We start from the raw sequence: 54982 nt of genomic DNA on the forward strand, positions 1-54982 counted from the left end.
GGTGATGTTGGGGTTCTCGGCCAGTTTCGACAGGATGGTGAAGGTGAACAGCCCGAAACGCGGTGCATCGGCCGTGCCCTTGGGCAGCGGCATCTCGGGCGTCGTCTCCACCGTCTGCGCCGCGTAGAAGGCGACCAATTTGCCCTTGGTGGTCGGCTCGGCGCCGGTCGGCGTCAGCTTGAAGGCCGGCTTGCGCTGCCCGTCCTCGTCAAAGCCGCGCGGCGCGGCCGACGCAATCTCGTCATAGGCTTTCACCGCAGCCGCCCTGGCAGCGTCGTCGCCGCCGACCAGATCGGCGAACTCGACCTTGCGTTCCAACTCGTCGTCGACCTCGGCGGCGCGCGTCGCAGTGCCGGAATGGCAGCAGTCGAACACGGCCCAGATAAAGGCGCCCTTGTCGCGAATAGCGTCGAGCGCGGTGCCGATCTCGTTGTCGACCAGCGCATTGGGCACGCCCTTTTCGCGGTTCACCCATTTGTCGATGTCGGACGGCAAGAAAATCTCGTCGAGGCCGTCCGTCTCGTCGCCCTTGTTCGCTGCCGGCTGCTGCGCGCCGTGACCGGACAAATGCAGGTAGACGAAATCGTCGCGCTGGACCTTGGCGGCAAGATCGGCCAACGCCGCCTTGATCGCCGCATGTGTCGGCGGTCCGTTGGCGCCTTCGACATCCTTGGCGAGCAGCGTGACGTTTTCGGCCAGGAATTTTACCGGCGCGGCCGTGTTCCCCAGGAGGTAATCGCGCACCAAGCCGGCATCGTTTTTCGGTCCGATCAGCCAGTTTTTCTTCGGCAGGTTCGGGTAATCGGTGCAGGCAACAAGCAGCGCATGGTAGGTGCGCGCCGCTGCGAATGCCCGAAACGGCACCAGGCCGGCAGCGGCCAGCGCGGACGTGCCGGCAAGCAGCGTCCGCCGCGTCACTTTGATCATGATTGCTTCCCCAAGCCCGATCGAATTTCCAAGCACGGCCAGCCTGGCCGAGGATTTTGTCAGTATTTTGAATATGGCGCCGCCGGCCAGCCGACCACCGGCTGCGAATAGAAACAGTAGCAAAAATGGCAGTTCGTCGCTATCTCAGTGGAAGAGGTCCGACTGCTTGCGAAATGGCAGCGATCGGCACGGAGCGGCTTGGAACAGGATCATGGCGGCAAGGGATGTACTGACGAAGAACCAGCTTTGCGTTCTCGAGAAGCTCGAGGCCGCCAGCGGCCCGCTCAGCGCCTATACGTTGCTCGACCAACTGCGCGAGCGCGGTTTTCGCGCGCCGCTGCAGGTCTACCGGGCGCTCGACACGCTGGTGAAATCCGGCTTCGTGCACAGGCTCGAAAGCCTCAATTCCTTCGTCGCCTGTGCCGAGCCGCACGACCACAGCCATTCGATGACGGCGTTTGCCATCTGCGACACCTGCGGCCAGGTGACCGAGTTCTCCGACCACGATGTCGGACACCGGCTCGACGAATGGGTGCGTTCGACCGGCTTCGCCGCCAAGAAGGCGGTGATCGAGTTTCGTGGGACATGTGCGAAGTGTTTGGCTGAAGCGGCTTAGCAAGCCCGAAGGCAACACTTCGAAGGCGGCGGGGCAGTATTCACGCCTCGCTGGTGGGCTCACGATGGTTCCTATGGTTTGGCGATAGCCTCCATGAGGCGGAAGCCGCCAGTCAACAAACGACCCGTTGCAGACATTCGGCTATGAAAGTGCCGTCCAGACCACACTCTCAAGATCGGGAGAGTAGCGGGCGATGATAGCCTCTTGATCATTTTCCTGCGTAAGAATTATCTGCTTCCCAGTAGCGTCACCGAGCAATCGCATAAAGCGGTCAAGCTTCTCAACCTCGGTTTTTCCGCTGACTTGCCTTGGATCGAAGTCGAACTCAATTTCGACAGCGCTGAAGAAGTGACATGCAAGCTGGATTGGCCCGACGTAAAAAGACAATAAGCTGCCTGTTTCGCTTTCCAGGGCCGCTTCGACGCCCAATGGCATCGACTCGATCTTGCCGGAGACACTGAAACTAGCAGGCGGGGTCCATTCGAGGAGGATGTTCCAGACGCCCTGCCAATCTGCCTCAGACGTGTTCAGAACGTAGATGTCTCGCCATGAGCCGTCCCAAGCGAAATCCGATGCTATCTGTTCCCAATTCATGCATGAACCATTCTTGATGACTGCGGTTCTAGCATGACATACGCCATGAGTGCTTTCCACAAATCCCAAGTCCGCTTTCCACCTAGTTTACGGCCTAGCCAACCGGCTTCTTTGAGGTATGCCGGATGTGCAGGATTTCGATTGCATCGGAACGGGCACGATAGAAAACCTTGTAGGGGTAGCGACCTATGAAGAGAACGCGAACGCCAGGAATATCGGTCGCGTGGCCACTTTCTGGAAATTCGGCAAGTCGCGAAATCCCAGCTTGGATCCGAGAAACAACTGAAAGGGCGCCCTGGGGCGCCCGCTCGTCGAGGTAGTTGAAAATCGCCTCGCGTTCGGCAAAGGCCTGCCGCGTAAATCGGACCTTCATAGTCTGCGGCGGGTGTCTGCCGCGCGAACCGTATCCTCATCTACGAAAGTGCCGTGGTCGGCTTCTGCGAGTCCCGTTGTGATGGCGCTGCGCTCTGATTCCGACGTGGCATACACTCCGGTTCGGCGCGCCTCGATGACGCGGGCATAGTCGGCAAGCTCCTCCTGGTCTTCGCGAGGCCAAGCTTCCGCGTGCTTTACCAGGTTCTCGAGTGTCTTCGTGATCATGGGGGCAGTATACCACACCGCTGCTTTTCGTGAACCTTGAGAAAAGATGGCTCAACGGGCGCGTAGGCTGATGAAGGTAGGCCACATCAGAATATTGGGGCTCCTCAACAGGAAGTCGATATCCGTCCCCGCCCTAATGCGCCTCTTCCCAGTTGTTGGCGGCGCGGGCGTCGACGTGCAGCGGCACCGACATCGACACCGCCGGCATGGCCGCGTTCTCCATGACGTGGCACACGACCGGGATCGTCGCCTCGACCTCGGCTTCGATGGTCTCGAAGACCAGCTCGTCATGCACCTGCAGCAGCATGCGGGCGGAAAGCCTGGCTTTTTCCAGGGCATCGTCCATACGGATCATGGCGCGGCGGATGATGTCGGCCGCGGTGCCCTGCAGGCGGGCGTTGATCGAGGCGCGCTCGTTGAAGGCACGGACCGAAGGATTTGACGATCTGATTTCCGGATAGTGGATGCGGCGGCCGAAAATGGTCTCGACGAAGCCGTGCTCGCGGGCATAGGCCTTGGTCGCATCGATATAGTCGCGGATGCCGGGGAAGCGCTCGAAATATTTCTTGATGTAGTCGCCGGCTTCCTCGCGCGCGATCGACAGCTGGTTGGCGAGGCCAAAGGCCGAAATGCCGTAGATGATGCCGAAATTGATCGCCTTGGCACGGCGGCGCACTTCCGAAGGCATGCCCTCGACCGGCACGTTGAACATTTCGGACGCGGTGATGGCGTGGATGTCGGCGCCGTCGGCGAAGGCCTGCTTGAGCTGCGGGATTTCGGCGACGTGGGCCAGCACGCGCAATTCGATCTGGCTGTAGTCGGCGGAAACCAGCTTGTTGCCCTTGTCGGCAATGAAGGCCGTCCTGATCTTTCGCCCCTCGACGGTGCGTACCGGAATGTTCTGCAGATTGGGATCCGAGGACGACAGCCGTCCGGTCGTCGTCGCGGCAAGCGCGTAGGAGGTGTGGACGCGCTTGGTGTCGGGATGGATGAAGCCGGGCAGCGCATCGGTATAGGTCGATTTCAGCTTGGTCAGCTGGCGCCAGTCGACGATCTTACGCGGCAATTCGTGGCCTTCGGCGGCGAGGTCTTCGAGAAGCTGCGCCGAGGTCGACCACTGGCCGGTCTTGGTTTTTGAACCGCCGGGCAGACCCATCCTGCCGAACAGGATGTCGCCGAGCTGTTTTGGCGAGCCGATGTTGATGCGTTCGCCGACCAGCTGGTAGATCTCGTCCTCGAGCCGTGCGGCACCCTGTGCCAGTTCGCCGGAGAGCCGCGACAGGATCTGCCGGTCGACGGAGATGCCGCGCTGCTCCATCCGTGCCAGGACCGGCACCAGCGGCCGTTCCAGCCGTTCATAGACCGAGACCAGGCCCTTGGCGGCAAGCCGTGGCTTCAGCACCTGCCAGAGCCTGAGCGCGACGTCGGCGTGCTCGGCCCCGTAAGCCGTCGCCTTGCCGAGGTCGGCCTGATCGAGGCCGACGAAGCTTCTTCCCGAACCGGCCAGTTCCTTCAGCGGAATGGTCGCGTGGCCGAGCCATTTATCGGCCAGCGCCTCCAGGCCATGGCCACCATGAGTGCCGGCCTCAAGCACGTAGGAGATCAGCATGGTGTCGTCATAGGGGCCGATCTCGATGCCGTGACGGCTCATGACGACAAGGCGGTATTTCATGTCGTGCACGATCTTGAGGACGGATTTGTCCTCGAGCAGCGGCTTGAGCAACGCCAGCGCGTCGCGGATCGGGATCTGGTTTTCGACCGCGCCGCCGCCGAGCAGGTCGCCATTGCCGTTTTTGTGGGCAAGCGGCACGTAGGCGGCGTGGCCGGGCGCGACGGCCATGGCAAGGCCGATCAGTTCGGCCCGCATCGGATCGGGCGAGGAGGTCTTAACGTCGAAGGCGACGATGCCTCTCTCCATCGCCTCGGCGATCCAGACCTTCAGCGTCGCGGCGTCGCGGATGCAGGCGTAGGCGCTGGTGTCGATCTTGCGGGCGGTGGCAGCCTCCAGGCGAAGCGCCGAAAGCAGGGATGGGGTGTCGCCTTGCTTGGCTGCGGCCGGGGCTTCGAGTGCCGCTTTGTCCGACGGCGGTGCGCTCTCGGCGGCCGCGGGCGCGCCAAAACCCATATCGGGGCCATGCGCGGTATCGGCACGCTCTATGGTGACGGGGGTGGCTGGAACGTCGCCCGCGTCGGTTCCGGTCGCTTCGGCCACGCGGCGGGTCAGCGTCGAGAATTCCATGGTCTTGAGAAAGCCGATCAGCCTTGGGCCGTCCGGCGCGTGCAACACGAACTCGTCGAGCCCCTCGGTCACCGGCACGTCGTTCTTCAGCGTCACCAGGTCACGCGAGATGCGCGCCTTGTCGGCATTGGCGATGATCGATTCGCGCCGCTTGTCCTGCTTGATCTCGCCGGCGCGGACGAGCAGCGTGTCGAGGTCGCCGAACTGTTCGAGCAATTGCGCCGCCGTCTTCGGCCCGATGCCGGGCACGCCCGGCACATTGTCGACCGAATCGCCGGTCAGCGCCTGCAGGTCGATCATTTTCTGTGGCGGCACGCCCCATTTCTCGATCACCTCGGGAACGCCGATCTGGCGGTCCTTCATCGGGTCGTACATGGCAACCGTTGGGCCGACCAGTTGCATCAAGTCCTTGTCGGAAGAGATGATGGTGGTGTCGGCGCTGGCTTCGCAGGCAAGCCGGCAATAGGTGGCGATCAAATCGTCGGCCTCGTAGCCTTCCGTCTCAAGGCATGGCAGGTTGAAGGCCCTGGTCGCCTGGCGGATCAGGCCGAATTGCGGGATCAAATCTTCCGGCGGCGCCGAGCGGTTGGCCTTGTATTCGGGGTAGAGGTCGTTGCGGAAGGTCTTCGACGAATAGTCGAAAATCACGGCGAAATGCGTCGGCACGATGCCGACATCGGTGTTGCGGGCGTCCTGCGTCAGCTTCCAGACCATGTTGCAGAAGCCGAGCACGGCACTGGTCGGCAGCCCGTCGGACTTGCGGGACAGCGGCGGGAGCGCGTGATAGGCACGGAAGATGTAACCGGAGCCGTCGACAAGGAAGAGATGATCGCCTTTTTTCATGGCACGAGGGATAGCGCGGCGCAGCGCCGCGGTCCATGCCAAAGGCGGCTTCCGCCAAGGGTTCCGGCAACACCCTTACAAATGGCGTGCGAGCTTGGCCGGCCCTGCCGGCGTGGCCGGAGCTTTGTTCGCTCACGCCTATGTTACAAAAGTGTAATTTTTGTGCCCTTGAATCGCCACGTTCGCAGACACAGATAAACGCCATCGGCAGTTTTCGCCGAAGTCCGGAGCAAGGCCCGTCCCCCGCCTATCCCGGACACTTGCGGCAGCCTATCCCCCCTCTCCGGGCTGCCGCATCGTTTCGAGTAAGGCCGCCGTGGTTCCCCCTCCACCACGGCGGCATTTTTTTGCCTTTCGACAAGATCCTGCCTTGTGGCCTAACGGTCGCGGGCTTTCCGTTTCGCCGTATGGGCTCTAGATTCGCCGCCAGAATCGAAAGGCCCGCCAGATGTCCGCAGTTTCCCCTGTTCTCGACCGCCTCGACAAGAACTTCGACCAGAGCCTGGAACGCCTGTTCGGCCTGCTCGGCATCAAGTCGATCTCCACCGATCCGGACTACGCCGCCGACTGCCGCAAGGCCGCCGAATGGCTGGTCGCCGAGCTCAAGCTGATCGGCTTCGACGCCAGCGTGCGCGACACGCCGGGGCATCCGATGGTGGTCGCGCATCACGATGGGCCGGCGGGCGCGCCGCATCTGCTGTTTTACGGCCATTACGACGTCCAGCCGGTCGATCCGATCGAGCTGTGGGAAAGCGACCCGTTCGCGCCGGCGGTTAAGGAGATCGAGCCCGGCCACAAGGTGATCACCGGCCGCGGCGCGGCCGACGACAAGGGCCAGCTGATGACCTTCGTCGAGGCCTGCCGCGCGTGGAAGCAGGTGCATGGCGGATTGCCGTGCCGAATCACAATCCTGTTCGAGGGCGAGGAGGAGTCCGGATCGCCGTCGCTGAAACCGTTTCTCGAGGCGAATGCGGATGAGCTCAGGGCCGATTTCGCGCTGGTCTGCGACACCGGCATGTGGGACCGCGATACGCCGTCGATCTGCGTCTCGCTGCGCGGGCTGGTCGGCGAGGAGATCACGGTGACTGCCGCCGACCGCGACCTGCATTCCGGGCTCTATGGCGGTGCGGCCGCCAATCCGATCCGCATCCTGGCAAAGATCCTGGCCGACATCCACGATGCGGATGGTCACGTCACCATTCCAGGTTTTTATGACGGCGTCGAGGAAACGCCGTCGCAGATATTGCAGTCGTGGCTGTCGCTCGGCGAGACGGCCGAGACCTTCCTCGGCCCGATTGGCCTGTCGATTCCGTCCGGCGAAAAGGGCCGCTCGGTGCTCGAGCTGACCTGGGCGCGACCGACGGCCGAGTTCAACGGCATTATCGGCGGCTATACCGGCAAGGGCTTCAAGACGGTGATCGCCGCGCAAGCCTCGGCAAAAGTCTCCTTCCGCCTGGTCCACAAACAGGATCCGGCAAAAATCCGCGCCGCCTTCCAGGCATTCGCCAGGGAGCGCGTTCCGGCCGACTGCTCGGTCGAATTTCATCCGCATGGCGGCTCGCCGGCGATCCAGCTTTCCTACGACTCGCCCTTCCTCGCCAAGGCCAAGCAGGCGCTATCCGACGAATGGCCGAAGCCGGCGGTGGTGACCGGCAGCGGCGGCTCGATCCCGGTGGTCGGCGATTTCCAGACCTATCTCGGCATGGAATCGCTGCTGGTCGGTTTCGGTCTCGACGACGACCGCATCCACTCGCCGAACGAGAAGTACGAGATGAGTTCCTTCCACAAGGGCCAGCGCTCCTGGGCGCGCATTCTCGAGGCGCTGACACGCTGAAATTGCGCCAGACTCAAGTTTTTGTTGATTTTTCGCCGGATCGCGGCAAGGACGGGCACGGTCTGTCGCGCATCGCTGCACGGGGCCGCGACCGGAGAAGACGATGAGCGACATACGTTTCCACAAAAACGATCTGCCCGGCCTGCTGCATTACGATGTCGGGGCGGTCGCCATCGACACCGAGACGCTGGGGCTGAACCCGCATCGCGACCGGCTCTGCGTCGTGCAGATCTCGCCGGGCGATGGCTCGGCCGACGTCATCCAGATCGCGCCCGGCCAGAAGAAGGCGCCGAACCTCGTCAGCCTGCTGAAGAACCGCAGCATCACCAAGCTGTTCCATTACGGCCGCTTCGATCTCGCCGTGCTCTACAACGCTTTCGGCGTCATGCCGGAGCCGGTGTTCTGCACCAAGATCGCGTCGCGGCTGACGCGCACCTACACCGACCGGCACGGGCTCAAGGACATCTGCTTCGAGCTTCTCGGCGTCGGCCTATCGAAGGCGCAGCAATCATCGGACTGGGCCGCCGAGACGCTGTCGCCCGAGCAGCTCGAATATGCCGCCTCCGACGTGCTCTATTTGCACCGGCTGCGCGACGTGCTGAGCGCGCGGCTGGCGCGCGACAACCGGACCAGGGAAGCCGATGCCTGCTTCCGCTTCCTGCCGACGCGTGCGAAACTCGACCTGATGGGCTGGGATGAAGAGGACATCTTCGCCCACAGCTGATGGCCCTCTGGCACTTTAACGCCGTCGGCCGGGAGGAACTGAAATGGCTGCGCGAAAATCAATCGAAACGGCACCGAAGGACGGTTCCAAGGTCACCGTCTACTGGCAGGATAGCGACGGCGTGATGAACGAGAGCATCGCGCAATACCGTTCGCTCGACCGGCTGAAGGCGGCCGGCGGCGACTGGGACGAAAGCGACGCCGGCTGGTGGGCCTATACGGACGGCCATACGCAAAGGAAGATCGAGCCGATCAGCTGGCGGCCGGCCTCCGACGACCCGGATGCCGACGACTGAGGGTTGTCGCAACCGCCGAACTGAAGTGATTATTCTGAGGCAAAGCATATTTTGTTCTTGCTTTGTGCCGGCAGCTATGCTACTAATTTCGCTATGGTGCTCATTGGCTCCAGCGACCCGCCCGCCGAGGCGGGTTTTTCATTTCCGGCTTTGGCGCTGTCGCGGGCCGCAGCCGTTCGGCAAGCGACTGAATACAGTTTATTTCGATTTTTCCCGACTTAACCCGCCTTTAAACCGCCGCATCTAGTCTTCAACCCCAACGCCATAGGCATGGGGAAGACAGCACAGCGCATGGCGAACCGGAAAGACAGCCGCATCGAGCCCAGCTTCGAGGCATCGCCGGGGGCGAGATCCTCGGCCGGTTTTTCGGTAAGCGAGGAGGACCGCGTCGTGCCGAGCAACCGAAAAGCCGCTGCAAAGCGCAAATCGTCCAAGGCCAAGCCGCCGCGCGGCGGGCGCGGCAAAAGCCGGCGCGGCGTGTTCGGCGTGCTTGCCCGGCTGTTCTACTGGTGCTTCGTGCTGGCCATCTGGGGCGGTATCGCCACTGCCGGCATCGTCGTCTATTACGGCGCGAAAATGCCGGCGGCCACCACCTGGGCCATTCCCGATCGCGCCCCCAACATCAAGATCGTCTCGGTCGACGGCCAGCTGCTTGGCAATCGCGGCATGAGCGGCGGCGAGGCCGTCGGCCTGCACGAAATGTCGCCCTATATTCCCGAGGCCGTCATCGCCATCGAAGACCGCCGTTTCTATTCGCATTTCGGCATCGACCCGATCGGCCTTTCCCGGGCCATGGTGACCAATGTGCTGGGCGGGCATTTTTCGCAGGGCGGCTCGACGCTGACCCAGCAGCTGGCCAAGAACCTGTTCCTGACGCCGGACCGCACGCTGGAACGCAAGGTGCAGGAAGTGCTCTTGGCGCTGTGGCTGGAGCACAAGCATACGAAGGACCAGATCCTCGAAATGTACCTCAACCGGGTCTATTTCGGCTCCGGCGCCTATGGCGTCGAAGCGGCCTCGCGCCGCTATTTCGGCAAGAGCGCGCGCGACGTCACGCTGTCGGAGGCGGCACTTCTCGCCGGCCTGCTCAAGGCGCCGTCGCGGCTGTCGCCGGCGCGCGACCCGAAGGCCGCCGAACAGCGTTCGCAGCTGGTGCTCGCCGCGATGCGCGACGAGGGCAAGATCAGCGCCAAGGAGCAGACCACGGCGATGAGCGCGCCGGCGACACGCGCGCCGTCCTACTGGACCGGCTCGGAAAACTACGTCGCCGATACGATCATGGAAGAACTGCCCGACCTGATCGGCGACGTGCGCCGCGACATCGTCGTCGACACGACCGTCGACCTGACGCTGCAGAAGCTCGCCGAGCAATCGATCCGCCGGCTGATCGACCAGAGCGGCAAGAAGCTCAATGTCAGCCAGGGCGCGCTGGTGTCGATCGACAATTCCGGCGCGGTGCGCGCGATGGTCGGCGGTTACGACTATTCGACCAGCCAGTTCGACCGCGCCTCGGAAGCGCGCCGCCAGCCGGGTTCGGCGTTCAAGCCGTTCGTCTATATGGCGGCGCTGGAATCCGGCCGCACGCCCGACAGCGTGCGCAACGACGCGCCGATCAAGATCGGCAACTGGACGCCCGACAATTACGGCGGCAAGTATTTCGGCAAGGTGACGCTGGCGACGGCGCTGGCAAAATCGCTGAACTCGGTTGCCGCGCAGCTGACCATGGAAGTCGGGCCGAATGCGGTGGTCGAGGCGGCGCACCGCATGGGCATCCAGTCCGAGCTGACGGCCAACACTTCGATCGCGCTCGGCACCTCGGAAGTGACGCCGCTGGAACTGACCTCGGCCTATGTTCCCTTCGCCAATGGCGGTTATAAGCCGGACATCCATTTCATCCGCCGCGTCACGACGAGCGACGGCAAGGTGCTCTACGAAAACAATGGCGGCGGTGCGCCGCGCGTCGTCAAGCCCGATGTCGTCGGTATGATGAACTCGATGATGACCGGCACGGTCGAGATCGGCACGGCCAGGAAGGCGGCGTTCGCCTGGCCGGCGGCCGGCAAGACCGGCACCAGCCAGAATTCGCGCGACGCCTGGTTCATCGGCTATACCGCCAATCTGACCACCGGCGTCTGGTTCGGCAATGATGACGGCAGCGCGATGAAGAAGGTCACCGGCGGCGCGCTGCCGGCGCAGGCCTGGCACGAGTTCATGGTCGCCGCGCATGAGGGCGTGCCGGTGCGGCCGCTGCCCGGAACCTGGAAGTCGACGCCGCCCGACACCATCGTCCCGGACGACATACCGTCCGACACGGCGCCGCCGGCGCCGGTCGCTTCCGTTGGCCAATCGGCGCCGCCTACAGCAGCTACCCAGTCGGCTTCGCGTCCCGTGCGTCCTGCCGAGACGGTCGATGCCGGCGGCCTGGCCATGCCGGGCGTCGACAGCGCCACCGGATCGATCAAGCACCCGGTGCCGCCCGGCAATGTTGGCGGCCCGGTCAAGAAGCGGCAGACCTCGATATTGGACATTCTGACAGGCGGCTGAACAACAGGCCCCCTCGCCACCGCTGCCGCGTTCCGCTACATCTCCCGTTTGGAGACCGCGAATGGCAGAGACCGACACCAGAAAAACCATTGTGCTGACCGGCGCCAGCCGTGGCATCGGCCACGCTACGGTCAAGCGCTTTTCACGCGAAGGCTGGCGCGTCATCACTTGCTCGCGCCAGGCCTTTGCCGAGGACTGCCCGTGGCCGGCCGGACCGGAAGACCACATCAAGGTCGATCTCGCCGACCAGGAGGATGTCGGCATCGCCATCTCGGAAATCCGCCACCGGCTCGAGGCGCATGGCGGCCAGCTGCATGCGCTGGTCAACAATGCCGGCATCTCGCCCAAGCTCAAGGACGGCAACAGCCGCATGAACTCGATCGACACGCCGATGCATGTCTGGCGCGACGTCTTCCAGGTCAATTTCTTCGCCCCGATCATGCTGGCGCGGGGACTGTTCAAGGAGCTGGCGTCGGCCAAAGGTTCGATCGTTAACGTCACGTCGATCGCCGGCACTCGCGTGCACCCTTTCGCCGGCACCGCCTACGCGACCTCGAAGGCGGCACTCGGTTCGCTGACCCGCGAGATGGCGCATGATTTCGGCCCGCACGGCATTCGCGTCAATGCGATTGCGCCGGGCGAGATCGACACCGCGATCCTGTCGCCGGGCACCGAAAAAATCGTCGAGACCATCCCGCTGAGAAGATTGGGCACCACGGCAGAAGTCGCCGACATCATCTTCTTCCTGTGCTCGCAGCAGGCGTCCTACGTGACCGGCTCGGAAATACACATCAATGGCGGCCAGCACGTGTAGAAGGCTTTCCAGGCGAGCGAGCCGGCAGGATTTGTCAGCATCGCGGGCGGCGTGTTCAAGTCTGGCGGCGGTTGACGCCGCCGATGCCGATCAGGTCGCCTGCAGCAGGCTCTCGATATCGGGTATGCTGTGGTTGGTCAGCGTCTTTGGGATTTCGGCCGTTATCTTATCGGTAACCTCCTTGTGCAGTTTCCTGCGCATGTCGCCCAGCACCGGCGGCGGCGCGATCAGCACGATCTCCTTGAAGCTGCCGCGATGCGCGAGCTTGTAGAGCCTGTCGGCAATCTCTTCGGCAAAACGCTCCTTGCCGAGACGGTGCCAGTCGGTGTCCTCGACCGCACTGCGGTGGACGGAAGGGCCGTCGCTGTAGCGGCCGGGGCGGTCGGTGCCTTGTTCTCGGGTTGCCGGATTTTCCTGCTCCATCTCGTGCACGACCTGAAGGTCGGGATATTGGACGTCTCCACGGTTCTCGAGAAACAGCGCCTTTTCGCCATCTGCCACCACGATCCACAGTCCGCGTTTCAGTCTGACGTTGCTCATGGGGCGCTCCTTTTTTGATTTTTCAAGCCCATCGCCGGGCCTTTGCCGCAGGGGTGTGACCGGGCCTGGGTCCATAGAGCAAACGCGTGCCGAGGCGGGAATGTTCCGGTACTCGGACCCGGTATTCCGACAAGGGCCGACGAGAGCGCGGGGCTGCCGTCGATGGCTCGGTCAGCATCCGGCGGCTTAATCTACTAAATTGATAGAATTTAGAAAAATCTGTTTTGTGGTTAGCTCCTCCAGCCGCTAGAAAGGCAGCGGATCAAGGGCTGCAGCAGCAGCTTCAATCTGCTCCGCATTTGAATGTGGAATATTTTTCTCTTGGCCTTCATGCTTGCAGAAAAGAGATTGCCTGCTACGAAGCGATGCGCGAGTGGGTGCCTTCTGGTTTTTCGCGCCCCCGCGTAGAACTGACAAACGGTTCCAGGATTCCGCTCGTCATGCCGCAAGCCACGCCCAAGCTCAATGCCTTTCCCGTCTTCATGCGGGTCGAGGGCGAAGCCATAGCCATCGTCGGCGGCGCAGAGGAAGCGCTGGCCAAGGCGCGGCTGCTCGCGCAGTCGAGCGCTGTGCTGCGCATCGTCAGCGATGAAACAAGCCCGGAGCTGCTGGCCTTTATCGCCGAGACGGGGGCCGCCCACATCGCCGACGCCTATGATGCAGCACATCTCAATGATGCGGTGATGGTGTTTGCCGCCAGCGGCGACGAGGCGCTCGATCGCCGCGTTGCCGGGGATGCGCGCCGGCTGGGCATTCCGGTCAATGCCGTCGACCGGCCGGAGCTATGCGATTTCTTCACGCCGGCACTGGTCAACCGCGCGCCGGTCGCCATTGCCATCGGCACGGAAGGTGCCGGCCCGGTGCTGGCGCAGATGCTGCGCAGCCGCATCGACCGCATGCTGTCGCCCTCACTCGGTCCGCTCGCAGCCCTTGCCGCGTCGTTTCGCGACACCGCCGAAAGACTGCTGCCGAAGGGCAATGCCCGCCGCCGCTTCTGGAGCGATTTCTTTGGCGGCGCGCCGGCCCGCGCTGTCGAGGCCGGCGAGCTTTCGCAGGCGCATGATGCGGCCGTCGGCCTGCTGCTTTCGAAAGAACCGGCATCGGGCCATATCGCGCTTGTAGGCGCCGGTCCAGGCGCCGAGGACCTTTTGACGCTGCGCGCCCATCGCCTGCTGATGGAAGCCGACGTGATCGTCCATGACGCGCTGGTGCCGGAGGCGATCGTCGCCATGGGCCGCCGCGATGCCGAGCGCCTGCCGGTCGGCAAGCGCAAGGGCTGCCATTCCAAGAGCCAGGCCGAGATCAATGCGCTGCTGGTCGAGCTTGGCCACGCCGGCAAGCGCGTCGTGCGGCTGAAGTCCGGCGACCCGCTGGTGTTCGGCCGGGCCGGCGAGGAGATGGCGGCACTTCGCGATGCCGGCGTCGCCTACGAAGTGGTTCCGGGCGTCACCGCGGCCTTCGCCGCCGCCGCCGATTTCGAACTGCCGCTGACGCTGCGCGGCGTGTCGTCGTCGATGGTGTTCACCACCGGCCACGACCTCAAGGGAAATTCGCTGCCAGATTGGGCAAAGCTCGCTATTTCCGGCGCGACGGTCGCCGTCTATATGGGCCGCTCGGTCGCTGCAGAGGTCGCCGGCCGGCTGATCGAAGCCGGCCTGTCGCCGGATACGGCCGTCGCCGTGGTCGAGAATGCCAGCCTTGCCAACCGCCGCCGTTTCCACGGCACGCTCGCCGACCTGCCGTCGCTGGAGGCGCGTGCCGACCTCAGCGGCCCGGTGATGACCATCATCGGCGACGCGGTCGCCGGCGCCAATTTCGAACGGTCCGAGCCACTGGCGGCACACAGGCAGGAAAGCGTGGCCCGTGCTGCCGCGCAAGGAGTGAACCAATGAAAGTCCTGACCGCGAACCGCCTCGCCGACGGCATAGCCGTCTGGTACGCCAATGGCGGCTGGGCCGAGACCATCGACCATGCCGACATCGCCCATGACAAGGCGGCCGAGGACCGGCTGGAGGCGATCGGCGCCAAGGCCTCCGCCGCCAACGAAGTGGTCGACGTCAACCTGATAGACGTGACCGTGGCCAACGGCACGGTCGAAGCGGTCCGGCTGCGTGAAAAGATCCGTGCCGCCGGCCCGACCACCCGCAACGACCTGGGCAAGCAGGCCCGTCCGCAAGCCGCACGCGCGGCATAGATGACCCACGCATGATCCCGATCATGCTCGAACGAAGAAAATAACGGGCGGACGCGCCCGGAAAGATCTGAATATGTACCGTTACGATGAGTTCGACCACGATTTCGTCAAGGCCCGCGTCGCCGAGTTCAGCGACCAGGTCGCGCGGCGGCTTGCCGGCGAGATCACCGAGGACCAGTTCCGGCCGCTGCGGCTGATGAACGGAGTCTATCTGCAGCTGCATGCCTATATGCTGCGCATCGCGGTGCCCTACGGCACGCTGAACAGCAAGCAGCTGCGCATGCTCGGCCACATTGCCCGCAAATACGACAAAGGTTACGGCCATTTCACGACGCGCCAGAACATCCAGTTCAACTGGCCGGCGCTGTCGGACATCCCGGCGATCCTGGCCGATCTGGCAAGCGTCGAGATGCACGCCATCCAGACCAGCGGCAATTGCATCCGCAACGTCACCGCCGACCACTTCGCCGGCGCCGCCGCTGACGAGGTTGCCGATCCGCGCCCCTATGCCGAAATCCTGCGGCAATGGTCCTCGGTGCATCCGGAGTTCTCGTTCCTGCCGCGAAAATTCAAGATCGCGGTGACCGGCGCCGAGCGCGACCGCGCCGCCATCCAGACGCACGACATCGGCCTGCATCTGAAGAAGAACGCCGCCGGCGAGCATGGTTTCGCCGTCTATGTCGGCGGCGGCCAGGGCCGCACGCCAATGGTCGCCAAGAAGATCCGCGACTTCCTGCCCGAAGCGGATCTGTTGTCCTACTGCACGGCGATCCTGCGCGTTTACAACCTCTACGGCCGTCGCGACAACAAGTTCAAGGCGCGCATCAAGATCCTGGTCCATGAGACCGGCGTCGAGGAGATCACCCGCCAGGTCGAGGCCGAATGGCAGGAGTTGAAGGACGCCGAGCTGAGGCTGCCGGAAGAAGACATCCGCGCCATCGACGCCTATTTCGCGCCGCCGGCGCTTGTCGACCGGCCGGAAGGCGATGAGGCGGTCAAGCTTGCCCGCCTCGACTCGAAGAGCTTTTCCGAATGGCTGGACCAGAATGTGGTCACCCATCGCCATCCCGACTACGCGGCGGTGACCATCTCGCTCAAGGGCATCGGCGAGACGCCGGGCGATGCCTCCGACAGCCAGATGGAAGCGGTCGCCGACATTGCCGAAAAATATTCATTCGACGAGCTGCGCGTCAGTCACGAGCAGAACCTGATCCTGCCGCATGTCGCGCGGGCCGACCTCAAGGCGGTCTATGACGCGCTTGTCGATATCGGGCTGGCGACGGCCAATTCCAACCTGATCAGCGACATCATCTCCTGCCCCGGCCTCGATTATTGCGCGCTGGCAACGGCGCGCTCGATTCCCGTGGCGCAGGAAATCTCGCGGCGCTTTGCTTCGCTGGAGCGCCAGCGCGAAATCGGCGAATTGAAGCTGAAGATTTCCGGCTGCATCAATGCCTGCGGCCATCACCATGTCGGCCATATAGGCATCCTGGGCGTCGAGAAGAAAGGCGCCGAGCTTTACCAGGTGACGCTCGGCGGCTCGGCCGACGAGAACACCTCGGTCGGCGAGATCATCGGTCGCGGCTTCAGTTCGGAAGAGATCACCGATGCCATCGAGCAGATCGTCGAGACCTATCTCGGGCTTCGGCTGGACAGAAACGAAAGATTCATCGACGCCTACCGCCGAGTCGGTCCCGCGCCGTTCAAGGAGGCGCTCTATGCTGGCGAAGCCAAGGCCGCTTGACCGTATTGTCGACGTCGAGGCCGGCATCGCCGCCCAAGCGGCGGGTCTCGACGCGCTCTACGGCCATCTGAAGCCGCTGGAGATCATCGAGCGGTCGGCCCGGGAGTTCTTTCACGGCGAAATCGCCGCCGTCTCGTCCTTCGGCGCGGATTCGGCGGTGCTGCTGCACATGATCGCCGAGATCGACCGGACGCTGCCGGTGATCTTTCTCGACACCGGCAAGCATTTCGAGGAAACGCTCGGCTATCGTGACGCGCTGGCCGCCGATTTCGGGCTGAGCGATATCCGGGTGATCAGGCCCGACGATGCGGCGCTGGCAAGGATCGACCCGACCGGCAATCTGAACGAGACCGACACCGACGCCTGCTGCGACGTGCGCAAGGTCGAGCCGCTGGCGCGCGGCGTCGAGCCGTTCCGCGCCTGGTTCACCGGCCGCAAGCGCTTCCAGGCGGCGACCCGGGCAGCGCTGCCGGTGTTCGAGGCGGTCGGCTCGCGCATCCGCATCAATCCGCTGGCGCACTGGACGACATCGGACCAGGCCGGCTACATGCGCGCGCATGCGCTGCGTGAGAACCCGCTGGTCGCCTATGGCTATCTGTCGATCGGCTGTTTCCCATGCACGCAGCCGGTGCAACCGGGCGACGACGCGCGCAGCGGCCGCTGGGCCGGGCACGCCAAGACCGAATGCGGCATCCACTTGTCGGGGCTGGAAAGGTCGCTGACCGACGCCTCGCTTTAGGATATGTTGATATTCAGCCGGCCTGCAAACGGCGGCTTCCTGCGCTTCCGGCGCTCACGTACCCAAAGTACGCTCCGCTCCGGTTCTCGGAAGCCACCCAGTTTGGTCGCTTCGCGCCCGCCGTCGGCTTCGGCTCGGCCTGACCTGAATCTCAACGCACCCTGAGGTGTTTTGCACTTTAGAATCTTTGGACTTGGGAATTTTCTTGATGAGCGACTTGATAGCCGAAAACGCCATGCGGCTGTGGACACCGGATGGGTTCCGCGAGGACGAGTGGGTTCATGCCGAAAGCGCCGAGGCGCTGGTCGGCAATGGCCGTTTCATCCTGCCGTTGCAGGCGTTTCTCGGCCTCGATCCGGAGGTGCGGCGGTCGGCGAAGGAGCGCATCGGTGTGCTGCTGCAGCCCGGCGATCAGCTCGAAAAGATCGCAGGCCTGCTCGATCAGCTGTCGCTGGTGGCGCTGGCGTTTCCGGCGTTCAATGACGGCCGCTCGTTCTCCAAGGGCGAATTGCTGCGCAGCCGTTATCATTTTGCAGGCGCTATGCGCGCCACCGGGCAGGTGCTGATTGATCAGCTGCCGCATATGCTGCGCCTCGGCTTCGATGAATTCGAGATATCGCACCCGGTGCTGCTGAAGCGGCTCGAGCAAGGTCGGACCGGCGGACTGCCGCTGTCCTACCAGCCGGCGGTGAAGCCGGAGGCCAAAGGCCCGAAATATTCGTGGCGGCGGGTGCGCGCCGGCTGATCTGCTCCAGGGGACCAGAAGCCCTATCTGGTCGGACCACATTCCCGATTCAGCCTTTTATTTTGCGCCTCTCCGCCTTAGGATAGGCCCATTATTTCGTGATCCGAATAAATGTGGCCACAAGGGAGGAACCGGGTATGGCTGGCAAGAAGATATTGATGCTCGTTGGCGAGTTCAGCGAGGAGTACGAGATTTTCGTCTTTGAACAGGCCATGCATGCGGTGGGCCACACCGTCCATGTCGTTTGCCCCGACAAGAAGGCCGGCGATATCCTGAAGACCTCGCTGCACGACTTCGAGGGCCACCAGACCTATACGGAAAAGCTCGGCCACGACTACATCCTCAACAAGACGTTTTCTGAGGTCAATCCGGCCGACTACGATGCCGTCTACGCGGCGGGCGGGCGCGGGCCGGAATATATCCGCATCGACAAGCGCGTGCAGGCGCTGGTGCGGCATTTCCATGAGACGGGAAAACCGGTCTTCACCATCTGCCACGGCGTGCAGATCCTGATCGCGGTCGACGGCGTGGTGCGCGGCCGCGAAGTCGCGGCGCTGCAATATTGCGAGCCGGAAGTCACGCTGGCCGGCGGCATCTATATCGATGTTGCGCCGACCGGCGCCCATGTCGACGGCAATCTGGTGTCGGCCAAGGGCTGGCCGGGCCTTGCCGCGTTCATGCGCGAATGCCTGAAAGTGCTGGGCACCGAGATCCGCCAGGGCGATGTCCTGATGCGCGACCAGCGCCAGGCGGCTTAAGCTCGGAATGTGGAGCCCCGCCGCACCTTGATGCGGCGGTGCGTCTACACGGCCATCCGCGCTTCGCGGAACGATACCAGCTTGCTGCGGCTCTCGTCCCACAGCGCCAGCTTGACGCAGCGCAGGCTGTCGAGGAGTGTGACGCGGCCGATCTCACGCAGCTCCGGATAGTCCCTCAGCACTTCCGGAAGCCGGTAGCATGGCACCTTGGCCGAGAGGTGGTGCACGTGGTGGACGCCGATATTGCCGGTGATCCAGTTCAGCACCGGCGGCAGGTCGTAATAGGACGAACCGTGCAGGGCAGCGTGCTGGAATTCCCACTCGGAGTCCTTTGTCCACTCCGTCTCTTCGAACTGATGCTGGACATAGAACAGCCAGATGCCGGCCGATCCGGCGAGGATGACGATCGGCAAATGCACGACCAGAAACGCGCCGGGGCCAACGAACCAGATGAGCAGAGCGGCGATGACCGTGATGGCTAGGTTGGTGGACATCGACGACACCCAAGGGGTGAGGCCGCCCCGCATCATGCCCAAGGGCAGTCTCTGCTCGAAAATGAAAATCCATATCGGGCCAAGGCCAAACATCACCAGCGGATGGCGATAAAGGCGATAGGCGAGCCGGCCCCGCCATGACAGTTGCCGATATTCAGCGACGGTCAGTGTCTTGATGTCGCCGGTGCCGCGCTCGTCGAGGTTGCCTGCGCTGGCGTGATGGGTTGCGTGGGCGCGGCGCCAGCAATCGTAGGGCGTCAGCGTCAGCACGCCAAGCACGCGGCCGATCCAGTCGTCGGCATAGCGGTTGGCAAAGAAGGAGCCGTGGCCGCAATCGTGCTGGATCATGAAGATACGCACCAGAAAGCCGGCTGCCGGAAGGATGAGGACCAGACCCCACCAATGGCCATAGGCATAAGCGGCCGAGGACAATGCCCACAGCGTGGCGAAAGGAATGAGGGTGATGGCGAGTTCGACGGCGCTGCGACGCCTGTCGGGCTTTTTATAGCGCGACAGGATTTTCAACCAGGCGCGCTTGCTGTTTGCCACAGCTTCGGGGGAAATCATGTTCATCATGAAACATAGGCGGAGTGGCGCGCTGCCGCAAGGCGGCGATCACGCAAAGTTACTGCGGGTAAATGTCGCGCGATGGCGAGGAATTGGTGGCCGCAGTCGCCGGGCGCACGGCCTGCAATGGTGTCTACCGACGGCGCCCGCCTGCGACCACCTTGGCTTCGACGCCGTCCAGGCGGTCGAGCAATTCCTTCAGACGGTCGGGAATATCGGACTCCGTGCGGAAGGCCGGCAAGGTGCGCAGAAAGCGCTTGGTCGCCTCGGTGCCGAGCTGGCGCCGGATATCGGCGGCGAGCCCGTCGCGTTTTTCGCCATTCCTGCGGGGCATCATCCAAAATCCTGTGTCGGCTTCGAAACTCTTCCAAGGGAGGAATGGTTCCCGCATTGTAGTATGCTGGCAAGCAAAGCCGTCGGGTACGGTAAAGTTTGAATTAAAATCGAGAGGTCTGCGCCGTCCGCCATCAAGCAGCGACAGCGGCTGCAGTATCGCTTGCCCCTTGATTTTTGGCCGCTAAACCTCGATATCGGGCGCAAATCCACACCATTCGAAAATGACGGGAAACGGCGATGAGCGACCAGGCAAAAGACGAACGCGCGCCCGATGAAGCCGAGAAGACCGAGGCTGGCGCGGAGCCAAGGGAAGGCGGCGTCGACGGCGACTATGAAGCGCTTGTCCGGCTTCTGAAGGAAAACGAAGAGCTGAAGGATCGCGCGCTGCGCGTCGCGGCCGACATGGAGAACTTGCGTCGCCGCACCGCCCGCGACGTCCACGATGCGCGCGCCTATGCGGTTGCCAATTTTGCCCGCGACATGCTTTCGGTGTCAGACAATCTGCGCCGTGCGCTGGATGCCATCCCGGAGGAGGCCAAGGCTTCGGGCGATGCCGGCTTCAAGGCGCTGATCGACGGCGTCGAGATCACCGAGCGCGCCATGCTGTCGGCGCTGGAACGCCACGGCGTGAAGAAGCTCGAGCCCGAGGGCGAGAAATTCGATCCGAATTTCCACCAGGCGATGTTCGAGGTGCCCAATCCCGACGTACCGGCCAACACGGTCGTGCAGGTCGTGCAGCCCGGCTATTCGATCGGCGAGCGTGTTCTGCGGCCGGCCATGGTCGGCGTCGCCAAGGGCGGCCCCAAGCATGTCGCAAGCGAAGCGCCAGTGGAGCCGGGGCCGGTCAACGAGCAGGCTGAGAAGGATGCGTGAATGGTGAATGGTGAATAGTGAATGGTTAGTAGTGAATGGTGAGTAGTGAATGGTGAGTAGTGAGTAGTGAGTAGTGAGTAGTGAGTAGTGAGTAGTGAGTAGTGAGTAGTCAATTGCTGCTCCAGCAGTCAGTGCTAGGTTCTATTCACTATTCACTATTCACTATTCACTCACTATTCACTACTCAGGCCGCAAACCGCTGCGCTTCTCCGCCATAATAATTGACGTAGCGGGCGCCGATCTCCTTGACCGGCATCACCACGAACACGTCGACCGTCGAGAATTCACGGTCGATGACGCAACCGTCGCCAATGCGCGCGCCGACGCGCAGATAGCCCTTGACCAGTGGCGGCATCGCGGCGATCGCCGCCTTGGTATTGACCGCCTCGATCGGCATCAGATCCATGGAACAATAGCGCCCGGCGACGGCACGCACGTCCCAGGATGAATTCGTCCGGCAGTGGTGGGCAAGATAGGTCAGCGCCTCTGCATGTGCCGCCGGCACGGTGCCGTGGAACGACGCGCAGCCGGTCATCACGCCGATGCCGTAATGGTTGATGTAGGCCCAGATGCCTTGCCACAGCGCCTCGATGGTGCGCTTCGAGCGGTATTCCGGCAGAACGCAGGAGCGGCCGAGCTCGAGGAAGCGCTGGCCGGGATGCCGCGCGATCAGCTTGGTCAGTTCGAATTCACCTTCGGAATAGAAGCCTCCGGCGGCCGCGGCAATCTCCTGCCGCAGCAGGCGGTAGGTGCCGACGATGCGGCGATGCTCGGGGCCGGAAAGCGAAGTATCGAAGACCAGCAGATGATCGCAGAGGGGATCGAAGCGATCGGCATCGCGGCGGTCCTGCATCTGGAACAGGTCCTTCCTGGCACCAAGCTCGTCGTAGAACACCCGGTAGCGCACTTCCTGCGCGGCAGCGATCTCGGCCTCGTTGCGGGCGAGCCGCACTTCGAGATTGCCGATGCGGCCGAGCGATGCGCCTTTTATGACGGCATCGGCGTTCCGGCCGACGAGCAAAGGCCCGCTGGCGTTCGGCCGAGCATCACATTCCGGCATGACTGTATGCACGAGTGATTCTCCTTCGAGCCATCCCTCTTGGCACGGGGATACGGTGTAGGTGCAACAGGATTGTGACAGTACCGTGATACGGCTCTGCGGGCAATACTTCGTCGGCTGGGTAATCTATCAACCGTCTATGTTGTGCCTCAGGCGGCCGCTTGCCCTTCGACCGCATGAACCAGGGCATCGGGGTCGAGCGGCTTGGTGACGAAGCCGCTGGTACCGTGAGCGAGCACGGCGTGGCGGGTCTTTTCCTGGCTGTCGGCCGACAGCACCATGATCGGCACCGGCGGCACCGCGGTCTCCTCCTCATGGCGGCGGATGGCGGCGATGGCGTCCAGGCCGTCCATGACAGGCATATGCAAGTCCATCAGCACCACGTCGTAACGGTGCTTGTGGCCGGTGCTGATGACCGCCTCGACGGCGGCCTTGCCGTTGCCGACCACTTTCACGCGATGCCCGGCCTTCAGCAGCGTGGCGCGGGCCAGCATGGCGTTGATGTCGTTGTCCTCGGCGATCAGCACCGACAGGCCCTGCTGGCGGGCGCCAATGGCGTGCCCCGCCTGCGCGCCGCGCCTTTGCAGTTGCGGCTCGGCGACGACCGGCGCGTGGCTGGTCAAAAGCACGCGCAGCAATGTCTCGCCGCGCACCGGCCTCGCAAGGAAGGTGGCGTAACCATTGGCACGGAACTCGCCAAGCATGCCGCGGTCGGTCGGTGCGATCAGCGTCACTGCCTCGCAATCGGCAAATCCGCTCTGGCGCAGGCGCCTGAGCAGCCTGCCGTCGCTTTGCTCCATGGCAGCATCGATCAGCAGCACGTCGCAGTTCTCGGCGAAAGGGGTGGCCTGGGCGGCGGCGGTGGCCAGATCGACCGTGCCGCCATTGGCGCGAATGGCGCGGGCGATGGCTTCGGCCTCGACCAGGTTCTTCGACACGATCACCGCATGCTGGCCCGACAGCGGGTTCTGGCGGATCTGCGGCGCCTCGACGGCGGAAATAGCGGGAATCTCGAAGACGAATTCGGACCCCTGGCCAAGCCGGCTCGACACAGAGATAGTGCCGCCCATGGCGGTCACCAGGCGCTTGGAAATGGCGAGACCGAGGCCGGCACCGCCATGCGCACGGGTCGAGGTGCCGTCAGCCTGTTCGAAGTCCTCGAATATGCGCTCCATGTCCTCCTCGCGCAGACCGGGGCCGGTGTCGGTGATGGTGAAGCGGATGCGGTCGGTGGTTTCGGTGCGGACGCGGGCGATGCTTGCCAGGACGCCGCCGCTGTCGGTGAACTTGACGGCGTTGCCGATGAGATTGAGCAGCACCTGCCTGACCCTGCCGGGGTCGGCGGTGATCAGCTGCGGCACGTCGGGTTCGACATGACAGCCGAGGCCGATATCCTTGGCAAAAGCCCGCGCCGCCAAAAGCTCGACGACATTGTCGGCGATCTCGCGCACCGACATCGGCTGCGGTTCGGGATCGAAGCGGCCGGCCTCGATCTTGGAGTAGTCGAGCAGGTCCTCGATCAGCGCCAGCAGCGCGCTGGCCGAGGTCGAGATGGCGCCGACATAGGTCCGCTGCTCGGGCGAAAGGCTGGTGTCGGCGAGAAGCCGGGCCATGCCCATGATGCCGTTCATCGGCGTGCGGATCTCGTGGCTGACGGTGGCGAGGAAGCGCGATTTGGCCTGGCTCGCATATTCGGCCCGCTCGCGGGCGGTGATCAGCGAGGATTCGGCGCGCTTGCGAGCGGTGATGTCGCGGGCGATGGCGCGATGCGAAACGGCGCCGCTGTCCTTGTCGCGCACCGACAGCTCGATCCAAGAGAACCAGCGTGGGCCGTCCGGCGTGCGAATGGCGACGTCGGTGGAACTCAGGCATTCATGGTCGGAAAACGCGGCGTCGGGGACGATGCCGACATCGATGCCTAGTTCGGCCAGGGTCTTGCCGGCAAGGTCGCGCTGGTCGGTTTCGACAAGGTCGGCGAAAACCTTGTTGGCGTAGACAATGTGGCCGTCGCGGTCACGATGGACGACGAGATCGCCGAGTGCATCGATCAGCCCGCGAAAGCGCTCCTCGCTCTCCTGCATCTCCCACATGCGGTCGGCCAGCGTCTCGATTTCGGCGCGGCTGCGGGCGGTCGTGGCATCGAGCACGGCCACCGCGCGGCGCTCGGTGCGCCTGTTGCGCAGATGCATGGCGAGCCCGGCGATGGCTGTCGCCAAAAGGCCGATGGTGATGAAGATCGGCGCCCCGGTCAGATGCGAAAAGCCTGCCAGCACGACGATGGCGACGAGCGTCAGGAAGGGCAGGCCTTCGCGGTTGGAGGCCGGCAGTTCCGGCGCCAGCGGTGGCGCGGCGACAAGCTGCCGTCCTGGCGCCGCGGGGGCCGTCCCGTCGGCCCGTTCGGCTGGTTCCGCCTCTCTGATGCCGGGTTCCGCAATCATACGGAACTCCTGCCAGACAGAGCTTATCGAAGGTTGTGGTTGATCGCTCGAATTTTAGCTGTCGCGCTCTTTTTTATCCCTTGGGGGCTCACATATCCACCACCACGCGGCCGCGGATCTTACCCTCGACGATGTCATGCGCGGCGCCGATGATGCCGTCGAAGCCGATGCTCGTCGACAGGCTGGCAAGCTTTGCGTGGTCAAGATCGGCGCCGATGCGGCGCCAGGCCTCGAGGCGGACCGCCTTCGGCGCCATCACCGAATCGATGCCGAGCAGCGAGACGCCGCGCAGGATGAAGGGGGCGACGCTTGCCGGCAGGTCCATGCCGCCGGCGAGGCCGCAAGCGGCGACGGCGCCGCCATAGGAGGTCATCGACAGAACGTTGGCCAGCGTGTGACTGCCGACCGCATCGACGCCGCCGGCCCAGCGTTCCTTGGCGAGCGGTTTTGCCGGCTGGGTGAGCTCGTCGCGTGAAATCACTTCCGCGGCGCCGAGGTCGATCAGATAGGGGCTTTCGGCAGCGCGGCCGGTCGAGGCGATGACGTGATAGCCGAGGCTGGACAGGATCGAGACCGCGACCGAGCCGACGCCACCGGCAGCGCCGGTCACCACCACCGGGCCGCGATCGGGCACGATGCCGTGGCGCTCCAGCGCGATGACGCAAAGCATGGCGGTGTAGCCGGCGGTGCCGACCGCCATCGCATCATGCGGGCTCATGCCGTCCGGCAGCGGCACCAGCCAGTCGCCCTTGACGCGGGCGCGTCCGGCATAGGCGCCGAAATGCGTCTCGCCGACGCCCCAGCCGTTCAATATGACCTTGTCACCCTTGCGCCAGCCAGGATTGGAAGACGAGATGACGGTGCCGGCGAAATCGATGCCCGGCACCAGCGGCCAGCGGCGGATCACCGGCGCCTTGCCGGTAATTGCAAGACCGTCCTTGTAGTTCACCGTCGTCGCCTCGACCGCGACAGTGACGTCGCCCTCCATCAGGTCTGCCTCGGTAAGCTCGGTCACCGCGACTGACTGGTTTTTCTCGGCGTCACGCGAAACGAGGATGGCTTTGAAGGTTTCGGGCATTTTTTCTCCTCGGGCTTGCAGATCAGAATGTGCGGCGCCAGGCGAGTGAGGTCAATCGCTCGACGCTCCGCGCCGCCAGCCAATGAGTTCGTCGAAGACGACCAGCACGGCACCGACCGAAATGAAGGCATCGGCGAGGTTGAAGATCGCGAAGGACCAGACCGGCGTGTGAAACAGAATATAGTCGATGACATGACCGTAGATAGCGCGGTCGATCAGATTGCCGAGCGCGCCGCCGACGATCAGCGCGAAGCCGATGCGGGCAAGCAGGTGGCCCGGCGGCGTGCGGGCCGCAAGGTAGAGCACGAAAGCGACCACCACAACCGCGACGACCACCAGGCCGGTGTCGCCGAAGGACGAAAACAGCGAAAACGCGATGCCGGTGTTGTAGGTGCGGTACAGCGCCAGGAAAGGCAGGAGATCGAGCTTTTCCTGAAAGGCAAGGCCGGTCTCGACCAGATATTTCAGCCACTGGTCGAGCGCTATCGCGGCGACAACCAGAAAAGCGTAGGGGCTCCAGGACTTCATAGTTTGCAGTTTCACGGTTTGGGACGTCACGATCGGGCATCCTCCGGGCCGAGCTTCAGCGCGCCGCGCCGGATCTCGAACAGCATGACGCCGGTGGCCACCGCAAGGTTGAGCGAATCGGCGCGGCCGGCCTGCGGTATCCGCAGCAGTTTGTCGCAGCTTGCGGCAAGCTCGTCAGGCAGGCCTTGCTGCTCGTTACCCATCATCAAAAGCACGGGGCCTTTTGAAAAATCGACCGAGCGGTAGTCGACCGCACCCATCAGATGGGTGCCGGCGACGAGGCCGGGAAAGCTCGTTCGCCAGGCGAGAAAAGCTTCGGGCGACGCCTTGGCGACCGGCACGGCGAAAATCGAGCCCATGGTGGCGCGCACCGTTTCGACCGAAAAGGGATCGGTGGTCTCGCCGACCAAGATGACGCCCCTGGCCCCGACAGCGTCGACCGTGCGGATGACGGTGCCGAGATTGCCGGGGTCGCGGACGCGGTCGAGCGCCACCCAGACGTCGCCGTCACGGGCGCGGATGTCCTTCAACGGCAGGAATTTCTGCGAGAACACGCCGACGACCATTTGCGGATTGTCGCGGCGGGTGATGGCGACCAGCACTTTTTCCGAAACTTCAAGGACGGTGCCGCCGGCGGCGACCGTGCGCGCCGCGATCTTTTCAACCGCCGTATTGCCACGTCCGGCCTTGGCGAAGACCAATGTCCTGATCGACCAGCCGAGATCGAGCGCGTCGATGACCAGCTTCAGGCCTTCGGCCATGAAGGCATTCTGCTGGTCACGGAATTTCTTCAGCGCGAGCGCCTTGATGTCCTTGACCAGCGGGTTGGCGAGGCTGGTGACTTCCTTCACCTGCCCTGGCGCGCCCGCGTGCCGTTCGTACGCACTCATTCAGGCCACCCAGCGTGAGAACAGCGAGGTCGACAGCGCCCGACCGGCAGATTTCTCGCGGATGATCAATTCACCCGACTCGACCGTGCCGCCCATGCCGGCGAAGGTGTCGCGCATCACGGCATGGATGGCGAAAAAAGAGGCGCGGATCGAATAGGCGGTCAGCACAACAGCGAGCGGCTTCGGCGTCAGGATCGCGCGGCAGATATCGGTCAGCGCCGGCAAATCCTCGAACAGCTGCCAGACCTCGCCCTTCGGTCCGCGGCCATAGGCGGGCGGGTCGAACAGGATGATGTCGTAGCGGCTGCCGCGGCGCTCCTCGCGTTCGGCGAATTTCACGGCATCATCGACGATCCAGCGGATCGGCTTTTGCGACAAGCCCGCCATTTCTTGGTTTTCGCGCGCCCAGCCGATCGCCTTCTTGGAAGCATCGACGTGGGTGACCTCGGCGCCGGCACGCGCCGCCACCAAGGAGGCAAGGCCGGTGTAACCGAACAGGTTCAACACCTTCACCGGCCGTTTTGCCGCCGCGATCAGTCCGGCCATGTGGTCCCAGTGCGAGGCCTGCTCGGGAAAGACGCCGACATGGCGAAACGAGGTGAAGCGGCCGAGATAATCGATGCCGTCATGCTTCATCGGCCAGGTCTCGCCGAGCGGCGTCTTGGGGAAACGCCAGCGGCCGATGCCTTCCTCGTCGGTATCGCCGGTGAAAATGGCGTCGGCGCGCTCCCAGTCCCTGGCCGGCAAAGCCTTTTGCCAGATCGCCTGGCCCTCCGGCCGAACGATGCGGTAGGGGCCGTATTGCTCGAGTTTTTCTCCGGCGCCGCTGTCGAGCAGCGCGTAGTCCTGATTGGGGCCGACCTCGAGGATCAGCGGCAGATGTTCGGCAGGCAGCGCGCCATCGCGGCGGGATAGAGGGCGCGGCGTGGCTTTCGGCTCGGACCGGTCCTGCAGTTTAGGCTCCGAACCGGCGGTCAGGCCGGCGTCGCGCCGCCGCGGCTGCTCCGCCCCGCCCTTCGCGGGCGGGCGGCTGTCGCGGCGTTTGTCGCGAAAAGGTTTCAAGAAGGCGCATCTCCGGAAGGCGGCTCGCCGCTTCTGCCACAGCACATTGACCGGCGCAACAAAAGGGCTGCCGACGTGTGCAACCGGATCAGCCGCGCCTGATCGAAAGCAGGCCGACTGCGAGCGCTATGAAACCAACGGCCTTGAAGCCGGTGACGACCATATGGCCGGTTTCCCAGCTGCTCCGGACACTTTCGAAATTGTCCGGGATCGGTCCAGGCACCCAGGTGGCCAGGACATCGTTTGCCGGTTTGACCAGGGTAAACCACGCCACGAGGGCCATCAGATAAAGCACGGTGGCGGCCAAAATCCACCAGAATGCCGGGCGGTCGCTGCGCAGCATCCAGGCGAGAAGCCCCGGACAGGCGATCGCGGCCACGTCCAGCGGTGCGCCGACAATCGCGAAGAATTGGAACTGAGCGTTGAAGACAGTGGTTTCACGCCAGAGCGAAGGCGGCCATCTGGTCAGCCGCGGCACCGATTCCAGCACATGGGCGAAGGATGGTCCGAGGCTGAGCGCAGCGACGATGGCGGTCAAAACCGACCAGAACAACAGGAACCCGCGTATATCCATAATGGCCGGACAACGGCGTCAGGGCGCAGACGTTCCCGTCCGCCACCATGTCGCTTGCCGCCGAAAGTGCTGGGGCTCTATCGTGATTGAAACCAGGTCATGATTCATGTCCCGTGCTGAACGCCTGCTCGACCTGATCCAGATCCTGCGCCGGCATCGCCGGCCGGTCAGCGGCCGCAGCCTTGCGGGCGAAATGGGTGTGTCGATCCGCACGCTCTATCGCGATATCGCCACGCTGCAGGGGCAGGGCGCGCCGATCGAGGGCGAGGCGGGGTTGGGTTACGTGCTCAGGCCCGGTTTCATGCTGCCGCCCTTGATGTTCACCGATGAGGAGATCGAGGCGATCGTGCTCGGTTCGCGCTGGGTGGCCAAGCAGCCGGACTGGCGGCTTGCGAACGCCGCCACCGACGCGCTGGCCAAGATCGCCGCGGTGCTGCCGGACGATTTGCGCGAAGAGCTCGATGCCTCGACGCTGCTGGTCGGGTCGCGCACCGAGGTCACCGAAGGCATCGATCTCGGTGTGGTGCGGCAGGCCATCCGCGAGGAGCGCAAGCTGAGCTTTGTCTATCGCGACGCCGGCGGCGCTGCCTCCGAGCGCACCGTCTGGCCGTTCGCACTCGGCTTCTTCGACAAGGTGCGCGTCGTCGCGGCCTGGTGCGAGATGCGCCAGGATTTCAGGCACTTTCGCGCCGACCGGATATCCGGTCTCAATGCCACCGAGATGCGCTATCCGCGCCGCCGTCAGGTGCTGCTCAAAGAATGGCGGGCGACGCTCGACACGCCAAGCTAAGGCTGCTGCTCAGTTGAGACTGCTGCCAGAATCTGGCAGTGGCATACGCTATGCTCCTCCAGTCGAAACCATCTGGAGAGCAATTCATGACACCGCCGAATTTCGTCATCCTCTATGTCGACAAGCCTGAGCAAAGCGGCGCCTTCTATAGCGCGCTGCTTGGGCGGCAGCCGGTCGAGACCTCGCCGACCTTCGTGCTGTTCGTGCTCGACAACGGCTTCAAGCTCGGCCTCTGGTCGCGTCACACCGTGGAACCGGCCGCCGCGGCAGCAGGCGGTGGCGCCGAGATCGTCTTTGCGCTGGACACGCCGGGTGCCGTCGACGCCACCCATGCCGAGTGGGCCGGCCGCGGGCTGAAAATTCTGCAGACGCCGACCGACATGGATTTCGGCCGCACCTTCGTCGCGCTTGATCCCGACAGCCACCGGCTGCGGGTTTATTGGCAAAGGGAGTAAGGCAGTAGGGGAGTAGGGCAGTAGGGGAGTATGTGACAGGAAATATAGCTGGCGCGGCGCCGCACGATCAGTACAGTTTCCTACTGCCCTACTGCCCTACTGCCCTACTGCCCTACTGCCCTACTGCCCTACTGCCCTACTGCCCTACTGCCCTACTGCCCTACGCTTGCGCGATACACGGCAATGCCAGCGGCGAGGTCCTCGAGGGCTGCGCCGACCGACTTGAACAGCGTGATCTCGTCGTCGTTCTGCCGGCCTTTTTTCTGGCCGCGCGTGAGTTCATAAAGGTCGGCGACGATGGCTTCCGGCTTCAACACGCCGGAGGCCAGCGGCTGGACGATGTCACCGGCTTCCTTGGTGGCGCCGGCGCGGGTATCGACATAGACGCGGGCGCGTGCAATCGCGTCGTCGTCGCTTTCGCGCATCGCCGGCGTGAAGCCGCCGACCAGATCGACATGGGTTCCGGGCTTCAAGAGGGCGCCCCTGATCAGTGGCGTGGTGGTGATGGTCGCCGATGACACAATATCGGCCTGGCCGAGTTCGGCGTCGAGATCGCCTGCGGCTTCGGCCGCAAAACCCTCGGCACGCAATTTTGCCACGACCTTTTCGGCATTGGCCGGCGTGCGGTTCCAGATGCGGATGTTCTTGATCGGACGCACCGCCGAATGCGCCCTTGCAAGGAATGGCGACAGCGCACCGGCACCGACCACCAGCAGCCGCGAGGCGTCCTTGCGGGCCAGATAGGAGGCGGCCAGCGCCGAGGCACAGGCGGTACGCCACTGCGTCAGCCGCTGGCCGTCGATCAAGGCCTGCGGCTCGCCGGTGGCGCCGTCGAGCAACAGGTAGAGACCCATCACCGCAGGCTTGCCGACGGCATTGTTGTCGGGCGACACGGTGACGATCTTGACGCCGATATGGCCACCGGCCGAGGTGCCGGCGGCGTTGAAGTCCGTCCAGGCCGGCATCAAAAGCAGCGTCGAGGCGGCGCCATCGGGCCGCTCAACCGTGTGATGGTGCCTGACCGGCTGCACGGCGCCATCGCGAAAAGCGGCGCGCAACGTCTCGACCAGCCCGGAAAAGGTCAGCGCGCGGTCGACCTCGGCGGCGGAAATGGTCAGCATGAAAGGCTCCGTGGAGAACTAGGCCGGTTGTGCTTCAGGCCCGAGCCGCGGCTCAGTTCGTCGGCTTCGGCAAGGCTGGGCCCTGCGACGCGGTGGGCGCGCGGCTGACCGCCTGGCGCAGGTTCTCTGCCTCGGCGCCGCGCTGGCGCGCCAGCTTGCGGTAGCGGCCCTGCTTGGTCCAGGTCGCCAGGCTGCCGACGATCATGCCGATGGCCAGCGCCAGGAATAGGAAAATGAAGAGCGGCATGGTCAGCGTCAGCGCCGGATTGCCGGGGTTGAACGGATCGAGCGTGAAGGCGACCGGTTCGCGGTTGGCGACGGCCAACGCAATCAGGATGACGGCCAGCGGCACGAAAACCACGATGAGGAGAAAGCGATTGAACATGTTTTTCCGTTCGGAAGAAAAGGCGGGAGCGGTGGCGGGCGCCGCGCCTATTTGCCTCCGTTCAGCCTTTCACGCAATTCCTTGCCGGTCTTGAAGAACGGTACCCATTTCTCCTCGACCTCTACGGATTCGCCGGTGCGCGGGTTGCGGCCGGTACGGGCAGGGCGGTTTTTCACCGAAAACGCGCCGAAGCCGCGCAACTCGACCCGGTTGCCCTCGGCAAGCGCGTCGGTGATTTCATCGAAGATGGCGCTGACAATGTTTTCGACGTCGCGCAGGAAAAGATGCGGATTACGCGTGGCGATGATCTGCACAAGTTCGGATTTGATCATGAAAAGGCTCCCCGTAAAAGCAGTGCCGCCGAAATTATCAGAATGATTTTATTTGGTTTTTCACTCGTCCCAAGCGGTTCCTCAAGGGTGCCAGACGGAAACGAGACCGTCAAGAAACAAGCGGTCCGCTCCAATTTCGTGAAGGACGTCGCCGCCATGGCCGGGCAGGCCAAGCGCAGCACCGACGGTCTGCGCCATCGCCTTGGAGAACAGGAAACCACCACGTTTTTCCGTGTCCTTCCATTCCACCACCTTGAGCTTGGCATCGACACCCTTGCCTGCAAGCCAGTCGATTGCTTCGGCCTCGCCGCCGACCGCGTCGATCAATCTGTTGGTGACCGCCTGCCGGCCGGTGAAGATCGACCCGTCTGCGAGCGCCAGCGCCTCCGGCTTGGTCATGTTGCGGCGCTCGGCGACGATGCCGACGAACCAGTCGTAGCTGTCGAGGATGAGCTTGCGGACCATGGCGCGCTCATCGTCATTGGTCGGCTTGAAGGGAGAAGGCGAGGCCTTCAAGGGCGAGGATTTCACCTCCTCCAGCTTGACGCCGAGCTTGTCCATGAGGCCGCTGACGTCCGGGTACTGGATCAGCACGCCGATCGAGCCGACGATCGAGGATTTGCGTGCGACAATATGGTCGGCCGCGGTGGCGATCATATAGCCCGCCGAAGCCGCGAGCGTGCCGACCTCGGCCACCACCGGCTTGTCGGCGGCGAGCTTGCGCACTGCCTCATAGATCGACTCGCCACCGACGGTGGTGCCGCCGGGTGAATCGATCGACAGGATCACAGCCTTGACGCGCGGCGACTGACGGATTGCCTCCAGCCGCTTGATCAGTTCTTCGTCTTCGGTGATGGTACCTTCGATCTTGACCTTGGCGATGTGGTCGACAGCCGCGCCGGTGAAGTCGTCACCATAGATCCATGCCGAGAAGGCGATCAGTCCGGCTGCTGCGACGATAATCGCCGCAACACGCCAGAATGTCAGCTTGCGGCGCAAGCGGCGGCGGTCGATCAGGTCGTCGGCTCTCAATGCCATGGTCAGCCTCGTAGTCGGTGGGAGCAGATGCTTTTAAAGCAACCATTCGCGCCCGGCTACCGTTTCCTGACGGCCTTGCGCCAAAGGCCGTCTTAGGCATTCGCGGCAAGCCTCAACCTGTCACGTTCTACAGGCTCTAACACTGTGCGCCCATATCTGGTATGAGGTACAGGCTGCGCTGGGGCCATTTTCATTGTACAGGGGCGGCTGTCACATTTTTGCGGTTTTCCTCGGCTTGTGCTTGCTTGAGGGCGCCGGCACCCCACCTATAGGGCGGCCTGGCGGGCAGGGGTTTAGAAGAAGCAGTCATGTTAGCGGGACCAATCGAACCGACCAACACCGAGACGGAGTTGGCTCCCAAGGCCGCAGGCCGGGCGCGGGTCGACGCGTTTGACGTTGCGCAGCGTCATTCGCGCCGGGTCCGTATCCTCAAGCTGGCCGTGCCGCTGGTCGCTGCCGTGATTGCGGTCGCGTTTCCGGTCTATTCCTATCTCATGGCTCCCGCTGCAATCGAGGTGCAGGCCGACGGCGGCGCCTTTGCCGATGGCAAGCTGGTGATGGCCAATCCCAAGCTCAACGGCTTCACCAAGCAGGACCTGCCCTATTCGATGACGGCCCTGCGCGCCATACAGGACGTCAGCAAACAGGGCATCATCGATCTGGAAGGCATCAAGGCCAAGCTGCCGATTGCGGCCGACAACACGGCCGCCATCAACGCCACGCACGGCACCTACGATCGCGACGGCAACACGCTCAGCCTGACCAGCGATGTGACCGTGTCGACGACGGATGGTGTGGTGGCAAAATTCAAATCAGTCTATCTCGACATGGGCGAAGGCACTATGAAGACAAGCGAGCCCGTCGATGTCAGCCGCGGCGGGTCGCGGATCAGGGCGGATTCGATGTCGGTCCAGGACAATGGCAAGGTCCTGGTTTTCGAGAACAAGGTGCGCGTCGACATCGATCCCGCCAGTTTGAAGGCGGCAGAGGCAAAGAGCGGAGAGACCAATGCGGTTCAGTAGTTCGGCACGGCGCCTCGCCGCGATTTCGGCGTTGCTAACCTTGGGGCTGACCTTGGGGACGGCGCCGTCGCTGGCGCAGTCCAAGGCCACCAGCCAAATGTCCGGCCTCAGGCTGTCGGGCGACAAGCCGATCCAGATCGAAAGCGACAAGCTCGAGGTGCGCCAAGCGGAAAGCGTTGCCGTCTTCACCGGCAACGTCAACGTCGTCCAGGGTCCAACTGTGCTCAAGGCCGGCAAAATGACGGTCTATTACGTCAGGGATGCAGGCGCCGCCAAAAGCGCCCAGCCGGCGGGTGCCGCGGCAATGACCGGATCCGCCAACATCGACCATCTCGAGGTCGACGATAAGGTCTACATCAAATCGGACAATCAGGTTGCCACCGGCGACCGCGGCACTTTCGACATGAAGACCGAAGTGCTGGTGCTTTCGGGCAGCAAGGTCGTGCTCTCGCAAGGCGACAACGTGCTTGTCGGCTGCAAGCTCACTGTGCAGATGAAGAGCGGCCTTGCCCAGGTCGACGCCTGCGGCGGCCGCGTCATGATGTCGATCACGCCGCCGGCGAAGTCTGGAGCAGCGAAACCCTGATGACCGGCATATCGTCGCTGCTGGCGCGTCTTCCAGGGCGCGCCGCCAGCCAACTTGCGGCACCGGCCAGGGTCACCGTCGAAGCGGCAAAGTTCAAGGGAACCTTGATCGCCAAGGGGCTGACCAAAAGCTACAAGGGCCGCAAAGTCGTCAGCGGCGTGACGCTGGGCGTGCGCGCCGGCGAGGCGGTTGGGCTGCTCGGCCCCAACGGCGCCGGCAAGACGACCTGTTTCTACATGGTAACCGGCCTGGTGCCGGTCGATGAAGGCACGATCGAAATCGACGGTTTCGACGTCACGTCGATGCCGATGTATCGCCGCGCCCGTCTCGGCATCGGCTATCTGCCGCAGGAAGCCTCGATTTTTCGCGGCCTGAATGTCGAGCAAAACATCCGGGCCGTGCTCGAAGTGGTCGAAAAGAGCCGCAAGGAGCGTGAGCGCCTGCTCGACGAATTGCTCGAGGAATTTCACATCAGCCATCTGCGCAAGGCTCCGTCGCTGTCGCTCTCCGGCGGTGAGCGGCGACGCCTCGAAATTGCCCGCGCCTTGGCAACCCGCCCCGCCTACATGTTGCTCGACGAACCTTTCGCCGGCATCGATCCGATCGCCGTCGCCGACATCCAGCAGCTCGTGCGCCACTTGACGGCACGTGGCATCGGCGTTCTGATCACCGACCACAATGTCCGCGAGACACTTGGCCTGATCGACCGCGCCTACATCATCCATGCCGGCCAGGTGCTGACCCATGGTCGAGCCGACGAAGTGGTCGCAAATGCCGATGTGCGGCGGCTTTATCTCGGCGAGGGATTTACGCTCTAAGTGCGAAATTCCGGCTCGAGCGGGATTTCCGGCGTGGTCCAGCAGCTTTTTCTTCAATTTTCTGCCTGAAAACGCTCCGACAGGCGAGGTTTACCGCTCCTCGCCTTGACAAGCAAAAGCCGGGCCAGTTTCTATGCTGGCCTGGAAAATTCCTTCCAGCAGTGCGGGTGCGTAGACGGAGCGTTTGAAACCGAACCATGGCGTTGGCGGCAAAACTACAGCTACGACAGTCGCAGTCGCTGGTGATGACGCCGCAGCTGATGCAGTCGATCCGCCTGCTGCAGTTCACCCATCTCGAGCTGGAACGCTTCATCGACGACGAGATCGAACGCAATCCCCTGCTGGAACGCGCCGAACCGCAGGAGGACGCCGCCAGCGACCAGGCGCAGAAGGGCGACGCCGCATCGGAACCGGCTGCCGACGGCGACTGGTTCGAGGCGGAAACGGCGTGGAGCGCCGAGGCGATCTCGGAAAAGCTCGATACGTCGCTGGAAAACCTGTTTCCTGACGATCCTGGTACGAGCGAGCGGCTCGGGCCCGACCTGACGGCACAATGGAAATCGGCGTCCGGCAACGGTTCCACCTCTTCCTCCGACGGCTTCGACGTCGCGGATATGGCGGCGGCGGCCATCACGCTGCGCGACCATGTCGGCGAGCAGGTGGCGCTCGCCTTTGCTGATCCGGCGGCGTGCCTGATCGCCGGCGAGCTTGCCGACGGCCTCGACGAGGCCGGCTACATGCGTGCCGACATGGCCGAGATCGCCGCCCGCCTCGGCACGGACGCCACGGCGATGGCACCGGTCCTGGCGGTCTGCCAGACATTTGAGCCAGCCGGCATATTCGCCCGCGACCTCGCCGAATGCCTGTTGCTGCAGCTGGCCGTGCGCGACCGGCTCGATCCGGCGATGAAGGTGCTGATCGCCAATCTCGAACTCCTGGCACGGCGCGATTTCCAGACGCTGAAGCGGATTTGCGGCGTCGACGAGGAGGATCTGCTCGACATGCTGGCCGAGATCCGGGCGCTCGACCCGCGGCCTGGAATGGCGTTTTCGCGCGGTGCCAGCGATGCGATCGTGGCCGACGTCGAGGTGCGTGCAGCCAATGACGGCAGCTGGACGGTCGAGCTCAATGCCGAGACGCTGCCGCGCGTGCTGGTCGATCACATCTATTTCGCCCAGGTCACGCCACATGCGAAAAACCAGGCGGAAAAGGATTTCCTTGCCGAATGCCTGCAGAACGCCAACTGGCTCACGCGCAGCCTCGACCAGCGGGCGAAGACCATTCTCAAGGTGGCCTCTGAGATCGTGCGCCAGCAGGACGCTTTTCTCGTCCACGGCGTGCGGCACCTGAAGCCGCTCAACCTGCGCACGGTGGCGGACGCCATCGGCATGCACGAATCAACGGTCAGCCGGGTCACGGCAAACAAATACATGCTGACGCCGCGCGGTGTGTTCGAGCTGCGCTATTTCTTCACCGCCTCGATCGCTTCGTCAGGTGGCGGCGATGCGCATTCGTCGGAAGCGGTGCGCGACCGCATAAAGCAGCTGATCGACGAGGAGAAAGCCATCGATGTGCTTTCCGACGATGCCATCGTGGACATGCTGCGGGAAAGCGGCGTCGACATCGCCAGGCGCACGGTGGCCAAATACCGGGAAGGCATGAACATACCCTCTTCGGTGCAGCGGCGGCGCGAAAAACGCGCTTTGGCCAGCGCCGGCCGTTGATCTCCGGCGGAATTTCCACAGCTTTCGCCCTTCATTGACAAGCGGCGACGAAGTGGCTAGAAGCCCGCCCGCATGAGACGGGCTGGCGAGTGGATTTGAGTTCGCCGATGCCCGCACGAGAGATGGTCCGTCACGACGTAGGCCACGGGACGGCCAAGAAGGCGGCTTGTGATCAACCGGAAAGTTCGGATCTAAAATCGGCGCAAGTGACGCCGCAAAAGCTTGTGCGCGCGGACCACGAGTATAAACTCGGGACAGTTTGAAGCCTGAGCAAGGAAGGTCAGTTTTCAGATGACACTGCGCATATCGGGAAAACACATGGATATCGGCGATGCGTTCCGTACGCGCATCAACGACCGTGTCGGGGAAGTGATCGGGAAATATTTCGATCGGGGCTTTTCAGGGCAAATCGTAGTCGTCAAATCGGGGTCGCGCTACACGGCCGATTGCATGATCCGGCTGGACTCCGGTGCTTCGCTGCAGGCGACCGGCGATGCCCAGGATCCAACGCTTGCCTTCGATACTGCGGCAGACCGTCTGGAAACGCGCCTCAGGCGCTACAAGCGCCGGCTGAAGTCGCACAATTCAGGCAATAGCAACGGCGAGCTCACCGACGTCGCCTATACGGTGATGGCGCCGCTTGCCGACGACGAGGAGGACATACCGGAGAATTTCGCGCCGGCCATCGTCGCCGAATCGACTATGACGCTGCGGACCATGTCGGTGGCGTCAGCGGTGATCGAACTCGACACCAAGGACAGCCCGGTCCTGGTCTTCCGCAATGCCGGAAATGACCATCTCAACATCGTCTATCGCCGGCCGGACGGGAATATCGGCTGGATCGACCCGTCCACGGCCAAGGTCGCGCAGGGGTAAAGACCAGCCGCACGCGAGCGTGGGGACTGGCGACGGCAGGCGAACAAGGGATTTCAAGCATGGATCTGAGCGATCTCGTCAGCGTTCCGGCAATCATGCCGGCGTTGAAGGCGAACTCCAAAAAGCAGCTGCTGCAATTGCTGTCCGAAAGGGCGGCGGCAATTTCCGGCATTCCGGAGCGAGAGGTGTTCGACACCATCCTGCAACGCGAGCGGCTCGGCTCCACCGGCGTCGGCAACGGCATCGCCATTCCGCACGGCAAGCTGGCTGGGGTGAAGCGGATCGCCGGCGTTTTTGCCCGGCTGGAGACACCGGTGGACTTCGAGGCCCTCGATGATCAGCCGGTCGACCTGGTGTTTCTGCTTTTGGCTCCCGAAGGTGCCGGCGCCGACCACCTCAAGGCGCTGTCGCGCATCGCGCGGGTGCTGCGCGACGCCGACACGGTTGCCAAGATCAGGGGCACGCGCGACGCCGTGGCCATCCATGCGCTGCTGTCGGACACGCAGGCCTCGCACGCCGCTTGAGGTTTTGATTAAATCCTTTGAAGGGCCGCCGTGAGCGGCCCTGTCCGTTTCCAGCCAGATCGCTGCGCCGTATTTGTCAGTCGATGGCGCCAATGTTGGTGGATAGCGACGTTAGTGGATAGCGACCGGGGTCAGATCGTTTTCCAGCGCGCCAGCCAGTGCCCGGTCGCGAGCGTCCGAAAGCAGGATCGGCTGGCCATTAGCGGCAAACAGGGCCCACAGTTCCAGACCCGGCGCGATTTCGCCGAGGCCCGGGAAACGGCCGCGCAGATCGTCGCTCGACACTTTCCTGAGATAGGCGACCGAACCTTCGCCGAGATGGGCGAATTCGCCGCTGGTCATGATGATATTCTCGTTAGTTCTGGTCATTTCAAGCCTCCTTGCCGCGAGACGCCGCTCAAGGCCATCCCGCATGAGAGCTATCGGCAAAAATCAGTCTTTCACCGATATGTTTATTTTTCGTACCAGCCGTTCGGATTCCGGCCGATCGAGATCGATCGACAGAAGGCCGTTCTTCAATTCCGCCGTAATCACCCGCATGCCGTCGGCCAGCACGAAACAGCGCTGGAACTGGCGCGCGGCGATGCCGCGGTGGAGAAATTCGCGCTCGGTGTCGTCGTTCTGACGGCCGCGCACGACCAACTGGTTCTCCTCCGTTGTGACATCGAGATCGCTTTCCGCGAAACCGGCGACGGCGAGCGTGATACGCAGCCTTTCGGTTTTGCCGTCGGCACCGCTGAGGCGCTCGATGTTGTAGGGAGGATAGCTGTCACCGGACTTTGCCAAGCGCTCCAGCGTCTTTTCCATGGAATCGAAACCGAGGAGAAGCGGGCTGGAAAAAGGCGTCATTCGGCTCATGTTACAGTGTCCTCTCAAGAGCGACATAAAGTGGAAAAACCCGGATGGCATTTTTCCCGATGGTCTTGATATGGTCCGCCGCCCGGCAGACTTCAAGCCGTCACACGTCCCGCCCAAAAAGACTTTCCAAAACAAGGAATTGAAATGCCCCAATCCCGCAGGATCATCATCGACACTGACCCCGGCCAGGACGATGCCGTCGCCATATTGCTGGCGCTCGGCAGCGCCGAGCTGGAGATCGTCGGCATCACCGCGGTGGCCGGCAACGTGCCGTTGAAACTTACCGAAAAAAACGCCCGCAAGATCTGCGAGCTGGCCGGCCGGCCGGACGTCAAGGTCTATGCAGGCGCCATCCGGCCGCTGGCGCGCGAACTGGTCACCGCCGAGGAAGTGCATGGCAAGACCGGCCTCAACGGGCCGCAACTGCCCGAACCAAAGATGAAACTGCAGGAAGAGTATGCGGTCGATTTCATAGTCGAGACACTGATGAGGGAGGAGAGCGGCACGATCACGCTTTGCGCGCTCGGGCCGCTCACCAACATTGCGTTGGCGCTGATCCGCGAGCCGAAAATCGCGCCGCGCATCAAGGAAATCGTGCTGATGGGCGGCGGCTTCTTCGAGGGCGGCAACGTCACGCCGACCGCCGAGTTCAACATCTATGTCGATCCGCATGCCGCCGATGTCGTGTTCAAATCCGGCATTCCGATCGTGATGATGCCGCTGGACGTCACCCACAAGGCGCTGACCACCGCCAAGCGTACGAAGGCCTTCCGTAAGCTCGGCACCAGGGTCGGCACGGCCACCGCGGACATGCTGGAATTCTTCGAACGTTTCGACGAGGAGAAATACGGTACCGACGGCGGCCCGCTGCACGATCCTTGCGTCATCGCGTATCTGCTGAAGCCGAAGCTGTTCAAGGGTCGCAACTGCAATGTCAGCGTGGAAACCGCCTCGGAGCTCACCATGGGCATGACGGTGATCGACTGGTGGGGGGTGACCAAGCGGCCGAAGAACGCCATGGTGATGCGCGACATCGATCATGATGCGTTTTTCGCGCTGTTGCTGGAAAGGCTGGGGCGGCTTTAGCGCCGTCTTTCATTCCCGAAGCAGACGATACGTTTCGGTGTCGTTCATGCGACGCTGTCGCTCGATCAAAACTTGCGAGCCGATGGCGCGCGGCGCGCGCGGGTCGCCATACACGAACACCAGGAGGTTACTTTCTTCGAGACGGATTCCATAGAGATAGCGGAATCCGTCACCGACCGCCCCTTCAGCATTGAGGACGTTAACCACCGTGCCTGTCACGCGCTCCACATCGACGATGGGGCTGCTCCGCCTTGCAATCAGTGCACCGATTGCCAAAATGCAGACGCCCACCACAAGGCTGGTGATAATGACGCCCCGGAGGTTTTCCCGCAGTATCAACAAGGTGAAGGCCAGCCGCGCTCTTGCCATGGTTCAACTTGCAAACCGGTAAAAGACGAAGCCATTGTCGCGCGTGACGCGCTCGATGCCAACGCGCGAGCCGATCAGATGCGGGAGGTCGTCGTAAACGAGGACCGTCGAACCGTTCTCAAGGACCAGCAGATATTGGATATTGCGCCCTTTACCCTGTCCACTTTTGATCGTTGCATCGACCGGGTCGACCGACCGGATCGGACTTGCGTCATTCGTCCATTTGTTCAGAGCCGACGGAACCATCGCCGCGAACAAAGCGATGGACAGGATCACGCCAAACGCGTTCCTTTTCAAATCCGCGTAAGTCCACGGCATAGACATGAATCCCCAACTGTTGATCCATGTGGTGGCCTGAAGGCCGACTTTCAATCGGCCTTCCTATTCCAGGATGTTGCTGTTGGCGTCGCCGGGCTCGCGGCCGTTACTTCGCCTTGGAACAGGCCAGCCACAGGCCGCCGCCGACCAGGAAGCTGCCGCTGATCCTCGACAAGAGCTTGACGCGGCCGGCCGACAGCAGACGCCCGGCGCGGCCGGCGGCCAGCGCGTAGGTCGAATCCGAGACGGCGGCGAAGATCATCGCGGTGAGACCCATGACGCCGATCTGTAACGCGTAATTGCCTTCAGGCGCGATGAACTGCGGAAAGAAGGCGCCGAAGAACACTAGCGTCTTTGGATTGCTGATCGCCACCAGCAGCCCCTGCAAAAAGAAGCCGCCACGCGGCTTTTTTGCCGATCCGTCGGCGTTAAGCTTGCCTTTCGAGCGGAACATCTGCACGCCCATCCAGATCAGGTAAGCGGCGCCGATCAGCCGGACCCATTCGAACCAGTGTCCCATGCCGGCGATCAGTGAGGTCAGCCCGATGCCGACAATGGCGATCATGATGGCCAGCCCGGCCTGGGTGCCGGCGACATTGGCGAGCCCGGCGCGCGAGCCGTGGCGGATGCTGTTGGCAATGATCAGCGTCACCGTCGGCCCCGGCACCAGGATGATGACGATGCAGGCGACGACATAGGTGGCGTAGAGTTCCAGCGACATTTTTTCCCTCCACAGATGCCGCGCGTGCGGCGCGCTGTCGCGATCAATGCATGACGATGAGTTGCGTGCAAGTCGGCGAGGCGCCGACAATGCGGAGCTGATTTCAGCAGGCGCCGGCCTGCCATGGCAGCGTTGCCTCATAGGCGGCAGCCGCCCTCAGCACGGAGAGGTCACCGCGCGGCCGCCCGATCAATTGCATGCCCATTGGCCGGCCCCTGGCGTCGAAGCCCGCCGGTACGTTGACCGCCGGGCAGCCGCCCATCGCGGCGAGCGCTGAGACCTGCATCCAGCGGTGATAGCTGTCCATGGCACGCCCGGCCACTTCCCTTGGCCAGTGAGTGACGACATCGAAGGGAAAGACCTGTGCGGCTGGCAGCGCAATCAGGTCGAAACGCTCGAAGAGCGACAGCAGCATTCGATGCCAGGACGAGCGCCTCACCGTGGCGGCGTGGATCTGCGGCGCGGTGAGGCGCAGTGCATGTTCCACCTCCCAAACGGCCTCCGGCTTCAGCAGACTTCGTTTCAGGAGATCGTCGTAATGCGCCTTGAGTGCACAACCGCTGCTCGCCTGGCGAAGCGTTACAAAGGCTTGCCACAGCGCTTCGAAGTCGAATTCCGGCATCAGCGGCTCGGCCTCGAAGGATACATCCGCGAACCGGCCGAGTGCTGCCTCGCAAAGCTGTAGAATGCCTGCTTCAACCGGCAGATGGCCGTTAAGATCGCCGAGCCAGGCGATGCGCCCGCCGGCCGCCGGTGCTTCCAGCCCTTCGAGGAACGAGCCTGGTTTATCATGCGACAGCGGCGCGCGAGGATGATAGCCGGCCTGAACGTCGAGCAGCAACGCCATGTCACGCACGTTACGCCCCATCGGCCCTTCGACGCCCATTTGCGCAAGAAACACATCAAGGTCAGGGCCGGCCGGCACCAATCCCTGCGATGGACGGAAGCCATAGACATTGTTGTAGGCAGCGGGATTGCGCAGGGAACCGCCAAAATCGCTGCCATCGGCAATGGGAACCATGTCGAGCGCCAGCGCGACCGCCGCACCGCCGCTCGAGCCGCCGGCGGTCAGCGCCGGGTCAAATGCGTTGAGCGTCTGTCCGAACACGGTGTTGTAGGTGTTGGAGCCGAGCCCGAATTCGGGAACGTTGGTCTTGCCGATGATGATCGCGCCGGCCTTGCGGGCGCGCTCGACGAAGAAGTCGTCTTCCTCAGGCACAAAATCGGCGAAGATCGGCGAGCCGAAGGTGGTTCTCAGGCCGTTTGTTAGCGCAAGATCCTTAATCGCGATCGGCAGGCCGAACAGCGATCCGGTATCTCCTCCTCGCGCCAGATGGGCGTCAGCGCTGTCGGCCTCGCGCAGGATGTCGGCACGCTCACGCAATGAAACGATAGCGTTGACCAGCGGGTTCACCGCCTCGATCCTGTCGAGGAATGCCGCGACCACTTCGCGCACCGAAAGCTGCCGGCGCCTGATCTTCCCGGCAAGCGCCACGGCAGACAGGCGGCAGATGTCGCCGGCGGGCGGCACCGCATGCTTGGTCGTCGGGCGCATGGCTGTCATCCGGCTTCAGCCTGTAGATTTCTGCAGGGCGGCATCGACGTCCCTGGCCAGCGGGATGGCCGGCTGTGCACCGGCTTTCAGGCAGGCCAGCGAACCGGCTGCGGCAGCGCGGGCAAGCGCCTGGTCGAGCGGCAGGCCGGCTGCCAGCCCGGCTGCAAAATAGCCGCAGAACGTGTCGCCGGCACCGACCGTGTCGAGCGGGGTGATCTTCAGCGCCGGAACCATCAGGAGATCGTCCGGCGTTGCCGCCAGAACGCCGTCCGAGCCAAGCGTGACGACGATGGTGCGGCCGGTTCTCGCGGCATAGTCGCGCATCCGTGCCGGGCGGTCGCGGCCATTCAACGACAGCGCCTCGCCATAGAGGTCGAACTCGGTTTCGTTGGCGACGAGATAGTCGGCCTTGCCGAGGAAGCCGGCCGCGTCGCCATGGAAAGGTGCGGTGTTGAGCACGGTCATCGCGGCGGCTGTCCTTGCCGCGTCGAGTGCTGCCTCGACGGTCTGCAGCGGGATCTCCAGTTGCAGCAGCACGACGTCGCCGTTTTTTACGAAAGCCTTGGAAAGGTCACCCGGCACGACCGAATCATTGGCGCCCGGCACAACGGCGATCACGTTCTCGCCGTCGGCGCCGACCATGATCAACGCGGTACCGGTCGAGGCAAAGGTCTCGCCGACGCCGGACAGGTCGATCTTGCCGTCGCGCAGCAGCGCGAGAGCGTCGCTGGCGAAGCTGTCCTTGCCGACCGCGCCGACCATGCGCACCTTGGCGCCGGCGCGGGCGGCGGCCAGCGCCTGGTTGGCGCCCTTGCCGCCGGGGGCAGTAGCGAAACCGGAGCCGCGCACGGTCTCGCCGGGACCGGGCAAGCGGTCGACACTGGCGATGAGATCGAGATTGATGGAGCCGATGACGACGATCAAGAAGTGCCTCCCGCTAGCGCATACCACTCTAATTGCGCGGGAAGCTACTCCGTAAGATCGCTGCTTGTCACCCTAGCGGTCCTTGCATCGCTCCAATCGTTCCATTCGTTGGCTATTCAAGAAGAGACCTGTCCCGCCTCCCAGCCGAGGATGGCGCGTTTGCGGGTCAGGCCCCAATGGTAGCCGGTGAGTGCGCCGGACTTGCCGAGAGCCCGGTGGCACGGCACGACGAAGGACATCGGATTGGCACCGACCGCGGCACCGACAGCCCGGCTGGCGCTCGGTGCGCCGATGCGCGCGGCGATCGAGGAATAGGTGCAGGCCTGGCCCATCGGAATACGCAGCAAGGCCTCCCAGACACGGACCTGGAAGTCTGTGCCGATCATGACGACGCGCAGCGGCTGGTCGGCGCTCCACAGCGACGGATCGAAGATGCGCGCGGCATAGGGCGCCGTCGCCGCCATGTCCTCGACATAGGTCGCATTCGGCCAGCGGCTGGACATGTCGGCAAAGGCCGCACGCTCGCCGCCGGGATCGTTGAAGGCGAGGCCGGCAAGGCCGCGGTCCGTCACCATGATCAGCGCGATGCCGAAAGGTGAGATATGATAGCCGTAGCGGATGGTGAGCCCTGCGCCGCGGGTCTTGTAATCGCCCGGCGACATCGCTTCGTGGGTGACGAACAGATCGTGCAGCCGGCCTGGGCCGGACATGCCGAGTTCGAACGAGGTTTCAAGCAGCGGCATGCCGGCATCGAGCAGCTTGCGCGCATGATCGAGGGTGACGGCCTGCAGAAAAGCCTTGGGCGACAGGCCGGCCCAGCGGGTGAACAGCTTCTGCAGCCCGGTCGGCGTCTCGCCGACCTCCTCGGCCAGCACTTCCAACGAAGGCTGGTCGCGATAGTCGAGGCTGATCTTTTCGATGGCACGACGGACGATTTCGTAGTCTCCACCTTCAGGCGTGATGTCTTTCTGAAGGATTGCTGTCGTTTTGAGAGGCATTTGGGCGTTCATGGCAGTATCTCCTTGAGTGCGAATATCGTCCTTCGCGGCGCCGATCACCACCCGAAACTTGCTTTCCCGCAGCATGTACCCAGATAGAGTCGGCTTTGAATGGGAAGGACGGTCGTGGCTGGTGAAAAAGTAAACTTGACCGGGGCAAAGGAGACTTTGCTTTTGACACTTTACGGCAAGGCGCTGGAGAGCCGGCTGCCCAATTCGCTGCTCAGGGACTACTTTGCCGACGAGGCGGTGCGCAACATCGATTATGATTTCTCACGGCTCAAGGTCGACAACAATCTCGGCATCGGTCTAGCAATCAGGGCAAAGACGCTGGACGTCTGCGTTCAGGACTTTCTCGCCCGAAATCCTGACGCCATCGTACTGCATCTCGGGTGTGGGCTCGATACGCGCATATTCCGTATCGACCCGCCAGCCGGCGTGGACTGGTTCGACGTCGACTATCCCGAAGTCATCGATCTCAGGCGCAAGCTCTATCCAGTGCGGGATCACTACCATCTGATCGCTTCGTCGGTCACCGAACCTGGATGGCTGAACAAAGTACCTCGGGATCGCCCGGCCATAGTCGTGGCGGAAGGCCTGACTCCCTACCTGGGTGCCGAGGAGGGGCAGCAACTGTTTTCTCGTTTGGTGGGACATCTTTCGAGCGGCGAACTGGTTTTCGATGCCTATAGTCGCCTGGGACTGAAGATCATTCGCCTCAATTCCTCCTTCCGCGCCACCGGCGCCGAGGTCCACTGGAGCATCGAGAACCCGCATGAATTGGAGCGAGCCGTTCCGAAGCTGCGGTTCGTCGAGGACATCCCTGCCTATAAGCCGGAACATGCCGCTCGCATGCGCTGGTTCGCGAAACTGTTCGTTCGCCTTTGGAAATACATTCCAGCATTGCGCAAGATCGGCAGGCTGTTGCGCTATCGGTTCTGAAACGCTGGCTCAGCGCGCCTTGGCGGCTGCCAGAGCGCGCGAAAATGCGGTGGCAAAACTTTCGCGGTCGGCAGGGTTGAGGAAGCCGCCGATCGAGACGGTTTTTCCTTGCGCCTCGACCGCCATTCTGGTGATGCCGATCTCGGCGTGGCGGGCGATCGAAAAGCGCGCCCAGAACGGATTGAAGCGGTGTGCTTCCGATTTGCCTGACGGGGCAGTCTTGCGGATGTCGAGGCTGGTGCGCGACACCGATACCTCCTCGCGAGCCCGGGCGGCACGATAATTGGCGCGGAAGGCGATGTAGACGGCGATCACGTCGAGGCCGAAGAAGCCGAACACCGGCCAGGCGCCGCGCGACAGAAAAAAAGCTCCGGTCACCAGCCAGCCGAACAGCAGGGCGCCCATCAGGATGGCAAAGCCGGTCTTGCCCAGCGACCGGTGCGGTGTCAGCAGCGCCTGGAAAAATGGCTCGTCGGCCTGAAATGAGGCGTTTGTGTCGCTCATTGGGGAATATTATAGGAAGGCAATGACAAGCCCCAAGCCCAAAAACTCTTCTGCGCTAAAAAAAGACCTGTTGCCCGGCCGCCGCGACGGCTCGAACGTCAAGCCGCGTCCGCGGCCGGCGAGATCGCGGGCGCTTTACAGCGCGGCCGAGGTGCATGAGATTTTCCGGCGCTTTTCCGTTCAGCGGCCGGAACCGAGGGGCGAGCTCGAACATATCAACGCCTTCACGCTGTTGGTGGCGGTGGTGCTTTCGGCTCAGGCGACGGACGCCGGCGTCAACAAGGCGACGCGGGCGCTGTTCAAAATCGCCGACACGCCGCAAAAGATGCTGGCGCTAGGCGAGGCCAAGCTCGGCGACCATATCCGCACCATCGGGCTATGGCGCAACAAGGCCAAGAACGTCATCGCGCTGTCGGAGGCGCTGATCCGCGACCATGGCGGCGAGGTGCCTGAGGATCGCGATCAACTGGTCGAGCTGCCGGGTGTCGGCCGCAAGACCGCCAACGTCGTGCTCAACGTGGCATTCGGCCAGCATACGATGGCGGTCGACACGCACATCTTCCGCATCGGTAACAGGCTCGGCCTGGCGCCGGGCAAGACGCCGGAACAGGTCGAGCAAGGTTTCCTGAAGATCATTCCGGATGAATATATGCGGCACGCGCATCATTGGCTGATCCTGCACGGCCGCTATGTCTGCAAGGCGCGCAAGCCGGATTGCCCGGCCTGCGTCATCGCCGATATCTGCAAGGCCAAGGAAAAGACGACCAGCGTGCCTGCACCGCTGGTCGAGATCGCGCCGCTCGGGCCAGTAGAAGCGGCTACTGAGTCAGTGCCCGGCAAGTGACTCTGAAGTTCCTCGTATGTGGCGCCGTCCACATTCAGGAACTCTCCTCGACGAACACCTCCTCGCGCTTCTTCCTGACCGCGGGGAGAAACACGATGACGAGCACGGCAAGCGCGATGAGGAGCAGGCTGGCGCTGATCGGCCGCGTCACGAAGGTGCTCGGATCGCCGCGCGAGAGGATCATGGCGCGGCGTAGGTTTTCCTCGAGCAGCGGGCCGAGCACGAAGCCGAGCAGCAGCGGCGCAGGTTCGCAGCGCAGCTTGGTCAGGAGGTAGCCAAGCAAGCCGAAGAAGGCGACGGCATAGAGGTCGTAGACGTTGGTGTTGACGCTGTAAACGCCGATCGAGCAGAACGCCATGATGATCGGGAAGAGCACATAGTAGGGGATGGTAAGAAGTTTCACCCAAAGCCCGATCAGCGGCAGGTTCAAGATGATCAGCATCAGATTGCCGATCCACATCGAGGTGATGATACCCCAAAACAGTGCAGGCTGTTCGATGGCGACATTGGGGCCGGGCACGATGCCCTGGATGATCATCGCGCCGATCATCAGCGCCATTACCGGGTTGGCCGGAATGCCGAGCGTCAGCATCGGGATGAAGGAGGTTTGGGCGCCGGCATTGTTGGCCGATTCCGGTCCGGCGACGCCTTCGATGGCGCCCTTGCCGAATTCCCCGGGATTTTTCGAGACACGTTTTTCGACTGTGTAGGAGGCAAAGGCGGCAAGGATCGCGCCGCCTCCCGGCAGGATGCCGAGCGCCGAACCGATGATCGTTCCGCGCACGATGGGAGCCGCCATGCGCCGAAAATCTTCGCGGGTCGGCATAAGGCCGGAGATCTTTCGGATCAGCACGGAACGCTCATGCTCGTTTTCGAGGTTGCGCAGTATCTCGGCGACGCCGAAGACACCGACCGCCACTGCGACGAAATTCAGCCCGTCGGCATATTCGCGGATACCGAGTGTGAAGCGGGGCGTACCGGTGTAGATATCGGTGCCGACAAGTCCCAGCAGCAGGCCGAGCACGACCATAGCCAGCGCCTTGACGATCGAGCCGTGGGCGAGCGCGACGGACGAGACCAGGCCGACGATCATCAGCGAAAAATACTCGGCCGCGCCGAATCTCAGCGCTATCGCCGTCAGCGGTGGGGCAAAGATGGCGACGAGGAAGGTCGACACCGTGCCGGCAAAGAACGAGCCTATCGCCGCGGTCGCCAGGGCTGCTCCGGCGCGGCCGTTCCTGGCCATCTGATAGCCGTCGATTGCGGTGACGGCCGACGAGGATTCGCCGGGCATGTTGATGAGAATGGCGGTGGTCGAGCCGCCATACTGCGCGCCGTAATAGATACCGGCGAGCATGATGAGAGAGGAAACCGGGTCGCCGATCTGGAAGGTGATCGGCAACAGCATGGCGATGGTTGCGGTGGCACCGATGCCGGGCAGAACGCCAATCAGCGTGCCGAGCAGGACGCCGATCAGGCAGAAACCGAGGTTTGCCAAAGATGTGGCTGTCGAAAAGCCGAGTGCGAGGTTGTTGAGGAGTTCCATTTCATCTCCTCACAACGACAGTGGCAACCACGGGCCGAAACGCCGAAACGGCAGGCCGAGTGCGTAGCTGAAGACGACGAATGCGAACAGCGTCAGGCCGGCTGACAGCACGAGTGCAGTCAGCGGCTTCATACGGCCGCTACCGAAAGATGCGATCAGCGCCGTCAGGAAGATCGACGGGATGAAGCCGAGGCCGCGCACCGTCAGGCCGAAGAAGATCGGAGCAGGCAGGATGAACAGCATGCCGCGCCACGCAATGTAACCGATCGGCTCACTCTCGAAGCGCACTGCCTCGACTAGGATGACGGCGCCGAGCAGAATGAGCACGATCGCCAGAACCAGGGGGAAATAGCCCGGCCCCATGCGAAAGGCGGTGCCGATTTCGAGGCCCAGCGACTGCAGCGCGAAAAAGGCGCCAATAAAGATCAACAGCGCGGCGCATATGCCGTTGGTTCTGTCGATTGCGAAAGGTTTCATGGCGTCCTCCCGGCCCGCCTCACGGGCGTGCCGATGCCGGTGTAAAAACGGGGCGCTGGCGGCGCCCCGTTGAAAACCTTTAGTCGGCGTACTGGCCGGCCGCTTCGATGATCGGCTTCCAGCGCGCAATCTCACTTTCCAGCTTGGCCTTGAGCGCGGCCGGCGTGGCATCGGCCTCGGGCGACGGCTTGGTGCCGAGTTCGGCAAATCGGGCGACGACGTTCTGGTCCTTCAGCGCCACCTGCAGAGATTTCGACAGGCGTTCGGTGATCTCGGCCGGCGTGCCCTTGGGTGCATAGATGCCGTGCCAGATGCCGACCTGCACCTGGGGAAGACCGGCCTCTATCGTCGTCGGCACGTCCGGCAGCACGTCTAGCCGTTGCGGCGAGGTTACGGCATAAGCCTTGATCGTGCCGCCCTGGATCTGCTTGGTGGTATTGGTCGTCTGGTCGCACATGATGTCGACCTGGCCGCCGAGAAGATCGGTCATGGCCGGGCCGGTGCCCTTGTAGGGTACGGTGACCAGCGGCGTGCCGATGGCGCTCATAAACAGCATGCCGCACAGATGCGAGGCGGCACCGATCCCGGCATTGGCAACGGTGATGCTGTCCTTGTTGGCCTTGGCGTAGTCGACCAGCCCCTTCAGATCGGTCGGCTCGAGGTCCTTGCGGCCGACGATGGTCATCGGCACCTCGGTGACGAGGCCGACATATTCGAATGCGTTCAGCGTGTCGTAGGCGAGCTTTCTGTAGAGCGTAGCACTTGTCGCCATGCCGATGTGATGGAGGAGCAGCGTGTAGCCGTCAGGCTCGGCATTTGCGACGCGGCCGGCGCCCAGTGTGCCGCCGGCGCCGCCGACATTCTCGACGATGACCTGCTGGCCGAGGTCCTTCGACATGGCTTCCGCGACAAGACGCGTGACGGTGTCAGTAGGGCCGCCGGCCGAAAACGGCACGACAATGGTGATGGTGCGTTCGGGGTAGGTCTGCGCGCCAGCGGCCGGTGGGTAAAGCATGGCGGCCGCAGCGACAGCCAGCGCGGCGACGAATTTTCTCATCGTGATTCCTCCCATGATACGAATTACCAACCGCTGCGTGGAGTTCCTCTCAAAACTGACTGTAGATGGAGCAATAACTAGCGCAACCCGACAAATGACAATCGGGCTCAAACGGCAAACTGCACGTCTATCCGCGCAAATGAGTGGGAAGGCTGGGCCGTGCGATGCCCTTCCTCCAACCTATGCTAGTAGCCATAGCCGCGCGCCATCGCCGCCGCGAACACCGGGATCAAGAGGAAGATGAAGGCCGCGGTGCGGACATAGGTGCGAACGGACGCTAGCTCCGCCGCAGGCACCTGGAAGCCGGAACTGGCGCTCGCCTGCCTGTTCCAGGACAGGAATCGGACGGTCGGGATAATCGACAACAGGCCGACAATTGCGAAAGCGGCCATCTTTGCCCAGAACATCCAGTTGTAGACGTAGAATTCCCAGCCCTTGAGACCATAGATGACGCGGCCGATGCCGGCGACGATGATCAGCATGGCGATGATGCCGTAGTGGCGATCGATGCCGACAAGCCGCTTCAGCGTCGCGGCGGACAAGTCGCTGCGGATCAGGACGAACTCGGCGCCGATGATGCCTGCCAGCGAAAACACCAGCAGATGATGGAAGATGGCAAGCACAAGGTCGGTGGTGTCCATGCTGTTCCCCTCTGTCGGACGGCAGCGCCGAAACCGAACGCACGTGAACCAATACTGGCGAAAAATAACACTGCTTGGCAGAATTCACATCAGCCTGGAAGATAATCTACACAGCCTTGGCTCTTGTTTTACGCAACGGATTTTGATTCCCCGTCTCATGCATGTCGCTGTCCTAACCGTTGGATGACCTGCATTAGGCACCGGCAACACAACCGAGACATGACCATGGCCAGTCCGCATACAATTGTCGCCCCAGTGATTGAGACCTCTCGCACGGTCCTGCGGCCGCACCGGCTGGACGATTTCGACGCCTATGTCGCAATGTGGGCCGATCCCGTCGTCACCCGTTTTATCGGCGGCAAGCCGCGCACGCGGGAGGAAAGCTGGATGCGTTTCCTGCGCCATGCCGGCCTGTGGTCGCTTCTGGGCTACGGCTTCTGGGCGATCGAGGAAAAGGCGACCGGCCGCTTCATCGGCGAGGCCGGCTTTCACGATCTGAAACGCGACATGACGCCGTCGATCGAGGGCATTCCGGAGGCCGGCTGGGCTCTGGTTTCGGGCGTGCATGGCCAGGGGTTGGCCAGCGAAGTCGTCGCACGGGTGCTTGCCTGGGGCGATGAGGCATTTGCAGCCGCGAAGACCGTCTGCATCATCGATCCGGAAAACACCGGCTCGCTGAACGTCGCGGCAAAATGCGGTTATGGCGAAGTGCTGCGAACCGTCTACCAAGGCAAGCCGACCATCCTGCTGGAGCGGCAACCCTGACGGATGCTGTTTGGCACTGCCTGCCACGTCGTCTTCGGGCGTCCGGTCCGCCAGCCTGAAAATCGCGCAGGCCGATTGTGCCGCATGCGGCGTGTTCTGTCTTTGACAGGAGGACGCAAACTCTGCATGAATTTTATCGAGCGGGTCTGAAGTCAGGCCACGTTTCTGGCAGGCACCGGAGGAGGTGTCGCGATTTGGAGGAATCCCATGCTGAACAGACGCCGATTCTTGATGAGCACCGCGGCAGCAGGTGCTGCCGGACTCGCGCAATCGCATTTTATCCCCGCCTTCGCGCAGGACGCGCCGCAGCTGCAGATTTTCGTGCCGGCGGCGCCAGGCGGCGGCTGGGACCAGACGGCGCGCGCCATGGACCAGGTGCTGCGCAGTGAAAAACTGATCTCCGGCTCGCAGATCACCAATGTCGGCGGCGCCGGCGGTACTGTCGGCCTGCCGCAATTCGTCAATCAGTGGAAGGGCAAGGGCAATGCGCTGATGGTGGCTGGCATGGTCATGGTCGGCGCGATCATCGCCAACAAGGCGGCTAACAACCTTACCGAGGTCACGCCAATCGCCCGCCTTACTGGCGAGTTCGAGGCGCTTGTGGTGCCGGCCGCCTCGCCGTTCAAGACGGCCGCGGACTTTGTCGCTGCTCTCAAGGCTGACCCGACGCAGGTTCCGGTTGCTGGCGGTTCGGCCGGCGGCTCGGACCATATATTGTTCGGCCTCATCGCCAAGACCGTTGGTGTTCCGGCCACCAATCTTTCCTATGTGCCGTTCGCCGGCGGCGGCGAGGCGCTTTCGGCGCTGCTCGGCAACCAGGTCGCGGCCGGCATCTCCGGCTATGGCGAGTTCGCCGAACAGGTCAAGGCGGGTGCGCTGCGGCTGCTGGCCATCTCCGCGGACAAACGCCAGGAGGGGATCGATGCGCCGACGATGAAGGAAGCCGGCATAGATGTCGAGCTGTTCAACTGGCGTGGCGTCTTCGCACCGCCCGGCGTCTCGGACGCCGACAAGGCAGCAATGATCAAGCTGATCGAGACCATGGCCAAGAGCGACGCCTGGGCCACCGAATGCAAGAACCGCAACTGGACGCAGATCCTGCTCACCGGTGACGATTATGCGAAATTCGTCGCAGAAGACACGGCCCGCATCGGGACGATCCTCAAGGACCTCGGCCTAGCGTGATGCTCTCGGCAAGGGGCGGCAGCCTGCGCCAACCCTTGCCGACTTTCGCCAGCCGCATGGACATACGCGGCGCCGGAGGTGAAACTACGCCGAGATCGGCCGAGTGAGACCGGTCCAAGGAGAACCGGCCCGAAGGGACCGACATTGGGAGGACGATGATGAGCACCAGCGACCAGCCGGCGCCGCCGCGCCTTGCAGTGCCCGAACTGCTGATCGGCGTCGGGCTCCTCGCCTGTGCCGGTGCGGTTGCCTGGCAGACGCTGGCAATCCCGGTGTCGCCGCTCTATTCCAAGGTCGGTCCGACCGTCTTTCCCTACATCACCATGACCGGGATGATGATCCTGTCGCTGCTGCTCATCATTGCCGCCTTGCGGGGCGGATGGCAGCCGGAGGACGAAAAGGAGACGCCGACCGACTGGAAGGCGATGGGCATCGTCGCCCTCGGACTGATCGCCAATCTGGTGCTAATCCAGCCGCTCGGCTTTACCGCTGCATCTGTCATCATGTTCGTTCTCATCTGCCACGGTTTCGGCAGCCGGCGTCCGCTGCGTGACGTGCTGCTCGGGCTGATCCTGGCGCTGGCCGCCTATTTCGGCTTTGCCAGGGCGCTTGGCGTCAATATCGGCGCCGGCTTCATCGAAAACCAGCTGAACGCGATCGTCGATTCGGTCGTTGCCATGCTGAGGGGCTGACGCCATGGAAACGCTCGGCCATCTCGCGCACGGATTTTCGGTCGCCTTCTCGCCGATCAATCTCATATGGTGCCTGGTCGGCACCACGCTGGGGACTGCGATCGGCGTGCTGCCCGGCCTCGGGCCGGCACTGACCATCGCGCTGCTGTTGCCGATCACCTATCAGGTGGCGCCGGAGGCGTCCTTCATCCTGTTTGCCGGCATCTACTACGGCGCCATGTATGGCGGCTCGACGACATCGATCCTGCTCAACACGCCTGGCGAAAGCGCCACCATCGTCACCGCGCTGGAAGGCAACCGGATGGCCCGCTCCGGCCGCGGCGGTGCGGCCCTGGCGACCTCGGCGATCGGCTCCTTCGTCGCCGGCACGCTGGGCACCATCGGCGTTGCCTTCCTGGCGCCGATCGTCGTCAAATTCGCGCTGGCCTTCGGCCCGGCCGAATATTTCTCGCTGATGGTGCTGGCCTTCATCACGGTTTCGGCAGTGCTCGGCTCGTCGTCGGTGCGCGGCCTGACCAGCCTGTTCGTCGGCTTCGTCGTCGGCATGATAGGCGTCGACCTGCAGACGGGGCAGCCGCGCTTCACCTTCGGCACGAGCGAATTGCTCGACGGCGTCGACGTCATCGTCGTCGCCGTTGGCCTGTTCGCCGTTGGCGAGACGCTTTACATGGCCTCGCGCCGTTATGCCGGTAAGGACGATATCGTGCCGTTGAAAGGGTCGCTCTATATGACCGCGGCCGAATGGTCGCGCTCGTGGAGGCCATGGCTGCGCGGCGCCCTGATCGGCTTCCCGATAGGCGCCATGCCGGCCGGCGGCGCCGAAATCCCGACCTTCCTGTCCTATGCGATCGAGAAGAAACTCTCCAGACACAAGGAGGAGTTCGGCACCGTCGGCGCCATCGAGGGCGTTGCCGGGCCGGAGGCCGCCAACAATGCATCCGCGGCCGGCGTGCTGGTGCCGATGCTGACGCTCGGCCTGCCGACCTCGGCGACGGCCGCGATCATGCTGTCGGCGTTCCAGAGCTACGGTATCAATCCGGGGCCGCTGCTGCTGACGACACAGGCCGACCTGGTGTGGGGGCTGATCGCCAGCCTGTTCATCGCCAATTTCATCCTCGTCGTCCTCAACCTGCCGCTGATCGGGCTCTGGGTGCGATTGCTGAAGATCCCGGCCCCGCA

General features: G+C 63.3%; 59 protein-coding genes (2 of these 59 only partly in view). 28 read left to right on the forward strand and 31 right to left on the reverse strand.

Translation table 11 applies throughout. The features are described from left to right. On the reverse strand, positions 1-927 hold the beginning of the coding sequence (locus tag NKI67_RS00275; RefSeq protein ID WP_352644089.1) for a caspase family protein. Its footprint begins 1275 nt before the window's first position; only the first 927 of its 2202 coding nucleotides appear in the window; its start codon is at positions 925-927; its stop codon lies beyond the left edge, outside the window. Positions 928-1138: 211 nt separating this feature from the next. Between NKI67_RS00275 and NKI67_RS00280 the strand changes: the two genes are divergently transcribed. Continuing rightward, positions 1139-1543 (forward strand): Fur family transcriptional regulator, encoded by a 405-nt coding sequence (locus tag NKI67_RS00280; RefSeq protein WP_023675234.1) that lies wholly within the window; start codon positions 1139-1141, stop codon positions 1541-1543. 141 nt (positions 1544-1684) lie between these two features. On the opposite strand, the gene NKI67_RS00285 is transcribed toward NKI67_RS00280, so the two are convergent. The 3 genes from NKI67_RS00285 to polA all read right to left on the reverse strand — a co-directional run bounded on the left by NKI67_RS00285 (position 1685) and on the right by polA (position 5819). Next, a complete protein-coding gene (locus NKI67_RS00285) occupies positions 1685-2137 on the reverse strand; it encodes a hypothetical protein (RefSeq protein WP_352644090.1) in 453 nt (150 codons plus the stop codon). A 94-nt stretch (positions 2138-2231) separates the two neighbouring features. Further along, positions 2232-2510 carry a type II toxin-antitoxin system RelE/ParE family toxin gene (locus NKI67_RS00290; protein ID WP_352577441.1) on the reverse strand — a complete coding sequence of 93 codons (279 nt, stop codon included), beginning with the start codon at positions 2508-2510 and terminating at the stop codon, positions 2232-2234. Between the two features lie 360 nt (positions 2511-2870). Then, positions 2871-5819, reverse strand: coding sequence for a DNA polymerase I (gene polA / locus NKI67_RS00295; RefSeq protein ID WP_352577456.1), 2949 nt, complete (start codon positions 5817-5819; stop codon positions 2871-2873). Between the two features lie 448 nt (positions 5820-6267). Between polA and NKI67_RS00300 the strand changes: the two genes are divergently transcribed. From NKI67_RS00300 to NKI67_RS00320, 5 genes are all read left to right on the forward strand, one after another. Then, complete coding sequence (locus NKI67_RS00300; protein WP_352644091.1) at positions 6268-7653, forward strand: M20/M25/M40 family metallo-hydrolase; 1386 nt, start codon at positions 6268-6270, stop codon at positions 7651-7653. Between the two features lie 103 nt (positions 7654-7756). Further along, positions 7757-8377 carry a ribonuclease D gene (locus tag NKI67_RS00305; RefSeq protein WP_023675237.1) on the forward strand — a complete coding sequence of 207 codons (621 nt, stop codon included), beginning with the start codon at positions 7757-7759 and terminating at the stop codon, positions 8375-8377. A gap of 43 nt (positions 8378-8420) precedes the next feature. After that, entirely contained in the window at positions 8421-8672 is a 252-nt protein-coding gene (locus NKI67_RS00310) for a hypothetical protein (RefSeq protein WP_352577443.1), read from the forward strand. Positions 8673-8963: 291 nt separating this feature from the next. Beyond that, a complete protein-coding gene (locus tag NKI67_RS00315) occupies positions 8964-11216 on the forward strand; it encodes a transglycosylase domain-containing protein (RefSeq protein ID WP_352644092.1) in 2253 nt (750 codons plus the stop codon). A 61-nt stretch (positions 11217-11277) separates the two neighbouring features. Then, entirely contained in the window at positions 11278-12030 is a 753-nt protein-coding gene (locus NKI67_RS00320) for an SDR family NAD(P)-dependent oxidoreductase (RefSeq protein ID WP_023675240.1), read from the forward strand. A gap of 90 nt (positions 12031-12120) precedes the next feature. On the opposite strand, the gene NKI67_RS00325 is transcribed toward NKI67_RS00320, so the two are convergent. Further along, entirely contained in the window at positions 12121-12570 is a 450-nt protein-coding gene (locus NKI67_RS00325) for a baeRF12 domain-containing protein (protein WP_352448343.1), read from the reverse strand. A 440-nt stretch (positions 12571-13010) separates the two neighbouring features. Here NKI67_RS00325 and cysG point away from each other — a divergent pair, with 440 nt between their 5' ends. From cysG to NKI67_RS00355, 6 genes are all read left to right on the forward strand, one after another. Continuing rightward, positions 13011-14462 carry a siroheme synthase CysG gene (cysG, locus tag NKI67_RS00330; RefSeq protein ID WP_352644093.1) on the forward strand — a complete coding sequence of 484 codons (1452 nt, stop codon included), beginning with the start codon at positions 13011-13013 and terminating at the stop codon, positions 14460-14462. Then, positions 14459-14764 carry a DUF2849 domain-containing protein gene (locus NKI67_RS00335; RefSeq protein WP_023675243.1) on the forward strand — a complete coding sequence of 102 codons (306 nt, stop codon included), beginning with the start codon at positions 14459-14461 and terminating at the stop codon, positions 14762-14764. The genes cysG and NKI67_RS00335 overlap by 4 nt, the downstream gene beginning before the upstream one ends. Before the next feature lie 73 nt (positions 14765-14837). Further along, positions 14838-16508 carry a nitrite/sulfite reductase gene (locus NKI67_RS00340; RefSeq protein WP_352644094.1) on the forward strand — a complete coding sequence of 557 codons (1671 nt, stop codon included), beginning with the start codon at positions 14838-14840 and terminating at the stop codon, positions 16506-16508. Beyond that, complete coding sequence (locus NKI67_RS00345; RefSeq protein ID WP_352453968.1) at positions 16483-17247, forward strand: phosphoadenylyl-sulfate reductase; 765 nt, start codon at positions 16483-16485, stop codon at positions 17245-17247. The genes NKI67_RS00340 and NKI67_RS00345 overlap by 26 nt, the downstream gene beginning before the upstream one ends. 208 nt (positions 17248-17455) lie before the next feature. Further along, on the forward strand, positions 17456-17992 hold the full coding sequence (locus tag NKI67_RS00350) for a DUF934 domain-containing protein (protein ID WP_352453969.1): 537 nt from the start codon (positions 17456-17458) through the stop codon (positions 17990-17992). Between the two features lie 137 nt (positions 17993-18129). Next, positions 18130-18750: a DJ-1/PfpI family protein gene (locus NKI67_RS00355; RefSeq protein ID WP_352620261.1), complete on the forward strand. Its 621-nt coding sequence runs from the start codon at positions 18130-18132 to the stop codon at positions 18748-18750. A gap of 44 nt (positions 18751-18794) precedes the next feature. On the opposite strand, the gene NKI67_RS00360 is transcribed toward NKI67_RS00355, so the two are convergent. Next, on the reverse strand, positions 18795-19817 hold the full coding sequence (locus NKI67_RS00360; RefSeq protein ID WP_352588358.1) for a fatty acid desaturase: 1023 nt from the start codon (positions 19815-19817) through the stop codon (positions 18795-18797). Between the two features lie 127 nt (positions 19818-19944). Continuing rightward, the gene (locus NKI67_RS00365) at positions 19945-20148 is read right to left on the reverse strand and encodes a hypothetical protein (protein ID WP_023675249.1); all 204 of its coding nucleotides are present in this window, start codon (positions 20146-20148) and stop codon (positions 19945-19947) included. 236 nt (positions 20149-20384) lie between these two features. Between NKI67_RS00365 and grpE the strand changes: the two genes are divergently transcribed. Continuing rightward, entirely contained in the window at positions 20385-21020 is a 636-nt protein-coding gene (gene grpE / locus NKI67_RS00370) for a nucleotide exchange factor GrpE (protein ID WP_352588352.1), read from the forward strand. Between the two features lie 184 nt (positions 21021-21204). Here grpE and olsB read toward each other — a convergent pair whose 3' ends face one another. The 7 genes from olsB to NKI67_RS00405 form a co-directional block, all read right to left on the reverse strand. Beyond that, a complete protein-coding gene (gene olsB / locus NKI67_RS00375; protein WP_023675251.1) occupies positions 21205-22080 on the reverse strand; it encodes a l-ornithine N(alpha)-acyltransferase in 876 nt (291 codons plus the stop codon). Positions 22081-22229: 149 nt separating this feature from the next. Further along, positions 22230-24518, reverse strand: coding sequence for a PAS domain-containing hybrid sensor histidine kinase/response regulator (locus tag NKI67_RS00380; protein ID WP_352644095.1), 2289 nt, complete (start codon positions 24516-24518; stop codon positions 22230-22232). Positions 24519-24606: 88 nt separating this feature from the next. Beyond that, complete coding sequence (gene acuI, locus NKI67_RS00385) at positions 24607-25596, reverse strand: acrylyl-CoA reductase (NADPH) (protein WP_352644096.1); 990 nt, start codon at positions 25594-25596, stop codon at positions 24607-24609. A gap of 51 nt (positions 25597-25647) precedes the next feature. Continuing rightward, positions 25648-26124 carry a signal peptidase II gene (gene lspA, locus NKI67_RS00390; RefSeq protein WP_352588495.1) on the reverse strand — a complete coding sequence of 159 codons (477 nt, stop codon included), beginning with the start codon at positions 26122-26124 and terminating at the stop codon, positions 25648-25650. 26 nt (positions 26125-26150) lie between these two features. Then, a complete protein-coding gene (locus NKI67_RS00395; RefSeq protein WP_352644097.1) occupies positions 26151-27014 on the reverse strand; it encodes a TrmH family RNA methyltransferase in 864 nt (287 codons plus the stop codon). Continuing rightward, positions 27015-28076 carry an RsmD family RNA methyltransferase gene (locus tag NKI67_RS00400; RefSeq protein ID WP_023675256.1) on the reverse strand — a complete coding sequence of 354 codons (1062 nt, stop codon included), beginning with the start codon at positions 28074-28076 and terminating at the stop codon, positions 27015-27017. 88 nt (positions 28077-28164) lie between these two features. Beyond that, positions 28165-28650, reverse strand: a complete 486-nt coding sequence (locus NKI67_RS00405) for a DUF1772 domain-containing protein (RefSeq protein ID WP_023675257.1) — start codon at positions 28648-28650, stop codon at positions 28165-28167. A gap of 106 nt (positions 28651-28756) precedes the next feature. Between NKI67_RS00405 and NKI67_RS00410 the strand changes: the two genes are divergently transcribed. Both NKI67_RS00410 and NKI67_RS00415 read left to right on the forward strand, forming a co-directional pair. Next, complete coding sequence (locus NKI67_RS00410) at positions 28757-29440, forward strand: helix-turn-helix transcriptional regulator (RefSeq protein WP_352468341.1); 684 nt, start codon at positions 28757-28759, stop codon at positions 29438-29440. A gap of 86 nt (positions 29441-29526) precedes the next feature. Continuing rightward, a complete protein-coding gene (locus NKI67_RS00415; protein WP_352506606.1) occupies positions 29527-29895 on the forward strand; it encodes a VOC family protein in 369 nt (122 codons plus the stop codon). A 152-nt stretch (positions 29896-30047) separates the two neighbouring features. Here NKI67_RS00415 and lhpI read toward each other — a convergent pair whose 3' ends face one another. The 4 genes from lhpI to sppA form a co-directional block, all read right to left on the reverse strand. Further along, complete coding sequence (gene lhpI, locus NKI67_RS00420) at positions 30048-31016, reverse strand: bifunctional Delta(1)-pyrroline-2-carboxylate/Delta(1)-piperideine-2-carboxylate reductase (RefSeq protein ID WP_352644098.1); 969 nt, start codon at positions 31014-31016, stop codon at positions 30048-30050. Positions 31017-31068: 52 nt separating this feature from the next. Beyond that, positions 31069-31401, reverse strand: a complete 333-nt coding sequence (locus NKI67_RS00425; RefSeq protein ID WP_023675260.1) for a LapA family protein — start codon at positions 31399-31401, stop codon at positions 31069-31071. A 47-nt stretch (positions 31402-31448) separates the two neighbouring features. Beyond that, on the reverse strand, positions 31449-31733 hold the full coding sequence (locus NKI67_RS00430; protein WP_023675261.1) for an integration host factor subunit beta: 285 nt from the start codon (positions 31731-31733) through the stop codon (positions 31449-31451). 81 nt (positions 31734-31814) lie between these two features. After that, positions 31815-32771 carry a signal peptide peptidase SppA gene (gene sppA / locus NKI67_RS00435; RefSeq protein ID WP_352568227.1) on the reverse strand — a complete coding sequence of 319 codons (957 nt, stop codon included), beginning with the start codon at positions 32769-32771 and terminating at the stop codon, positions 31815-31817. 308 nt (positions 32772-33079) lie between these two features. Between sppA and lptC the strand changes: the two genes are divergently transcribed. The 6 genes from lptC (at position 33080) to ptsN (ending at position 38321) form a co-directional block, all read left to right on the forward strand. Continuing rightward, entirely contained in the window at positions 33080-33793 is a 714-nt protein-coding gene (gene lptC, locus NKI67_RS00440; RefSeq protein ID WP_352568226.1) for an LPS export ABC transporter periplasmic protein LptC, read from the forward strand. Continuing rightward, entirely contained in the window at positions 33780-34379 is a 600-nt protein-coding gene (locus NKI67_RS00445; protein WP_023675264.1) for an LptA/OstA family protein, read from the forward strand. Before lptC ends, NKI67_RS00445 begins: the two co-directional genes overlap by 14 nt. Then, positions 34379-35197, forward strand: coding sequence for an LPS export ABC transporter ATP-binding protein (gene lptB / locus NKI67_RS00450; protein ID WP_023675265.1), 819 nt, complete (start codon positions 34379-34381; stop codon positions 35195-35197). The genes NKI67_RS00445 and lptB overlap by 1 nt, the downstream gene beginning before the upstream one ends. A 197-nt stretch (positions 35198-35394) precedes the next feature. Then, positions 35395-36921, forward strand: a complete 1527-nt coding sequence (rpoN, locus tag NKI67_RS00455; RefSeq protein WP_352568225.1) for an RNA polymerase factor sigma-54 — start codon at positions 35395-35397, stop codon at positions 36919-36921. A gap of 291 nt (positions 36922-37212) precedes the next feature. Beyond that, positions 37213-37797: a ribosome hibernation-promoting factor, HPF/YfiA family gene (gene hpf / locus NKI67_RS00460; protein WP_023675267.1), complete on the forward strand. Its 585-nt coding sequence runs from the start codon at positions 37213-37215 to the stop codon at positions 37795-37797. A 59-nt stretch (positions 37798-37856) separates the two neighbouring features. Beyond that, positions 37857-38321, forward strand: a complete 465-nt coding sequence (ptsN, locus tag NKI67_RS00465; RefSeq protein WP_023675268.1) for a PTS IIA-like nitrogen regulatory protein PtsN — start codon at positions 37857-37859, stop codon at positions 38319-38321. A 111-nt stretch (positions 38322-38432) separates the two neighbouring features. Here the strand turns inward: ptsN and NKI67_RS00470 are convergent, their stop codons facing one another. Continuing rightward, positions 38433-38690 carry a BQ00720 family protein gene (locus NKI67_RS00470; protein WP_023675269.1) on the reverse strand — a complete coding sequence of 86 codons (258 nt, stop codon included), beginning with the start codon at positions 38688-38690 and terminating at the stop codon, positions 38433-38435. Between the two features lie 63 nt (positions 38691-38753). Then, positions 38754-39179, reverse strand: a complete 426-nt coding sequence (locus NKI67_RS00475; protein WP_352469433.1) for an Hsp20 family protein — start codon at positions 39177-39179, stop codon at positions 38754-38756. A gap of 144 nt (positions 39180-39323) precedes the next feature. Here NKI67_RS00475 and NKI67_RS00480 point away from each other — a divergent pair, with 144 nt between their 5' ends. Further along, positions 39324-40265: a nucleoside hydrolase gene (locus NKI67_RS00480; protein ID WP_352453985.1), complete on the forward strand. Its 942-nt coding sequence runs from the start codon at positions 39324-39326 to the stop codon at positions 40263-40265. Between the two features lie 9 nt (positions 40266-40274). Here NKI67_RS00480 and NKI67_RS00485 read toward each other — a convergent pair whose 3' ends face one another. From NKI67_RS00485 to NKI67_RS00510, 6 genes are all read right to left on the reverse strand, one after another. Beyond that, entirely contained in the window at positions 40275-40634 is a 360-nt protein-coding gene (locus NKI67_RS00485; RefSeq protein WP_352577452.1) for a hypothetical protein, read from the reverse strand. Between the two features lie 3 nt (positions 40635-40637). After that, the gene (locus NKI67_RS00490) at positions 40638-41006 is read right to left on the reverse strand and encodes a hypothetical protein (protein WP_352644099.1); all 369 of its coding nucleotides are present in this window, start codon (positions 41004-41006) and stop codon (positions 40638-40640) included. A gap of 52 nt (positions 41007-41058) precedes the next feature. Beyond that, positions 41059-41673, reverse strand: coding sequence for a LysE family translocator (locus NKI67_RS00495; protein WP_352644100.1), 615 nt, complete (start codon positions 41671-41673; stop codon positions 41059-41061). 103 nt (positions 41674-41776) lie between these two features. Continuing rightward, positions 41777-43237 (reverse strand): amidase, encoded by a 1461-nt coding sequence (locus NKI67_RS00500; RefSeq protein WP_352644101.1) that lies wholly within the window; start codon positions 43235-43237, stop codon positions 41777-41779. A gap of 6 nt (positions 43238-43243) precedes the next feature. Continuing rightward, positions 43244-44152, reverse strand: a complete 909-nt coding sequence (locus NKI67_RS00505) for a ribokinase (protein WP_352588331.1) — start codon at positions 44150-44152, stop codon at positions 43244-43246. 116 nt (positions 44153-44268) lie between these two features. Beyond that, positions 44269-45162, reverse strand: coding sequence for a methylated-DNA--[protein]-cysteine S-methyltransferase (locus tag NKI67_RS00510; protein WP_352644102.1), 894 nt, complete (start codon positions 45160-45162; stop codon positions 44269-44271). Between the two features lie 162 nt (positions 45163-45324). Here NKI67_RS00510 and NKI67_RS00515 point away from each other — a divergent pair, with 162 nt between their 5' ends. After that, the gene (locus NKI67_RS00515) at positions 45325-46092 is read left to right on the forward strand and encodes a class I SAM-dependent methyltransferase (protein ID WP_352576236.1); all 768 of its coding nucleotides are present in this window, start codon (positions 45325-45327) and stop codon (positions 46090-46092) included. A gap of 9 nt (positions 46093-46101) precedes the next feature. Here NKI67_RS00515 and NKI67_RS00520 read toward each other — a convergent pair whose 3' ends face one another. Further along, a complete protein-coding gene (locus NKI67_RS00520; RefSeq protein ID WP_023675281.1) occupies positions 46102-46596 on the reverse strand; it encodes a DUF2244 domain-containing protein in 495 nt (164 codons plus the stop codon). A 22-nt stretch (positions 46597-46618) separates the two neighbouring features. Here NKI67_RS00520 and nth point away from each other — a divergent pair, with 22 nt between their 5' ends. Beyond that, positions 46619-47440 carry an endonuclease III gene (gene nth, locus NKI67_RS00525; RefSeq protein ID WP_023675282.1) on the forward strand — a complete coding sequence of 274 codons (822 nt, stop codon included), beginning with the start codon at positions 46619-46621 and terminating at the stop codon, positions 47438-47440. 34 nt (positions 47441-47474) lie between these two features. On the opposite strand, the gene NKI67_RS00530 is transcribed toward nth, so the two are convergent. The 4 genes from NKI67_RS00530 to NKI67_RS00545 all read right to left on the reverse strand — a co-directional run bounded on the left by NKI67_RS00530 (position 47475) and on the right by NKI67_RS00545 (position 51161). Beyond that, complete coding sequence (locus NKI67_RS00530; RefSeq protein WP_352588322.1) at positions 47475-48986, reverse strand: tripartite tricarboxylate transporter permease; 1512 nt, start codon at positions 48984-48986, stop codon at positions 47475-47477. Positions 48987-48995: 9 nt separating this feature from the next. Beyond that, positions 48996-49463 (reverse strand): tripartite tricarboxylate transporter TctB family protein, encoded by a 468-nt coding sequence (locus NKI67_RS00535; protein ID WP_352568215.1) that lies wholly within the window; start codon positions 49461-49463, stop codon positions 48996-48998. 79 nt (positions 49464-49542) lie between these two features. Further along, a complete protein-coding gene (locus NKI67_RS00540) occupies positions 49543-50520 on the reverse strand; it encodes a tripartite tricarboxylate transporter substrate-binding protein (RefSeq protein ID WP_352453992.1) in 978 nt (325 codons plus the stop codon). 185 nt (positions 50521-50705) lie between these two features. After that, a complete protein-coding gene (locus NKI67_RS00545; RefSeq protein WP_352453993.1) occupies positions 50706-51161 on the reverse strand; it encodes a DUF2214 family protein in 456 nt (151 codons plus the stop codon). A gap of 225 nt (positions 51162-51386) precedes the next feature. On the opposite strand from NKI67_RS00545, the gene NKI67_RS00550 reads away from it, so the two are divergent. From NKI67_RS00550 to NKI67_RS00565, 4 genes are all read left to right on the forward strand, one after another. Next, positions 51387-51926: a GNAT family N-acetyltransferase gene (locus NKI67_RS00550; RefSeq protein ID WP_352576228.1), complete on the forward strand. Its 540-nt coding sequence runs from the start codon at positions 51387-51389 to the stop codon at positions 51924-51926. A 207-nt stretch (positions 51927-52133) separates the two neighbouring features. Beyond that, the gene (locus NKI67_RS00555) at positions 52134-53111 is read left to right on the forward strand and encodes a Bug family tripartite tricarboxylate transporter substrate binding protein (protein WP_352576226.1); all 978 of its coding nucleotides are present in this window, start codon (positions 52134-52136) and stop codon (positions 53109-53111) included. Positions 53112-53269: 158 nt separating this feature from the next. After that, the gene (locus NKI67_RS00560) at positions 53270-53803 is read left to right on the forward strand and encodes a tripartite tricarboxylate transporter TctB family protein (RefSeq protein WP_352453996.1); all 534 of its coding nucleotides are present in this window, start codon (positions 53270-53272) and stop codon (positions 53801-53803) included. Positions 53804-53807: 4 nt separating this feature from the next. After that, positions 53808-54982, forward strand: the 5' portion of a protein-coding gene (locus NKI67_RS00565; protein ID WP_352568211.1) for a tripartite tricarboxylate transporter permease. It continues 349 nt past the right edge of the window; 1175 of the gene's 1524 nt are visible here — the first part of the coding sequence; its start codon is at positions 53808-53810; the stop codon falls past the right edge of the window.

Source organism: Mesorhizobium sp. M0408 (assembly GCF_040321495.1).
Taxonomy (GTDB): Bacteria; Pseudomonadota; Alphaproteobacteria; order Rhizobiales; family Rhizobiaceae; genus Mesorhizobium.

What these genes read in the sequence shown, in the direction of transcription:
- rpoN (WP_352568225.1), top strand. Translation starts at nt 35,395, where the DNA reads ATGGCGTTGGCGGCAAAACTACAGCTACGACAGTCGCAGTCGCTGGTG.
- sppA (WP_352568227.1), bottom strand. Translation starts at nt 32,771, where the DNA reads ATGGCATTGAGAGCCGACGACCTGATCGACCGCCGCCGCTTGCGCCGC.
- NKI67_RS00530 (WP_352588322.1), bottom strand. Translation starts at nt 48,986, where the DNA reads ATGGAACTCCTCAACAACCTCGCACTCGGCTTTTCGACAGCCACATCT.
- polA (WP_352577456.1), bottom strand. Translation starts at nt 5,819, where the DNA reads ATGAAAAAAGGCGATCATCTCTTCCTTGTCGACGGCTCCGGTTACATC.
- NKI67_RS00540 (WP_352453992.1), bottom strand. Translation starts at nt 50,520, where the DNA reads ATGAGAAAATTCGTCGCCGCGCTGGCTGTCGCTGCGGCCGCCATGCTT.
- olsB (WP_023675251.1), bottom strand. Translation starts at nt 22,080, where the DNA reads ATGCCGGAATGTGATGCTCGGCCGAACGCCAGCGGGCCTTTGCTCGTC.
- NKI67_RS00365 (WP_023675249.1), bottom strand. Translation starts at nt 20,148, where the DNA reads ATGATGCCCCGCAGGAATGGCGAAAAACGCGACGGGCTCGCCGCCGAT.
- NKI67_RS00340 (WP_352644094.1), top strand. Translation starts at nt 14,838, where the DNA reads ATGTACCGTTACGATGAGTTCGACCACGATTTCGTCAAGGCCCGCGTC.
- NKI67_RS00430 (WP_023675261.1), bottom strand. Translation starts at nt 31,733, where the DNA reads ATGATCAAATCCGAACTTGTGCAGATCATCGCCACGCGTAATCCGCAT.
- hpf (WP_023675267.1), top strand. Translation starts at nt 37,213, where the DNA reads ATGACACTGCGCATATCGGGAAAACACATGGATATCGGCGATGCGTTC.
- cysG (WP_352644093.1), top strand. Translation starts at nt 13,011, where the DNA reads ATGCCGCAAGCCACGCCCAAGCTCAATGCCTTTCCCGTCTTCATGCGG.
- NKI67_RS00545 (WP_352453993.1), bottom strand. Translation starts at nt 51,161, where the DNA reads ATGGACACCACCGACCTTGTGCTTGCCATCTTCCATCATCTGCTGGTG.
- acuI (WP_352644096.1), bottom strand. Translation starts at nt 25,596, where the DNA reads ATGCCCGAAACCTTCAAAGCCATCCTCGTTTCGCGTGACGCCGAGAAA.
- grpE (WP_352588352.1), top strand. Translation starts at nt 20,385, where the DNA reads ATGAGCGACCAGGCAAAAGACGAACGCGCGCCCGATGAAGCCGAGAAG.
- NKI67_RS00405 (WP_023675257.1), bottom strand. Translation starts at nt 28,650, where the DNA reads ATGGATATACGCGGGTTCCTGTTGTTCTGGTCGGTTTTGACCGCCATC.
- NKI67_RS00495 (WP_352644100.1), bottom strand. Translation starts at nt 41,673, where the DNA reads ATGTCGCTGGAACTCTACGCCACCTATGTCGTCGCCTGCATCGTCATC.
- NKI67_RS00350 (WP_352453969.1), top strand. Translation starts at nt 17,456, where the DNA reads ATGAGCGACTTGATAGCCGAAAACGCCATGCGGCTGTGGACACCGGAT.
- NKI67_RS00305 (WP_023675237.1), top strand. Translation starts at nt 7,757, where the DNA reads ATGAGCGACATACGTTTCCACAAAAACGATCTGCCCGGCCTGCTGCAT.
- NKI67_RS00335 (WP_023675243.1), top strand. Translation starts at nt 14,459, where the DNA reads ATGAAAGTCCTGACCGCGAACCGCCTCGCCGACGGCATAGCCGTCTGG.
- NKI67_RS00285 (WP_352644090.1), bottom strand. Translation starts at nt 2,137, where the DNA reads ATGAATTGGGAACAGATAGCATCGGATTTCGCTTGGGACGGCTCATGG.
- NKI67_RS00280 (WP_023675234.1), top strand. Translation starts at nt 1,139, where the DNA reads ATGGCGGCAAGGGATGTACTGACGAAGAACCAGCTTTGCGTTCTCGAG.
- NKI67_RS00310 (WP_352577443.1), top strand. Translation starts at nt 8,421, where the DNA reads ATGGCTGCGCGAAAATCAATCGAAACGGCACCGAAGGACGGTTCCAAG.
- NKI67_RS00535 (WP_352568215.1), bottom strand. Translation starts at nt 49,463, where the DNA reads ATGAAACCTTTCGCAATCGACAGAACCAACGGCATATGCGCCGCGCTG.
- NKI67_RS00290 (WP_352577441.1), bottom strand. Translation starts at nt 2,510, where the DNA reads ATGAAGGTCCGATTTACGCGGCAGGCCTTTGCCGAACGCGAGGCGATT.
- NKI67_RS00325 (WP_352448343.1), bottom strand. Translation starts at nt 12,570, where the DNA reads ATGAGCAACGTCAGACTGAAACGCGGACTGTGGATCGTGGTGGCAGAT.
- NKI67_RS00500 (WP_352644101.1), bottom strand. Translation starts at nt 43,237, where the DNA reads ATGACAGCCATGCGCCCGACGACCAAGCATGCGGTGCCGCCCGCCGGC.
- NKI67_RS00445 (WP_023675264.1), top strand. Translation starts at nt 33,780, where the DNA reads ATGCGGTTCAGTAGTTCGGCACGGCGCCTCGCCGCGATTTCGGCGTTG.
- ptsN (WP_023675268.1), top strand. Translation starts at nt 37,857, where the DNA reads ATGGATCTGAGCGATCTCGTCAGCGTTCCGGCAATCATGCCGGCGTTG.
- NKI67_RS00410 (WP_352468341.1), top strand. Translation starts at nt 28,757, where the DNA reads ATGTCCCGTGCTGAACGCCTGCTCGACCTGATCCAGATCCTGCGCCGG.
- NKI67_RS00315 (WP_352644092.1), top strand. Translation starts at nt 8,964, where the DNA reads ATGGCGAACCGGAAAGACAGCCGCATCGAGCCCAGCTTCGAGGCATCG.
- NKI67_RS00395 (WP_352644097.1), bottom strand. Translation starts at nt 27,014, where the DNA reads ATGAGTGCGTACGAACGGCACGCGGGCGCGCCAGGGCAGGTGAAGGAA.
- lhpI (WP_352644098.1), bottom strand. Translation starts at nt 31,016, where the DNA reads ATGCTGACCATTTCCGCCGCCGAGGTCGACCGCGCGCTGACCTTTTCC.
- NKI67_RS00555 (WP_352576226.1), top strand. Translation starts at nt 52,134, where the DNA reads ATGCTGAACAGACGCCGATTCTTGATGAGCACCGCGGCAGCAGGTGCT.
- NKI67_RS00345 (WP_352453968.1), top strand. Translation starts at nt 16,483, where the DNA reads ATGCTGGCGAAGCCAAGGCCGCTTGACCGTATTGTCGACGTCGAGGCC.
- lspA (WP_352588495.1), bottom strand. Translation starts at nt 26,124, where the DNA reads ATGAAGTCCTGGAGCCCCTACGCTTTTCTGGTTGTCGCCGCGATAGCG.
- NKI67_RS00360 (WP_352588358.1), bottom strand. Translation starts at nt 19,817, where the DNA reads ATGAACATGATTTCCCCCGAAGCTGTGGCAAACAGCAAGCGCGCCTGG.
- NKI67_RS00355 (WP_352620261.1), top strand. Translation starts at nt 18,130, where the DNA reads ATGGCTGGCAAGAAGATATTGATGCTCGTTGGCGAGTTCAGCGAGGAG.
- NKI67_RS00550 (WP_352576228.1), top strand. Translation starts at nt 51,387, where the DNA reads ATGGCCAGTCCGCATACAATTGTCGCCCCAGTGATTGAGACCTCTCGC.
- NKI67_RS00320 (WP_023675240.1), top strand. Translation starts at nt 11,278, where the DNA reads ATGGCAGAGACCGACACCAGAAAAACCATTGTGCTGACCGGCGCCAGC.
- NKI67_RS00415 (WP_352506606.1), top strand. Translation starts at nt 29,527, where the DNA reads ATGACACCGCCGAATTTCGTCATCCTCTATGTCGACAAGCCTGAGCAA.
- NKI67_RS00380 (WP_352644095.1), bottom strand. Translation starts at nt 24,518, where the DNA reads ATGATTGCGGAACCCGGCATCAGAGAGGCGGAACCAGCCGAACGGGCC.
- NKI67_RS00300 (WP_352644091.1), top strand. Translation starts at nt 6,268, where the DNA reads ATGTCCGCAGTTTCCCCTGTTCTCGACCGCCTCGACAAGAACTTCGAC.
- lptB (WP_023675265.1), top strand. Translation starts at nt 34,379, where the DNA reads ATGACCGGCATATCGTCGCTGCTGGCGCGTCTTCCAGGGCGCGCCGCC.
- NKI67_RS00470 (WP_023675269.1), bottom strand. Translation starts at nt 38,690, where the DNA reads ATGACCAGAACTAACGAGAATATCATCATGACCAGCGGCGAATTCGCC.
- nth (WP_023675282.1), top strand. Translation starts at nt 46,619, where the DNA reads ATGACAAGCCCCAAGCCCAAAAACTCTTCTGCGCTAAAAAAAGACCTG.
- NKI67_RS00510 (WP_352644102.1), bottom strand. Translation starts at nt 45,162, where the DNA reads ATGAACGCCCAAATGCCTCTCAAAACGACAGCAATCCTTCAGAAAGAC.
- NKI67_RS00480 (WP_352453985.1), top strand. Translation starts at nt 39,324, where the DNA reads ATGCCCCAATCCCGCAGGATCATCATCGACACTGACCCCGGCCAGGAC.
- NKI67_RS00425 (WP_023675260.1), bottom strand. Translation starts at nt 31,401, where the DNA reads ATGTTCAATCGCTTTCTCCTCATCGTGGTTTTCGTGCCGCTGGCCGTC.
- NKI67_RS00485 (WP_352577452.1), bottom strand. Translation starts at nt 40,634, where the DNA reads ATGGCAAGAGCGCGGCTGGCCTTCACCTTGTTGATACTGCGGGAAAAC.
- lptC (WP_352568226.1), top strand. Translation starts at nt 33,080, where the DNA reads ATGTTAGCGGGACCAATCGAACCGACCAACACCGAGACGGAGTTGGCT.
- NKI67_RS00475 (WP_352469433.1), bottom strand. Translation starts at nt 39,179, where the DNA reads ATGAGCCGAATGACGCCTTTTTCCAGCCCGCTTCTCCTCGGTTTCGAT.
- NKI67_RS00520 (WP_023675281.1), bottom strand. Translation starts at nt 46,596, where the DNA reads ATGAGCGACACAAACGCCTCATTTCAGGCCGACGAGCCATTTTTCCAG.
- NKI67_RS00560 (WP_352453996.1), top strand. Translation starts at nt 53,270, where the DNA reads ATGAGCACCAGCGACCAGCCGGCGCCGCCGCGCCTTGCAGTGCCCGAA.